At 67.4% G+C, this 55,285-nt stretch carries 54 protein-coding genes (2 of these 54 cut by a window edge); 33 read left to right on the top strand and 21 right to left on the bottom strand.

What is annotated here, in order from left to right; genetic code table 11:
• The 4 genes from ACIQCN_RS07050 to ACIQCN_RS07065 form a co-directional block, all read left to right on the top strand.
• Window positions 1–436, top strand: the 3' portion of a protein-coding gene (locus ACIQCN_RS07050) for a class I SAM-dependent methyltransferase (RefSeq protein ID WP_400610127.1). Its footprint begins 371 nt before the window's first position; the window shows 436 of its 807 coding nt (coding positions 372–807); the start codon falls outside the window, past its left edge; its stop codon occupies window positions 434–436.
• Between the two features lie 118 nt (window positions 437–554).
• On the top strand, window positions 555–983 hold the full coding sequence (locus tag ACIQCN_RS07055) for a hypothetical protein (protein WP_400607790.1): 429 nt from the start codon (window positions 555–557) through the stop codon (window positions 981–983).
• A 44-nt stretch (window positions 984–1,027) separates the two neighbouring features.
• Window positions 1,028–1,837, top strand: a complete 810-nt coding sequence (locus ACIQCN_RS07060; protein ID WP_400610129.1) for an SDR family oxidoreductase — start codon at window positions 1,028–1,030, stop codon at window positions 1,835–1,837.
• 27 nt (window positions 1,838–1,864) lie between these two features.
• Window positions 1,865–2,989, top strand: coding sequence for a glycerate kinase (locus ACIQCN_RS07065; RefSeq protein ID WP_400610131.1), 1,125 nt, complete (start codon window positions 1,865–1,867; stop codon window positions 2,987–2,989).
• Between the two features lie 12 nt (window positions 2,990–3,001).
• On the opposite strand, the gene ACIQCN_RS07070 is transcribed toward ACIQCN_RS07065, so the two are convergent.
• The 3 genes from ACIQCN_RS07070 to ACIQCN_RS07080 are packed head-to-tail and all read right to left on the bottom strand — an operon-like array spanning window position 3,002 to window position 4,541.
• The gene (locus ACIQCN_RS07070; RefSeq protein WP_400607783.1) at window positions 3,002–3,352 is read right to left on the bottom strand and encodes a LuxR family transcriptional regulator; all 351 of its coding nucleotides are present in this window, start codon (window positions 3,350–3,352) and stop codon (window positions 3,002–3,004) included.
• A gap of 2 nt (window positions 3,353–3,354) precedes the next feature.
• Window positions 3,355–4,017 carry a DUF6766 family protein gene (locus ACIQCN_RS07075; RefSeq protein WP_400607781.1) on the bottom strand — a complete coding sequence of 221 codons (663 nt, stop codon included), beginning with the start codon at window positions 4,015–4,017 and terminating at the stop codon, window positions 3,355–3,357.
• A gap of 2 nt (window positions 4,018–4,019) precedes the next feature.
• A complete protein-coding gene (locus ACIQCN_RS07080; RefSeq protein ID WP_400607779.1) occupies window positions 4,020–4,541 on the bottom strand; it encodes a DUF6328 family protein in 522 nt (173 codons plus the stop codon).
• 180 nt (window positions 4,542–4,721) lie between these two features.
• On the opposite strand from ACIQCN_RS07080, the gene ACIQCN_RS07085 reads away from it, so the two are divergent.
• Both ACIQCN_RS07085 and ACIQCN_RS07090 read left to right on the top strand, forming a co-directional pair.
• Window positions 4,722–5,114, top strand: coding sequence for a hypothetical protein (locus ACIQCN_RS07085; RefSeq protein WP_400610133.1), 393 nt, complete (start codon window positions 4,722–4,724; stop codon window positions 5,112–5,114).
• Between the two features lie 117 nt (window positions 5,115–5,231).
• Window positions 5,232–5,870, top strand: a complete 639-nt coding sequence (locus tag ACIQCN_RS07090) for a GAF domain-containing protein (protein WP_400610135.1) — start codon at window positions 5,232–5,234, stop codon at window positions 5,868–5,870.
• On the opposite strand, the gene ACIQCN_RS07095 is transcribed toward ACIQCN_RS07090, so the two are convergent.
• On the bottom strand, window positions 5,833–7,161 hold the full coding sequence (locus tag ACIQCN_RS07095; protein WP_400607772.1) for a uracil-xanthine permease family protein: 1,329 nt from the start codon (window positions 7,159–7,161) through the stop codon (window positions 5,833–5,835). The genes ACIQCN_RS07090 and ACIQCN_RS07095 overlap by 38 nt on opposite strands.
• A 280-nt stretch (window positions 7,162–7,441) precedes the next feature.
• On the opposite strand from ACIQCN_RS07095, the gene ACIQCN_RS07100 reads away from it, so the two are divergent.
• Complete coding sequence (locus ACIQCN_RS07100) at window positions 7,442–7,960, top strand: 2'-5' RNA ligase family protein (protein WP_400610137.1); 519 nt, start codon at window positions 7,442–7,444, stop codon at window positions 7,958–7,960.
• Here the strand turns inward: ACIQCN_RS07100 and pgm are convergent.
• Window positions 7,957–9,639, bottom strand: a complete 1,683-nt coding sequence (gene pgm, locus ACIQCN_RS07105; RefSeq protein WP_400610139.1) for a phosphoglucomutase (alpha-D-glucose-1,6-bisphosphate-dependent) — start codon at window positions 9,637–9,639, stop codon at window positions 7,957–7,959. The genes ACIQCN_RS07100 and pgm overlap by 4 nt on opposite strands.
• Window positions 9,640–9,873: 234 nt before the next feature.
• Between pgm and ACIQCN_RS07110 the strand changes: the two genes are divergently transcribed.
• Window positions 9,874–10,650 (top strand): nuclease-related domain-containing protein, encoded by a 777-nt coding sequence (locus ACIQCN_RS07110; protein ID WP_400610141.1) that lies wholly within the window; start codon window positions 9,874–9,876, stop codon window positions 10,648–10,650.
• Window positions 10,651–10,699: 49 nt separating this feature from the next.
• Window positions 10,700–11,068, top strand: a complete 369-nt coding sequence (locus ACIQCN_RS07115; protein WP_400610142.1) for a DUF4190 domain-containing protein — start codon at window positions 10,700–10,702, stop codon at window positions 11,066–11,068.
• On the opposite strand, the gene ACIQCN_RS07120 is transcribed toward ACIQCN_RS07115, so the two are convergent.
• The gene (locus ACIQCN_RS07120; protein WP_400610144.1) at window positions 11,065–12,468 is read right to left on the bottom strand and encodes an amidase; all 1,404 of its coding nucleotides are present in this window, start codon (window positions 12,466–12,468) and stop codon (window positions 11,065–11,067) included. The genes ACIQCN_RS07115 and ACIQCN_RS07120 overlap by 4 nt on opposite strands.
• 111 nt (window positions 12,469–12,579) lie before the next feature.
• Here ACIQCN_RS07120 and ACIQCN_RS07125 point away from each other — a divergent pair, with 111 nt between their 5' ends.
• The 3 genes from ACIQCN_RS07125 to ACIQCN_RS07135 all read left to right on the top strand — a co-directional run bounded on the left by ACIQCN_RS07125 (window position 12,580) and on the right by ACIQCN_RS07135 (window position 14,181).
• Window positions 12,580–12,906, top strand: a complete 327-nt coding sequence (locus ACIQCN_RS07125; protein ID WP_400607758.1) for a rhodanese-like domain-containing protein — start codon at window positions 12,580–12,582, stop codon at window positions 12,904–12,906.
• Complete coding sequence (pheA, locus tag ACIQCN_RS07130) at window positions 12,906–13,883, top strand: prephenate dehydratase (protein WP_400610146.1); 978 nt, start codon at window positions 12,906–12,908, stop codon at window positions 13,881–13,883. The genes ACIQCN_RS07125 and pheA overlap by 1 nt, the downstream gene beginning before the upstream one ends.
• 94 nt (window positions 13,884–13,977) lie before the next feature.
• The gene (locus tag ACIQCN_RS07135; protein WP_400607754.1) at window positions 13,978–14,181 is read left to right on the top strand and encodes a hypothetical protein; all 204 of its coding nucleotides are present in this window, start codon (window positions 13,978–13,980) and stop codon (window positions 14,179–14,181) included.
• Between the two features lie 10 nt (window positions 14,182–14,191).
• On the opposite strand, the gene ACIQCN_RS07140 is transcribed toward ACIQCN_RS07135, so the two are convergent.
• Complete coding sequence (locus ACIQCN_RS07140; protein WP_400607752.1) at window positions 14,192–15,247, bottom strand: diacylglycerol/lipid kinase family protein; 1,056 nt, start codon at window positions 15,245–15,247, stop codon at window positions 14,192–14,194.
• 91 nt (window positions 15,248–15,338) lie between these two features.
• Between ACIQCN_RS07140 and serS the strand changes: the two genes are divergently transcribed.
• From serS to ACIQCN_RS07160, 4 genes are all read left to right on the top strand, one after another.
• On the top strand, window positions 15,339–16,619 hold the full coding sequence (gene serS, locus ACIQCN_RS07145; RefSeq protein WP_400607749.1) for a serine--tRNA ligase: 1,281 nt from the start codon (window positions 15,339–15,341) through the stop codon (window positions 16,617–16,619).
• A 179-nt stretch (window positions 16,620–16,798) separates the two neighbouring features.
• Window positions 16,799–17,659 (top strand): HAD family hydrolase, encoded by an 861-nt coding sequence (locus ACIQCN_RS07150; protein ID WP_400610148.1) that lies wholly within the window; start codon window positions 16,799–16,801, stop codon window positions 17,657–17,659.
• A gap of 209 nt (window positions 17,660–17,868) precedes the next feature.
• Window positions 17,869–20,118, top strand: coding sequence for a maltose alpha-D-glucosyltransferase (gene treS, locus ACIQCN_RS07155; protein WP_400607895.1), 2,250 nt, complete (start codon window positions 17,869–17,871; stop codon window positions 20,116–20,118).
• Window positions 20,119–20,149: 31 nt separating this feature from the next.
• The gene (locus ACIQCN_RS07160; protein ID WP_400610149.1) at window positions 20,150–20,734 is read left to right on the top strand and encodes a histidine phosphatase family protein; all 585 of its coding nucleotides are present in this window, start codon (window positions 20,150–20,152) and stop codon (window positions 20,732–20,734) included.
• A 10-nt stretch (window positions 20,735–20,744) separates the two neighbouring features.
• On the opposite strand, the gene ACIQCN_RS07165 is transcribed toward ACIQCN_RS07160, so the two are convergent.
• A complete protein-coding gene (locus tag ACIQCN_RS07165; protein ID WP_400607741.1) occupies window positions 20,745–21,344 on the bottom strand; it encodes a hypothetical protein in 600 nt (199 codons plus the stop codon).
• Window positions 21,345–21,462: 118 nt separating this feature from the next.
• Here ACIQCN_RS07165 and ACIQCN_RS07170 point away from each other — a divergent pair, with 118 nt between their 5' ends.
• Entirely contained in the window at window positions 21,463–23,835 is a 2,373-nt protein-coding gene (locus tag ACIQCN_RS07170; RefSeq protein ID WP_400610151.1) for a phosphoketolase, read from the top strand.
• A 50-nt stretch (window positions 23,836–23,885) separates the two neighbouring features.
• On the opposite strand, the gene ACIQCN_RS07175 is transcribed toward ACIQCN_RS07170, so the two are convergent.
• On the bottom strand, window positions 23,886–25,229 hold the full coding sequence (locus tag ACIQCN_RS07175; RefSeq protein WP_400610153.1) for a carboxylesterase family protein: 1,344 nt from the start codon (window positions 25,227–25,229) through the stop codon (window positions 23,886–23,888).
• A gap of 116 nt (window positions 25,230–25,345) precedes the next feature.
• Window positions 25,346–25,834, bottom strand: a complete 489-nt coding sequence (locus ACIQCN_RS07180) for an inorganic diphosphatase (RefSeq protein ID WP_018762663.1) — start codon at window positions 25,832–25,834, stop codon at window positions 25,346–25,348.
• Between the two features lie 152 nt (window positions 25,835–25,986).
• Between ACIQCN_RS07180 and dacB the strand changes: the two genes are divergently transcribed.
• From dacB to hpt, 4 genes are all read left to right on the top strand, one after another.
• Window positions 25,987–27,489, top strand: a complete 1,503-nt coding sequence (gene dacB / locus ACIQCN_RS07185; protein WP_400610155.1) for a D-alanyl-D-alanine carboxypeptidase/D-alanyl-D-alanine-endopeptidase — start codon at window positions 25,987–25,989, stop codon at window positions 27,487–27,489.
• Window positions 27,490–27,576: 87 nt separating this feature from the next.
• Window positions 27,577–28,710, top strand: a complete 1,134-nt coding sequence (locus ACIQCN_RS07190; RefSeq protein ID WP_400610157.1) for a zinc-dependent metalloprotease — start codon at window positions 27,577–27,579, stop codon at window positions 28,708–28,710.
• Between the two features lie 99 nt (window positions 28,711–28,809).
• A complete protein-coding gene (tilS, locus tag ACIQCN_RS07195) occupies window positions 28,810–29,859 on the top strand; it encodes a tRNA lysidine(34) synthetase TilS (protein WP_400610284.1) in 1,050 nt (349 codons plus the stop codon).
• 32 nt (window positions 29,860–29,891) lie between these two features.
• Window positions 29,892–30,443, top strand: a complete 552-nt coding sequence (gene hpt / locus ACIQCN_RS07200) for a hypoxanthine phosphoribosyltransferase (RefSeq protein WP_059388924.1) — start codon at window positions 29,892–29,894, stop codon at window positions 30,441–30,443.
• Here hpt and ACIQCN_RS07205 read toward each other — a convergent pair.
• From ACIQCN_RS07205 to ACIQCN_RS07230, 6 genes are all read right to left on the bottom strand, one after another.
• Entirely contained in the window at window positions 30,434–31,828 is a 1,395-nt protein-coding gene (locus ACIQCN_RS07205) for a NosD domain-containing protein (protein WP_400610159.1), read from the bottom strand. The two genes, hpt and ACIQCN_RS07205, sit on opposite strands and share 10 nt — an antisense overlap.
• Window positions 31,829–31,850: 22 nt before the next feature.
• Complete coding sequence (locus ACIQCN_RS07210) at window positions 31,851–33,434, bottom strand: glycoside hydrolase family 32 protein (RefSeq protein ID WP_400610161.1); 1,584 nt, start codon at window positions 33,432–33,434, stop codon at window positions 31,851–31,853.
• Window positions 33,435–33,474: 40 nt separating this feature from the next.
• A complete protein-coding gene (locus tag ACIQCN_RS07215; RefSeq protein ID WP_400610163.1) occupies window positions 33,475–34,527 on the bottom strand; it encodes a LacI family DNA-binding transcriptional regulator in 1,053 nt (350 codons plus the stop codon).
• A 69-nt stretch (window positions 34,528–34,596) separates the two neighbouring features.
• Window positions 34,597–35,547, bottom strand: coding sequence for a carbohydrate ABC transporter permease (locus tag ACIQCN_RS07220; RefSeq protein ID WP_400610165.1), 951 nt, complete (start codon window positions 35,545–35,547; stop codon window positions 34,597–34,599).
• Window positions 35,547–36,434, bottom strand: coding sequence for a carbohydrate ABC transporter permease (locus ACIQCN_RS07225; RefSeq protein ID WP_400607719.1), 888 nt, complete (start codon window positions 36,432–36,434; stop codon window positions 35,547–35,549). Before ACIQCN_RS07225 ends, ACIQCN_RS07220 begins: the two co-directional genes overlap by 1 nt.
• A 65-nt stretch (window positions 36,435–36,499) precedes the next feature.
• A complete protein-coding gene (locus ACIQCN_RS07230) occupies window positions 36,500–37,777 on the bottom strand; it encodes an ABC transporter substrate-binding protein (RefSeq protein ID WP_400610167.1) in 1,278 nt (425 codons plus the stop codon).
• Between the two features lie 347 nt (window positions 37,778–38,124).
• On the opposite strand from ACIQCN_RS07230, the gene ftsH reads away from it, so the two are divergent.
• The 10 genes from ftsH to panC are packed head-to-tail and all read left to right on the top strand — an operon-like array spanning window position 38,125 to window position 47,016.
• Complete coding sequence (ftsH, locus tag ACIQCN_RS07235) at window positions 38,125–40,188, top strand: ATP-dependent zinc metalloprotease FtsH (protein WP_400607714.1); 2,064 nt, start codon at window positions 38,125–38,127, stop codon at window positions 40,186–40,188.
• A 9-nt stretch (window positions 40,189–40,197) separates the two neighbouring features.
• Complete coding sequence (folE, locus tag ACIQCN_RS07240; protein WP_400607711.1) at window positions 40,198–40,842, top strand: GTP cyclohydrolase I FolE; 645 nt, start codon at window positions 40,198–40,200, stop codon at window positions 40,840–40,842.
• A 10-nt stretch (window positions 40,843–40,852) separates the two neighbouring features.
• Complete coding sequence (folP, locus tag ACIQCN_RS07245; RefSeq protein WP_400610168.1) at window positions 40,853–41,773, top strand: dihydropteroate synthase; 921 nt, start codon at window positions 40,853–40,855, stop codon at window positions 41,771–41,773.
• A 10-nt stretch (window positions 41,774–41,783) separates the two neighbouring features.
• Window positions 41,784–42,161: a dihydroneopterin aldolase gene (gene folB, locus ACIQCN_RS07250; RefSeq protein ID WP_400607706.1), complete on the top strand. Its 378-nt coding sequence runs from the start codon at window positions 41,784–41,786 to the stop codon at window positions 42,159–42,161.
• On the top strand, window positions 42,158–42,703 hold the full coding sequence (folK, locus tag ACIQCN_RS07255) for a 2-amino-4-hydroxy-6-hydroxymethyldihydropteridine diphosphokinase (protein WP_400610170.1): 546 nt from the start codon (window positions 42,158–42,160) through the stop codon (window positions 42,701–42,703). Before folB ends, folK begins: the two co-directional genes overlap by 4 nt.
• Window positions 42,700–43,248 carry a DUF3180 domain-containing protein gene (locus ACIQCN_RS07260; protein ID WP_400607700.1) on the top strand — a complete coding sequence of 183 codons (549 nt, stop codon included), beginning with the start codon at window positions 42,700–42,702 and terminating at the stop codon, window positions 43,246–43,248. Before folK ends, ACIQCN_RS07260 begins: the two co-directional genes overlap by 4 nt.
• On the top strand, window positions 43,229–43,741 hold the full coding sequence (locus ACIQCN_RS07265; RefSeq protein WP_400607698.1) for a PH domain-containing protein: 513 nt from the start codon (window positions 43,229–43,231) through the stop codon (window positions 43,739–43,741). The genes ACIQCN_RS07260 and ACIQCN_RS07265 overlap by 20 nt, the downstream gene beginning before the upstream one ends.
• On the top strand, window positions 43,738–45,225 hold the full coding sequence (locus ACIQCN_RS07270; protein ID WP_400610172.1) for a PH domain-containing protein: 1,488 nt from the start codon (window positions 43,738–43,740) through the stop codon (window positions 45,223–45,225). The genes ACIQCN_RS07265 and ACIQCN_RS07270 overlap by 4 nt, the downstream gene beginning before the upstream one ends.
• Window positions 45,218–46,111, top strand: a complete 894-nt coding sequence (locus tag ACIQCN_RS07275) for a Rossmann-like and DUF2520 domain-containing protein (protein WP_400610174.1) — start codon at window positions 45,218–45,220, stop codon at window positions 46,109–46,111. The genes ACIQCN_RS07270 and ACIQCN_RS07275 overlap by 8 nt, the downstream gene beginning before the upstream one ends.
• Window positions 46,111–47,016: a pantoate--beta-alanine ligase gene (panC, locus tag ACIQCN_RS07280; RefSeq protein ID WP_400610176.1), complete on the top strand. Its 906-nt coding sequence runs from the start codon at window positions 46,111–46,113 to the stop codon at window positions 47,014–47,016. Before ACIQCN_RS07275 ends, panC begins: the two co-directional genes overlap by 1 nt.
• Before the next feature lie 105 nt (window positions 47,017–47,121).
• Here the strand turns inward: panC and ACIQCN_RS07285 are convergent, their stop codons facing one another.
• From ACIQCN_RS07285 to ACIQCN_RS07305, 5 genes are all read right to left on the bottom strand, one after another.
• Window positions 47,122–47,931 carry a carbon-nitrogen hydrolase family protein gene (locus ACIQCN_RS07285; protein ID WP_400607690.1) on the bottom strand — a complete coding sequence of 270 codons (810 nt, stop codon included), beginning with the start codon at window positions 47,929–47,931 and terminating at the stop codon, window positions 47,122–47,124.
• 4 nt (window positions 47,932–47,935) lie between these two features.
• Window positions 47,936–48,769: a carbohydrate ABC transporter permease gene (locus tag ACIQCN_RS07290; RefSeq protein ID WP_400607687.1), complete on the bottom strand. Its 834-nt coding sequence runs from the start codon at window positions 48,767–48,769 to the stop codon at window positions 47,936–47,938.
• Window positions 48,766–49,824, bottom strand: a complete 1,059-nt coding sequence (locus tag ACIQCN_RS07295; protein WP_400610178.1) for a carbohydrate ABC transporter permease — start codon at window positions 49,822–49,824, stop codon at window positions 48,766–48,768. The genes ACIQCN_RS07290 and ACIQCN_RS07295 overlap by 4 nt, the downstream gene beginning before the upstream one ends.
• A gap of 2 nt (window positions 49,825–49,826) precedes the next feature.
• Entirely contained in the window at window positions 49,827–51,134 is a 1,308-nt protein-coding gene (locus tag ACIQCN_RS07300; RefSeq protein WP_400610180.1) for an extracellular solute-binding protein, read from the bottom strand.
• Window positions 51,135–51,272: 138 nt separating this feature from the next.
• Window positions 51,273–52,721 carry an extracellular solute-binding protein gene (locus ACIQCN_RS07305; RefSeq protein WP_400610181.1) on the bottom strand — a complete coding sequence of 483 codons (1,449 nt, stop codon included), beginning with the start codon at window positions 52,719–52,721 and terminating at the stop codon, window positions 51,273–51,275.
• 233 nt (window positions 52,722–52,954) lie between these two features.
• Here ACIQCN_RS07305 and ACIQCN_RS07310 point away from each other — a divergent pair, with 233 nt between their 5' ends.
• Both ACIQCN_RS07310 and ACIQCN_RS07315 read left to right on the top strand, forming a co-directional pair.
• Complete coding sequence (locus ACIQCN_RS07310) at window positions 52,955–54,310, top strand: MGH1-like glycoside hydrolase domain-containing protein (protein WP_400610183.1); 1,356 nt, start codon at window positions 52,955–52,957, stop codon at window positions 54,308–54,310.
• A protein-coding gene (locus tag ACIQCN_RS07315) for a glycerate kinase (RefSeq protein ID WP_400610185.1) crosses the window boundary here: on the top strand, window positions 54,307–55,285 show its 5' portion. Its footprint extends 176 nt past the window's final position; 979 of the gene's 1,155 nt are visible here — the first part of the coding sequence; it begins with the start codon at window positions 54,307–54,309; its stop codon lies off the right edge, out of view. Before ACIQCN_RS07310 ends, ACIQCN_RS07315 begins: the two co-directional genes overlap by 4 nt.

The following is a 55,285-nucleotide window of genomic DNA, read 5'->3' on the forward strand; positions in this document are numbered from 1 at the left end:
CTACGAGGTCCGCGACATGACAGTGCCCGGTGCGGGCGCTGGCCTGGTTGAGGCGGCAGGCGCCAACGTCTTCATCCGCGGAGTGCTTCATGTGCTCCGCCGTGACGACCAGGCGGCATTGGTGGAAAACCTGCGGATCCTGGCTGGTTCCCGGGGTGCTGTGTTTTTGGTGGAAACGAACTTCCGGGGCGGCCCGGTCTCGTATGCGTCCCACTTGGGTGCCACCGCCCGCGGCATCCCTGCTCCCCTGGAGCGGGCCATCCGCGGGCTGCCCATGCCGGGCCACTTTGGCCCGGAGGAACGCGCGCGGGTCCTTTCCCCCGCAGTGTGGGAGCTGCTCGAAGACGGTCCGGCGGTCATTGAAACCCATCCCCTGACGGGGCACGAGGGCCGGAACGAGGTGCCGGGATACTACGCGGTGCTGCGGCTGAGGTAGCGGACGCCTTGCCACTGCTGCGGCCCCGCAGTTTTCCCGCAAATTTGCCGTCAACCCAAGCGTCGAAACCCTATGGCAAGTAAACTTATTATCCAGCCTCTGGGGAAGGGATGAAGCTATGGTGCAGGACAGATCAGGAGCCGTCCGGGCAACAGCGCGCGACTTCGTCCCCGCCGGCGCCCTCCTGGCGATACTTCTCCCGCCCACCTACGGCAGCCACGTCACGGAGACGACGGCCTTCACGGTCCTCTCGGTCGAGGTGTGGTCCTCAGGGCTGGTGGTGAACGTGCAGCTGGCCTCGGACGTGGCGCCGGAGGCCCGGATCACCCTGCAGGACCACTTCGGCACGGAGTACACCCTGCGGAAGTCGGTCACGCTGGGTTCGCGTAACCTCCAGGTGTTCAGCCCGTCCCTGCCGGCCGGTGTCAGGAGCCTGACGGTCAAGGCGGCAGACGACGCCGGAGGCCGCCCCGCAGTCACGTTTGCCGTCCCGCTGATGTCCGCACCGGCAGAAGAAGCCGGCCCACAACTCCGCCGCCCCGCCTGAACAGCCCCGGTGCCAGCGGCACCGCCCTCCAAGGAAAGGCAACCATGCAGTCAACCACGGAATTCTCCCCTGCCACTGCCATCGTCACCGGGTCCGACTCCGGCATCGGCAAAGCCACCGCCGTGGCCCTCGCCGCCGCCGGGCTGGACGTGGGCGTGACCTGGCACTCGGACCAGGCCGGCGCCGAGGACACTGCCGCCGAAGTCCGTTCGCTCGGGCGGAAAGCGGCGGTGCGCCGGCTGGACACCACCGACCTCCGGGCGGCAGCCGGTGTCATCGACGCGCTGGCGGACGAGCTCGGCGGTGTGGACGTCTTTGTCAACAACGCCGGAACCGGGGACGGAACGCAGTTCCTGGACCTGGACGTGGAAACCTGGCAGCAGACAGTGGACACCAACCTCGGCGGCGCGTTCGTTTGCCTGCAGGCCGCAGCGCGCCGGATGGTCAAAGCTGGCCGGGGCGGCAGGCTCATCGCCGTCACAAGCGTCCACGAGTTCCAGCCGCGCGTCGGGGCCGCCGCGTACGATGCCTCAAAACACGGCTTGGCCGGGCTCATAAAGACCATCGCCCTCGAACTGGCCAAATACGGGATCACCGCCAACAACGTGGCGCCCGGCGAAATCGCCACCCCCATGACAGGGCAGGAGGATGAGGACCCGACGGCGAAGGACCGCCCGGGTGTGCCGCTCGGCCGGCCGGGGGATGCCCGGGAGGTGGCAGCGGTGATTGCTTTCCTCGCCTCGCCCGCCGCCAGTTACGTTACGGGGGCATCCTGGCCGGTGGACGGCGGCATGCTGCAGATGGGACCGCAGGCCGGATCGCACATCAGCAGCCACGAGTGGCGGGACGGCTGATCCTGCCGGACTGGCATGATGGTGCGCATGCGCATTTTGATCGCCCCGGACAAATTCAAGGGTTCCCTCACAGCGGCTGAGGCTGCCGCGGCCATCGCCGAAGGTGCCCTCCGCGTCTATCCCGACGCAGTGGCCACCCAGTTCCCCATCGCGGACGGCGGGGAAGGAACCCTGGAAGCGGCCGTGGCCGCGGGGTACGAGGAACGGCTGCACGCCGTAGTCGGCCCCATCCTGGCGCCCACGGGTGCGGCCTGGGCAATCCGCCGGACCCCGGAAGGCGCCGTCAGCGCGGTCATCGAGACAGCGCAGGCCTCGGGCCTGGCGGAAATGGAACCCACACCGCAGAACGCACTGCGCGCGCACAGCTACGGCTGCGGCCAGCTCATTGCCGCTGCCCTGGAGGCCGGTGCCACGGAAATCGTCCTCGGCCTGGGCGGGTCCGCCATGACCGACGGCGGCAGCGGCGCCCTCCGCGCCCTCGGCCTGAAGCCCCTCGACGCCGCTGGCAACATCGTGCCGCTGGGCGGCGGGTCGCTTGCTGACGTGGCCGCCCTGGACGTCTCCGAACTGGATCCGCGTCTGGCCGCCACGCGGTTCCGCATCGCCGTCGATGTCCGCAACCCGCTCTACGGCACCTCCGGCGCCGCCCACGTTTTTGGGCCCCAAAAGGGGGCGGACCCGGACGCTGTGGAAATGCTCGACGCCGGGCTCCGCAACTGGGCATCGGTCCTCCGGGAAGCCACGGGCCGGGACGTCAACGTCCCGGGGGCAGGCGCCGCCGGTGGCTTCCCGGCGTCGTTCCTTGCATTTACCGACGCCGTGCTGGAAGGCGGCTTTGCGCTGGTGGCCGGTCTGACCGGGCTCGCCCGCCAACTCGCCGAAGCGGACCTTGTGATCACCGGCGAAGGCTCCATGGATTCGCAGTCGCTGACCGGCAAGGCCCCGATTGCTCTCGCCCATGCGGCCCGGGAGCGGGGCATTCCCGCGGTGGTGGTTGCCGGCCGGATCCTCGTCAGTGCGGAGGATCTGGCTCAACACGGCATAGTGGCGGCCGCCCAGCTGCTGGATGTTGCCGAAGGTCCCGAGGATGCGGTCGCCAACGCCGCCCGGCACCTGGTGCGTGCCACCGCACAGGTGCTCGAGGGCGCCTAGCGCCTACCGGCCCTAAACGATGGTGGTTTTGCCGCGGCGGCGCCACCAGACCAGCACCACGACCAGGGTGGCCAGGGCAATTGCTCCGATGACCCATGGGGCGAAGTCCAGCCTGCTGTCCTCCTTCTGCGCAGACTCGCCTGTCCCCGGGTTTGCCGGGCCGGTGGATGCCGTGTCGCCCGGGGAAGGAGTGGGCGTGTAACCGGCCAGCGGTACCAGGGTTCCGGCCGTGCCGGCCCGGCCGGCGTCGGCTGCTACCGAAACGGCAGCGGACCCCGGAGAAGCGTGCGCAGTTCCTGCGGCCAGGGCGGGAACTGCGGCAAGGACCAGTGCCAGCAGGACGGGACGGAGGATGTTGCGCATGGTCAGGCTCCTGTTTCGTAGTGCGGTTCGGCCACCGGCTTGGATTCCGGCGATCCCTTTTCACGGAGATAGACGGAAGCGCCCACCAGGACGGCCACCGCCAGGAATTCGCTTTGCCAGTTCTGGAACGATTCGAACCAGAACCGGCTGGTGCCGATGTACTGCAGGACGGTCACGGCCGGTTCGCCGTGGCTTTGCTGGTCCTGGCTGTAGGCCTCGGCGCCGCCGACTGCGTGGAAGCTGAAGGACGCCAGGAACAGCACGAAAAGCAGGATGGACAGTGAGTGCTCGTAAAGCTTCAGCACTGCGCCGCCGCGCTTCACCGGCCACGGGGTGGTCTTCTTGATCGCGGCCTGCCGCGGGTCTTCGTCCTGGGGCGCGTCCTTGCCCATCGGCTTGGACTCTGAGGAACCCTTTTGGAACAGGAAGACCGTCAGCACCACGTACATGGCCATCTGAAGGAACTCTGATTCCCAGTTCTCAAAGGTGGCCTCCATGAATTCACCGGTGCCCAGGAACTGAAGGACGGAGACGGCGGCTTCACCGTGCGCCTGCTGCTCCTCGCTGTATGATGCCGCCCCGGAGAGGATCATCCCTCCGAAGAACACCAGGAACAGGACTGTGTTTGCGATGAGGAGCCCGTGTTCTTTGGCCCATTTGCCCATGCTCACTCCTCGGTTTTGGCGGTCGGCGCGGAATTCTCCTCAGCGTTCCTGTTCAAGTGCAGAGGAATGTACACCAGCAGCACCAGCAGCAGCGCCAGGAGCACGCCACCTGCGGTGAGTCCGGCTTCCCGGCCAGCGGTGACATCAAAGACCAGTGAGGCGGTGCCCACGCTCAGCAGGCCAACGCCGGCCAGGGCGATCTTGGCGATGGCGTCCGCGCTGTTCACCAGGGTCTCCTTGAGCCGTTTCCGGAAGAGCCGCCGATGGACGCTGACGGGCAGCAGAATGAAGGCCGTGGTCAGCGATGCGACCACGACGTTGGCCAGGTAGAGCGTCACCTGGTAGTCGTCCAGCGTCCTGAAGCGCTCCTGGAATGGCAGGGTCAGCAGGAAGCCCGCGAGGATCTGGACGCCGGTCTGCAGCACGCGCAGTTCCTGGAGAAGCTCGCCCCAGTTGCGGTCCATGCGTTCTTCGCGGGTCTCGTTCCTGCCTGTCGCGTCCCGATGATTTTCCACCTCTGGCATCCGTTTCTCCTCTCCATGCGGTGCTCCGCTAGTTCAGTTCTACTCCCCACTTACCCAGAAACAAGCCCGGCATTGCGCCTGTGTCCAGGTTTGGTAAGTTTACTGATTACTGCTGGCGGGCCGCGGAGTTCCGCGGACCGGCCCAGGAACTCCATCCGCAAACGCACACCAGGAGGAACCATGACGCAGGAAAACCAGAACGTTGACCCGGAGGCTGCCGGCGGCTACGGCACGCCCACGGCGGAGCAGGAACTGGGCGGCAGCCAGGAATCGGGGGCAGTGGACACCAATGCGCCCCAGGTGGAACCCGGCGTGCAGCCCGTGCCCAGGGACCCGGCCGCGCCGCTGGGCGGGGACGCGGACACGGGGGCGGATACAGGTTCTTCCGGCGGGGCGGACCTTCCTTCGAGCGCTGCGGAAATAGACGAATCCAACGACGATTCAAAGGGCTCGGCGCCGGTCTCCTCGGAGTCGGGGGAGGAAGCGGCCGGGCTTCCGGACGGCAGCGGCAGTGACCTTCCGCAGGAGGAAACGCCCAAGGACGACGACGGCGAGAGCTTCGACGCCGGTTAATCACCGCGACCGGGCGAGACCGGGGCCAAAATCAAACCTCCCCGAAAGGCGGCCGCCGGACGTATCCTTAGTACAGGGTTTTGCAGTGGGCCTGGGCGCTACCAACAAGGCTGGAACATGGCCGCTGAACCTACGGGGCAGGTTGGCTGGGGACCGCTTCCAGTACCCGCGGAGCCGGTCTTCGACAGCAAGGATGTTGAGGACTACCTCCAGGAAGAAACCTGCGACTTCATGCGGGACATCAACGGGGACCGCCGCGGCATCGGCTGGGCGGCCATCCTCTTCCGGCTGGGCACTTCCAGCACCATTGCCGCCAGCACGGACCAGGCGCGCCAGGCGGACCGTGAGCAATGCTCCTTCGCCGACGGGCCGGTCATGGAGGCGCTGCGCAACAACGCGTTCGTGTTGGTCTCGGACCTGGGCCGGGACCGGCGCTGGCCGGGGTACGCCAGCGCCGCCTCCGCCCATGGGGTGCAGTCGCTGCTGTCGGTGCCCCTGGTATCCGAGAAGTCCGCCAGTGCCGCCATCAACCTGTACGCGCCGTCACCTCACGCGTTCACCAGCGACGACCTGATGAGCGCTGCCGGCTATGTGCGCCATGTGGCCCGGGCGCTGCGGGTAGTGGTCCGCATTGCCGAGCGTGCCGAAGCGGCGGCGGGTGCCGCCGTCGTCCATGGCTCTTTGGTGCTTGTGGACCTGGGACTGGACCGGGCCTCGCTCAGCGGTTCTTCGGAGCGCGCTTCGGGCCGCCGGTGACGGGGACCGGGTCGGTCTCGGGCTCGGCCACGGTGCCGCGGGCCTTCGCGATGGCTTTCATGCCGTGGTAGATGACCAGCGCCGCGGCTGAACCAAGTGCGATGCCCGTGAAGGTCAGTTCGCCGATGGTCCAGGTGTAGTCCGCAATGCCGATGATCAGGGCCACGGCCGCGGTGGTGAGGTTGACCGGGTTGGCGAAATTCACCTTGTTCTGGACCCAGATCTTCACACCCAGGATGCCGATCATGCCGTACAGCATGGTGGCCGCGCCGCCCAGGACGCCCGGGGGAACGGTGGCAATGAGTTCGCCGAACTTGGGGGAGAAGCTCAGGATGATGGCAAAAATGCCTGCTACCCAGTAGGCCGCCGTCGAATAGACCTTCGTGGCCGCCATGACGCCGATGTTTTCCGCGTACGTGGTGGTGCCGGAGCCGCCGCCGAAGCCGGCCAGGACGGTGGCAGCGCCGTCGGCCATGAGGGCGCGGCCGGAGACGCCGTCCAGGTTCTGGCCCGTCATCGCGGCAACGGACTTCACGTGGCCTATGTTCTCCGCCACCAGCACCAGAACGACGGGCACGAACAGGCCCAGGACGCCGAAGTGGAATTCGGGCGTCTGGAACTGGGGCAGGCCGATCCAGGCGGCGGCGTCCATCTTGTCGTAGCTGACCTCGCCGCGGAGCATGGCCACGAGGTAGCCCACCACCACGCCCACCAGGATGCTGAGCCGGCCCACAATGCCCCGGAACAGGACACTGACCAGGATGATGGTGGCCAGCGTGATGACTGCGGTGATCGGGGCCGCGTCGAAGTTTTGCTTGGCAGCCGGGGCCAGGTTCAGGCCGATGAGGGCCACGATGGCGCCGGTGACGATGGGCGGCATCAGGCGGTTGATCCATTCGGCGCCGAACTTCTGCACAATGGCGCCCACGAGGGCCAGCGCGGCGCCGGCCAGGACTACGCCGCCCAGCGCGCCCGCTACGCCGAACTGCTGCTGCGAGGCCATGATGGGGGCGATGAAGGCGAAGCTCGAACCCAGGTAGCTGGGGACCCGGCCCTTGGTGATCAGCAGGAACAGCAGGGTGCCGATGCCGGAGAAGAACAGCGTGGTGGCCGGCGGCATGCCCGTGATGATCGGCACCAGGAAGGTGGCACCAAACATGGCCACCACGTGCTGCATGCCCACGCCGATGGTCAGGGGCCAGGCGAGCCGCTCGTCCGGGGCCACCACGTGGCCGGGCTTAATGGACTTGCCGGTGCCGTGCAGCTTCCATTTGATTCCGAGCATGCTCATGGGGGTGGCCTTTCGGGGCTTGCAGAGGGGTGCCGCGGGGCGGAGGGGGATCTGGACCAGAATACAGTGAAGCCCGGACGGGACGGAGGACACGGCCGGGGACCAGGCCCGTGCCATTTACGAACCGGGCAAGTTCCCCCCCGACGCTCTCTCACTTAATGCGGGTTTCCCCCCGACGCTCTCTCACTCGACGCAGGGACAACAGTTCACAGTGAGAGAGCGTCCGGTTTTAAGGCGCATTAAGTGAGAGAGCGTCCTGGGGGGATGGGAGACTGGGGCTATGCCTGCGCGGAACACGAAACCACTGCGGAACCTCATTTTTGTGGCGTTTGTGGAAGAAGTCGCGGAGGAACAGGTCTTCCTCCGGACGGACTGGCCGCTGCACATCACGCTGGTGAGGTTCGACGCCGATGCCTCCACGGGCGGCGACCCCGCCGCAGCGGTGGCGGCGGCTGCCGATGCGCCTGCCCGTGCAGCCCTCGGAACCATGCTACGGATAGGGGAGGACGCGGGCTTCGGCCGCGACGGCTCGGTCCCCGTCAGCCTCGTCGAAGCCCAGCCGCAACTCCAGACCTTGCACGAGGAGCTGGTCCGCGCCGTATCCGGCCAAGGCGGCCGGATCCTCACGCCGTACCACACGCTTTCCGGCTACCGGCCGCACGTCTCCCACCGCGGCACGACGCCGGACACAAAGCGCCTCCGCCCGGGAGACGCCGTCGTGCTTGGCCGCATTGCCCTGGTGGACATGGCCCCCGGCGGTGACCGCACCATCCGGCGCATCCTGCGCCTTTGGCGTTAGGCGATGACGCTGTCCACCAGCGCCTTGGCCTCGGCCTGCACCTGCTTGAGGTGCTCCTCGCCCCTGAAGGACTCGGCATAGATCTTGTAGACGTCCTCGGTGCCGGACGGGCGCGCAGCGAACCAGGCGTTTTCCGTCACCACCTTCAGCCCGCCGATCGGCGCACCGTTGCCGGGGGCCTCGGTGAGCTTCGCGGTGATCGCCTCGCCCGCCAGTTCCGTCGCGGTGACGTCCGACGGCGAGAGCCTGCCGAGTGCCGACTTCTGCTCCCGCGTGGCGGCGGCGTCGATCCGGGCATAGACAGGTGCGCCGAACTGGTCCGTCAGCCCCTTGTACAGCTGCGACGGTGTCTTGCCGGTGACGGCCGTGATCTCGGAGGCCAGCAGCGCCAGCAGGATGCCGTCCTTGTCCGTCGTCCAGACGCTGCCGTCCTTCTTGTTGAACGAGGCGCCTGCCGATTCCTCGCCGCCGAACGCGCCCTCGCCGGACAGCAGGCCGGGCACGAACCACTTGAAGCCCACCGGAACCTCCACCAGCTTCCGGCCCAGGCTATGGGCCACGCGGTCGATGATCGAGGAGGAGACCAGGGTCTTGCCCACCACCGAGTCGGGGTTCCAGCCACGACGGTTGCGGTAGAGGTAGTCGATGGCGACGGCGAGGTAGTGGTTCGGGTTCATCAGCCCGCCCACCCCGTCAACCACCGGCGTCACGATGCCATGCCGGTCGGCGTCGGCGTCGTTTCCGGTGGCGATGTCGAAGGCCGAACCGCCCGCGGTGGCCGTGCCGCCGTCGGACATCCGCTTGATCAGCGACGCCATGGCGGACGGGGAGGAGCAGTCCATGCGGATCTTCTCGTCCCAGTCCAGTGTCATGAACGCCCACTGCGGATCAACGGTGGGGTTCACTACGGTCAGGTTCAGGTGGTGGCGCTCGCCGATTTCGCCCCAGTAATCCACGGACGCGCCGCCCATGGGGTCCGCACCGATCCGTACCCCAGCGTCCCGGATGGCGTCCAGGTCCAGCACGGACGGGAGGTCGTCCACGTAGCTGCTGAGGAAGTCGAACTTGCCGGTGCTGTCCGCGGCCAGCGCTTCCGCCACGGGAATGCGCCTGACGCCGCGGAGGTCACTCTCGAGCAGCTCGTTGGCCCGGTTGGCGATCCAGCCGGTGGCGTCGGAGTCCGCGGGGCCGCCATGCGGGGGGTTGTACTTGAAGCCGCCGTCGGCGGGCGGATTGTGGCTTGGGGTGACTACGATGCCGTCTGCCTGCGGAGCGCCTGCCCCGGCCTTCCGGTTGTAGGTAAGGATGGCGTGGCTGAGCGCCGGAGTGGGGGTGTAGCCGTGCCGCGCGTCGATGAGGACGTGGACACCGTTGGCTGCGAGCACCTCCAGTGCCGAGTTCTGCGCGGGTTCGCTCAGCGCATGGGTGTCCTTGGCCAGGAACAGGGGACCGGTGATGCCTTGGCCGGCGCGGTACTCAACGATGGCCTGGGTGATGGCCACGATGTGCCGTTCGTTGAACGACGCCTTGAGGCTGGAACCGCGGTGGCCCGACGTTCCGAACGCCACCCGCTGGCCCGGGTCTGAAAGATCCGGGGTGATGTCGTAGTACGCGTCAAGGAGCGCAGTGATGTCAACAAGGTCCTGGGGGAGGGCAACTGTACCCGCGCGGCTAGCCATGGGACCAGCATGCCAGAGACGCGCCCGCGCCAAAACGGACAGTCCAGCATCCGGCCTCCTGTGACGGCGGAATGTCATGCAAGTAGTGCACCTGAGTACCGGGGCCGCAAAGTACTTATGTTGCGCGGGCTGCGGGCTTTGTTAAGTTCGAAGAAATCCAGCGAAAGACCCGGAGAACAACGGACGACGGCGCCCTGCCGCCACCGGGGTCTCCGGCAGGGGGCAGGGGCGGCCATGGGGGCAACAGGCGCGGGAGCAGCCGGCGGGACCGGTGGCGCGGCCGCCCGCGGCCCCGGCGCCGCGGGCACCCTCGATGAAGCGTTGGCCGAGCTCGTTCCCCGTGGTTGGCAACAGTTTCACGGGACCAATTGGCCCGGACGGCCGCAGGCGAGCCTGGACCACGTCCTGGTGGGGCCGGGCGGGATCGTGGTGGTGGACACCAAGGACTGGGCCGGCGAGGTGCGCGTGGTGGCCGGGGCCCTCTGGCAGGACCGTTACGCGCGGCCGCAGGCGGTGGAAGGGGCCCTCGCCCAGTGCGCTGCCCTCACCTCGGTGGTGGCGCCGCAGTACCGCAGGCTGGTGCGGCCGCTGATCTGCATGACCGCACAGCACGACCTCTTCGGAATTACGGCGACGGATGTGGCGGTGGCGGGACCGGCCCAGGTGGTGCGTGCCGTCGGATTGTTGCCCCGGGTTCTGGACCAGGACGCTGTTGCAGGCATATGTAAGTCGCTTGGCCGGGTGCTGAACGGTGACCAGCAGCCGGGAATCACGGGATTCCCCCGGCTGCCGGGGGCCTCCGGGAGGAGTAAGGCGCCACGTACGCCTGACACCGGCGGCGGTTATATTCCCCAAACGGAATGGGATCCCTCGCGGTTGGGACGGCCCGCTGTGGCCCACCCCGGCCGCATCGCCGGACCGCGCTTCGGGGCAGCGGCTGCAGCCAAAGCCGCCCTGCTGGCCGCCCTTGTGGTTTTCGCGGTATTCTTCCTGCCGCCTTGGGGCCTTTAGCCGGTCACGCCGCCGGTAGGCTGTAGCCACCATTTGAGGGGGAAAGACCTTGTCCAACCAGCCGCCGCCATGGCCCGGCCAGCAGCCGCCCGCGTACCAGCAGCCGCCCGCGTACCAGCGTTATCCCGGGGCTTATGGCGAGCAGTATTACTACGCCATGGCGGATCAGCCGAAGCCCCTGAGCATTGCAAGCCTGGTCTGCGGCATTGCCTCGGTCATCATGGGCTGGCTCCTGGTGCCCCAAGTGGCCGCCATCATTACCGGACACCTTGGCCTGAGGCGCGAGCCTGGCGGGCGTGGACTGTCCATCGCGGGCCTGATCATGGGCTACCTCTTCCTCCTGGGGTATGGTGCCCTGTGGCTGCTGCTCCTCATCGGACTGGCCGTCTTCCGGGCAGAAACCTACTACTCGGCCTAGAAGCCCAACTGGTGCGCTACCTGAAGCAGGAGCCCTTCGGACCCCGTGGGGCCCACCAGCTGGATGCCCATGGGGAGTCCCTGTCCGGCCGCGCCCCCGGTCCAGTGGACGGGAATTGTGATGGCCGGCAGGCCTGCCACGTTCACCATCGAGGACCAGGGCGCGTATTCACACTGCTTCCGATAGTCCTCGTCGGCATCTCCCGGCCACTGTGCGGAGGGCCAGCGCTCGCCGCCGTGTGCGGTGCCGGTAAACCAGCCCACCGGACGGGGGGTCTGGGCCAGTGCAGGGGTGAGCATCAGGTCCCACTGGGCGTACTGGGGCACCGTGTCGTGCTGGAACTGCCGCAGGAGCGCCAGCGACTCCTGCAGTTTCGCAGGGCTGCGCTGCTGTGCCCGCCGCCGGAAAGTGCGGGTCAGGGGTGCCAGCAGGGGTTCGCGGTGGGGGCTGATCCGGGCACTGCCCACCCCGGCCGTCCAGGCGTTCGTGAACGCCTCCGGGTAGCGGTTGTCATAGCGGACCACCGACTCGTCCACCACGTGCCCGGCATGTTCCAGCAGCTCCCGGCCCGCCTGCAGCGCATCCAGGGCTTCCTGGTCCGGCGTGAAAGGAAATGAACCGGCCCAGGGGCTGTCCAGCGTGGACCCGATCCGCAGGCGCACCGGGCCGCGGCCCAGGCTGTCCAGATAAGTTGCCCCCGGGACCAGCGCGTCCATCATGAGGGCTGCGTCGGCCGCGGTCCGGGCCAGTGGGCCGGAGGTCACCAGCCGCGCGGGGTCGCCCTGGTTTTCACCTGCGGGAACCAGCCCGCGTCCAGGCTTTAACCCCACCAGGCCGCACGCTGCCGCGGGAATGCGGACCGAACCGCCGCCGTCGGACCCCGGCGCAAATGGCACAAGGCCAGAGGCCACCGCGGCAGCGCTTCCCCCCGAGGACCCGCCGGAACTGCGGCTGGGCGCGTGCGGATTGCGCGACGGCGGCGCGATGCGGTTTTCGCTGTAGGCTGTCAGCCCGAACTCAGGCACCTGCGTCTTGCCCAGCGAAATGGCTCCGGCACCCTTGAGGAGGGCCACAAGGGCGCCGTCCGCGGCCGCCGGTTTCTGGTCCAGGGCCGCGCTCCCGTGCGTGGTAACCACGCCGGCCACATCCGTCAGGTCCTTGAACGCCAAGGGCATGCCGAGCAGCGCAGGAAGGCTGCCGGACCCTGTGCGGCGCAGGGTATCGGCGGCCCGCGCGTCCTTGCGTGCCTGTTCCGCCGTCACCGTTATGAAGGCGCCCAGCAGGGGGTTGCGCTGTTCAATCCGGGACAGGAAGTGGTCCACCGCCTCCAATGCCGAAACCTCACCGTGCCGCAGCGCGTCCCGGAGGCGCACCGCGGAAAGGTCGTGAAGCTCGGCCAAGGGGGTCCTCCTTCGGGTCTCCCGAAAGCCTAGCCTGACGCCGGCCGGTCCTCACGGCCCGGGTGGGACTACGCTTAAAGCAGCTCCCATCGGCTGCGAGACAGGATTCCCATGAGCGACTTCGATACCGTCCCCGTCAACGACCTCCCTGATGGTGCCGTCCTGCTGGACGTGCGCGAGGACTACGAATGGGTGGCAGGCCACGCAGAGGGTGCCCTGCACATCCCCATGGACCAGCTTCCCGCCCGGCTCGGAGAGCTGGATCCGGACCAGGACCTCTATGTCATCTGCCGCACGGGCGGCCGGTCCTTCCGCGCAGCGCAGTGGCTCACCGGCCAGGGGTACACCGCCATCAACGTGGCCGGCGGCATGGACCAGTGGCTTGAAGCCGGCCGGCCGCTGGTCTCGGACAACGGCCTGAAGCCGATCATCCTCTGATGCCCGGCCCAGCCACCTACGCTTTCCTGGGACCCGAGGGTACGTTCACCGAGGCGGCACTCCTGCAGGTTCCGGCGGCGCTGCAGGCGAACCGGGTGCCGGCGTCGAACGTTAATGCCGCCCTGGACCAGGTCCGCGAAGGCCTTGCGGACGCTGCGATGGTACCCATCGAGAACTCGGTGGAGGGCGGCGTCACGGCGACGCTGGATGCCATCGCCAGCGGCACGGAACTGCGTATCGTCCGCGAAGTGCTGGTGCCTGTCAGCTTTGTCCTCGTGGCGAGGGAGGGCGTCAGCCTGGGCAACGTGCGCCGGGTCTCCACCCACGGGCACGCCTGGGCGCAGTGCCGGTTGTGGGTGGACGCGAACATTCCTGCAGCCGAATATGTGCCCGGCTCCTCCACAGCCGCCGCGGCAATGGGCCTCCTCGAGGACGACTGCCACTACGACGCTGCCATCTGCTCGCCGCTGGTGGCGCAGAATCAGCCGGGACTCTCGGCCCTGGCCGAGAACATTGGCGATAACTCCGGCGCCGTTACCCGGTTCATCCTGGTGAGCCGCCCTGGAATGCTGCCGGAACGGACCGGCGCGGACAAGACCACCGTCGTGGTCCCCCTTCCGGAAGACCGCCCGGGTGCCCTCATGGAAATCCTGGATCAGTTCGCCAGCCGTGGCGTGAACCTGAGCAGGATCGAATCCCGGCCCACGGGACAGTTCCTGGGGCATTACTTCTTCAGCATCGACGCCGACGGCCACGTCCGCGACGCCCGGGTGGCAGATGCGCTCGCCGGGCTTCACCGGATCAGCCCGGCCACGCGCTTCCTCGGCTCATATGCCCGCGCGGATATGGAGAAAACTGCCGTTGAGCCGCATATGTCGGACGGGGCGTTCAATGCTGCCCGTTCCTGGGTGGCAGCCATCCTCGATCCGGACAACGCCGCAGGTGGGAGCGCTGTGCGCACTTCGCCCACAGCGTAGATAAATGCCCTTCGAAGTACTTCCCCGGGCTGTGGACAATGCGTATGCTTACTTGATCCATACGGGGGATGGCCCCTAACGAAGGGAGCGGGTCATGACAACCAGCAACACAAATGACGGTCAGGGAATGATCGTCAACCCCAAGCCGGCCGGGGACAACCAGGACTGGGACGGCGACGAAGCTGACCGGGCGGACCGCCTGCGTTTCGAAGAGGAACAAGCCATGATCCGCGAGCAGTCCGAAGCCCGCGCAGCGGCCAAGGCCGCGGGGCATGACCATAAGGCAGCCAGCGCCTGACCGGGGAGTCTTAGTCCCGTCCCTTGACCCTGACCAGCAGTGACCTGGGCTCCACCTGTACCGTGACGCGGGTTGCCTCCCCGGCCGTGTCCCCATCCAGCTGGGTGGGCATTGGCTCAGGGCACTCGATGATGATCTTCCGGGACCGGTAAACGGTCATGATCGGCAGTTTTCCGCGGTGCTTGGACATGACCTTGACGTACATCAACAGCCAGCCGAAGGCGCTTCGCGGACTCATGACCACCACGTCCAGCATCCCATCGTCGATCATGGCCTGCGGGATGAAATCGATGCCGCCCGGTACAAGGCCGCAGTTTGCGAACAGGACACTGCGGATATTCCTGACCTGCGCAGGACTGCCGTCCAGGGAGATGCTGACCTTCTTCCGGCGGCCGGGAAGATGCCGGACGCCGGCCTCCGTGTAGGCCAGCCACCCCACAGCCCTTTTCAGGCCATCACTTGTATCCGCCAGAACCTCAGCGTCCATGCCGATGCCGGACATGACCAGGAACACGTGTTCGGACTGGTGGCCGGTCCGGGAATTCTCGATCCCCATGCGGGCGGTGTCGATGTACCGCTGCCTCCCGAAGAGTGCCGTGTTCACGCTGGAGTGCAGGTCGCCCACGTCCAGCTCCAGGTTCCGGGCCAGCAGGTTGCCCGTGCCCAGCGGAATCAGTCCCATGGCCACTCCGGTACGGACCACGGACTCAGCCACCACGCGGACCGTGCCGTCTCCGCCACCCACCAGGACGACGTCGGGCTTTCCTGCCAGCGCCGCCTGCACCTGGCTGAAGCCCGGGTCTTCGACGGTGGTTTCGAAAAACTGCGGGTCTTCCCAGCCCGCCGCGAGGCAGGCGCGCTGGATGGTTGCCCGGGCCTCGGCGGCGCGCGGCTTCGCGGGATTAAGGATCACGGCAACCCGCTGCTTGCTGAGCCCGGGTTCTATGGCATCCCCGCCCACCGTGCTCCGGATATGCAGAGCCCGAAGCCGCCGCACGCCCCACCAGCTTGAGATGGCGAAGGCAAGCGCCATCCCGATCAGCAGGTAAAGGATCCAGTCACTCATGGTGCTTCAACAGTAGCCCGGCGGAAGGCGCCGCGTTCCGGGCGCAAAGGCCCCTCCAGCCGTCGTGCGTTCAATTGGATACCCTTAGGGGGTGATCGACGTAAAAGACCTCAGCGAAAACCCGGACAAATTCCGTGCAAGCCAGCGCGCCCGCGGCGCCGACGAATCAGTGGTGGACGCGATCATCGCCGCCGATTCCGCCCGCAGGGCAGCGCTGATCCGGTTCGAAAACCTGCGTGCCGGGCAGAACGCCTTCGGCAAGAAGGTGGCCCAGGCCAAGGGCGAGGAAAAGCAGGCGCTGTTGGCCGAGGTCAAGGAACTGGCTAACTCGGTCAAGGCCGCCTCCGCAGAGGCCGACGCCGCGCAGGCCAAGCAGGAGGAGCTCCTGCGGACCGTACCCAACCTGGTGGAGGACGGCGTTCCGGCCGGTGGCGAGGACGACTACGTGGTCACCAAGACCGTTGGCACGCCGCGCGAATTCTCCGACTTCGAGCCGAGGGACCACCTGGAAATCGGCGAGCTGATCGGCGCGATCGACATGGAACGCGGCGCCAAGGTATCCGGTGCCCGCTTCTACTTCCTCCGCGGCGTGGGTGCGCGGCTGGAGATGGCGCTGCTGCAGATGGCCATGGACCAGGCCATCGAGAACGGGTTCGTCCCCATGATCACCCCCACCCTGGTGCGTCCGGAGACCATGCAGGGCACCGGCTTCGACGTCAAGCACGACGCCGAGATCTACCGTCTCGCCGAGGACGACCTTTACCTGGTGGGTACCTCCGAAGTGGCACTTGCCGGATACCATGCGGACGAGATCCTGGACCTGTCCGCCGGTCCCATCCGGTACGCCGGGCAAAGCTCCTGCTACCGCCGCGAGGCCGGCTCCCACGGCAAGGACACCCGCGGCATCATCCGCGTGCACCAGTTCAACAAGGTGGAGATGTTCATCTACACCACGGTCGAGGAAGCCGCCGCCGAGCACCTGCGGTTGCTGGCCTGGGAAGAGGAGATGCTGGCCAAGTGCGAGTTGCCCTACCGGGTCATCGACACCGCTGCGGGAGACCTCGGCATGTCCGCGGCCCGAAAGTACGACTGCGAGGCTTGGGTCCCCACCCAGAACGCCTACCGCGAGCTGACCTCCACCTCGAACTGCACCACGTTCCAGGCCCGCCGCCTGAACATCCGTGAGCGTGCGGTGAATTCCGAGGGCGTAGCCAAGGGCACCCGCGCCGTGGCCACGCTGAACGGCACCCTTGCCACCACCCGCTGGATTGTGGCGCTGCTGGAGCACCACCAGAACGCCGACGGCTCCGTCAACGTGCCGAAGGCGCTGCAGAAGTACCTGGGCGGCCTCGAAGTCCTGCCCGTCCTCTAGTCCCGGCCGTGTTCGCGGATCCAAGCCTCAAAGGCCCGGATCCGCGAACACGCTTCGATGAAGACGGCGGGAAAGGTTAACACTCACACCGGGGATAACCCCTGCGTATTTACCGGCTGTTCAGCCCCGGTGTGTTCCGCGTCCTAGCGGCTGTCAGGGGCGTCTGCTCTACTGGTTGAATGACAACAGTGACTGAAGCTTCAGTCGCCGGCAACGAAGACCGGCGCTCGAACACGAACAACCTTAACGGCAGCAGGCTTATGGTGGCCCTGGACGTGGACGGTACCCTGGTGGACCACGACGGCCACATGTCCCAGGGCGTCCGGGAAGCAGCGCAGGCGGTAGTGGCTGCCGGGCATGAGGTGCTGGTGGCCACGGGCCGGTCCCTGAACGCCACCCTGCCCATCATCGAGAAAATCGGGATCGACCGCGGCTATGCCGTCTGCTGCAACGGCGGTGTGACCCTCCGGCTGCACCCTGAGCTGGACGGCGGCTACGAGGTCATTCACAAAGCCACTTTCGATCCCGCACCCGCCCTGCGCGCCCTCCGCGAGCGGCTGCCCTCGGCCAAATACGCGCTGGAGGATGAGGACGGCAACTTCCTCTCCACCGAGCGGTTCCAGGACGCGAGCTTCGGCGTGGAGGCCGTCGGCGTGGACTTCCACACGATGCTTGAGGCCACCGCCGTGCGCGTGGTGGTCTTCAGCACCGAAAACACGCCGGAGGAGTTCAACGAGGCCATCCGGCAGATCGGCCTGGCCGGCGTCACCTACTCCGTGGGCTGGACCGCGTGGCTGGACATCGCCGCCGCCGGGGTCACCAAGGCCAGCGCCCTCGAGGAGCTCCGTGTGCGCCTCGGCGTGGAGCAGCACCTGACGGTGGCCATCGGCGACGGCCGCAACGACATCGAGATGCTCGGCTGGGCAGGCCGGGGCGTGGCCATGGGCCAGGCGCCGGAGGAAGTGCTCGCCGCCGCTGACGAGGTCACCCACTCCGTGTACGACGACGGCGCCGCCCACGTGCTGCGCAGCCTCGTCTAGCGTCGGGGTACGGCAGCCGGCGCCCCGGGGCGCGGACGCTTGATAGATGCAGGCAATCCCCATACGTTGGGAAAGATCGGTGCGAGTACTTCGGCGATGCCGGGGTACGGGACCACTTGAACAACACACCCGGGAGGTTGCGCCGGAAGGCGGAACACCCTGCGAAGGAGACGTCTGTGCGGCAATCAAGTTCCGAAGAAGACCTTTCGATCGAAAGCATTGCCGTTGAGCCCGGCGGACTGGAGCCGGCAGCGGCCGAGGCCGGGGATATCACGTACGACGAGCAGTTCTATCCGGCCCGCCCCAAGGCACTGCGGCCGGTGGCGCGCCGCCGCCAATTCTTTGCCGACCGGCCTTCGCTGGAATTCGACGGCCGCAACGCCGCCTACGTGGAATGGCTGCGGAACCAGGCCATGCTGGGCGACGCGAACGTGATGGCCCGGCAGCTCTCCGGCCAGGCCAGCATGTGGCAGAACTCCTACGCGCACCCCAATCCGAGGGCCGCCGTCGAGCGCGCGCCCGTCTGGTTCACCGCCTACCCGCTGTCCTTCATCACCCGCCCCGGGCAGTCCTTCCTGGCGGCGCTGGGGGACCCGGAGCTGTGGGAGGCGTTCCGCGAGATCGGCATCCGCGGCCTGCACACCGGACCGGTCAAGCTGGCCGGCGGCATCCAGGGCTGGGCGCAGACCCCCAGCGTGGACGGGCACTTCGACCGGATCAGCATGGCAATCGATCCCGTGTTCGGCACCGAGGACGAGTTCCGGCGCATGTGCGAGGTGGCGGCGGACCACGAGGGCACGGTGATTGACGATATTGTGCCCGGCCACACGGGCAAGGGCGCAGACTTCCGGCTTGCCGAGATGAACTTCCGGGACTACCCGGGGATCTACCACATGATCGACATCCCGCAGGAGGACTGGAACCTGCTGCCGGACGTGCCCGAGGGCCAGGACTCGGTGAACATCAGCCCCGAGGCGGAGAAAGCCCTGCAGAAGGCGGGCTACATCATCGGCCGGCTGCAGCGGGTGATCTTCTACGAGCCCGGGGTCAAGGAAACCAACTGGAGCGCCACCCGGCCCATCGTGGGCACGGACGGAAAGACCCGGCGCTGGGTCTACCTGCACTACTTCAAGGCAGGCCAGCCCTCCATAAACTGGCTGGACCCCACGTTCGCCGGCATGCGCCTGGTGGTCGGTGACGCACTGCATTCCCTGCTGGACCTGGGAACCGGTGCGCTGCGGCTGGACGCCAACGGGTTCCTGGGCGTGGAGAAGAGCGCCGAGGAGGAGCCGGGCTGGTCCGAGGGCCACCCGCTGTCCGAGGCGGCAAACCAGCTGATCGGGTCCATGATCCGCAAGGTGGGCGGGTTCTCCTTCCAGGAACTGAACCTGACCATTGACGACATCAAGGCCACCTCCGAGAGCGGCCCGGACCTCTCGTACGACTTCATCACCCGGCCCGCGTACCACTTCGCCCTGGTCACCGCGGACACTGAGTTCCTCCGCCTCACACTGAAACTGTCCATGGAAATCGGCGTGGACCAGGCCTCGCTGGTGCATGCCCTGCAGAACCACGACGAGCTCACCTACGAACTGGTGCACTTCGCCGCCGGGCACAAGGATGACGTGTTCGAACTACACGGCGAGGAACTCACCGGCGCCGAGGTGGCCGAGCACGTCCAGCAGACCCTGCGGGAGCGCCTCACCGGGGAAGCCACGCCATACAACGCGCTGTTCACCACCAACGGGATTGCCTGCACCACTGTCAGCTTCATCATGGCGGCCCTGGGCATCGAGGACCCGGACGCCCTGAGCCCGGAGCAGGAAACCCAGGTGATGGACATCCACATCCTGCTGTCCATGTATAACGCGCTCCAGCCCGGTGTTTTCGCGCTGTCCGGCTGGGACCTCACCGGCATCACGGCGCTGGACCGGGAAAAGGTCCGCGAGCTCACCGCCCAGGGCGACACCCGGTGGATCAACCGTGGTGCCCACGACCTCATGGGCACCAGCCCCGAGGCCGAGGCGTCCTCCGCCGGCATGCCCCGCGCGCGCAGCCTGTACGGTCCGGTGCCCGAACAGCTCGGCAACCCGGACTCCTTTGCCCGGCGCCTGCAGAAGATCCTGGCCGTGCGGGAGCAGTCCGGGGTGGCCACGAGCACGCTGCTGGACGTGCCGGACGTGTCCAACCGCGCCCTCCTGGTTCTGGTCAACCAGCTCCAGGACGGCACGCTCCAGGCCACGGTGCTGAACTTCTCCGGGCAGGACATCTCCGGCAGCATCCAGTCCGCGCACCTGGTGCCGGGATCCACGGTCCATGACCTCTTCACCGGGGAACAGGTGGGCCAGGTGGATGACCTGCACAGCTTCTTCCTGGAACTTCCCGCCTACGGCGGCACGGCCCTGGTACTGAAGGACGCCGCGCCCGAAGAGGAAACGGAGGCGGACTCCGCTTCGTAGTCCACGGCCCGCGCAGGGCAGAATGTTAGCCATGACCCTCACCACCTTCGCCCTCATCCGCCACGGCCAGACCGACTGGAACGCCGAACGGCGGCTGCAGGGATCGACGGACATTCCCCTGAACGACGTCGGGCGCGGGCAGGCGCGCGACGCCGTCGCCACCCTTGCGCCGTACCGCTGGGACGCCGTCGTCTCGTCACCGCTGAGCCGCGCGGCAGAGACGGCGGACCTGATCGCGGAAGGCCTGGGGCTCACCGTGGCGCGGCGCGTTCCGGAGCTGACGGAGCGCAGCTTCGGTCCGGCCGAGGGCATGCAGGCAGGCCCCGAGCTGGAGGCGCTCCGAGTGCCCGGCGGGTTCCGGGGCGCCGAAAGCGAGGACGACGCCGCGGCGCGCGGCCTGGGTGCGCTGGAGGAGCTGGCGGAGGAGTTCCGCGGCAGGCGCCTCCTGGTGGTTACGCACGGAACGCTGCTCCGCGTGAGCCTCAGCCGGGCCACCGGCCGAACGCTGGCCAGCGTGGACAACGCGGTGCTCAACCTGGCGCACCACCACAAAATCGAGGGCTGGCGGCTGGAATACTTCAACGGCGAACCGGTGCTGGCAACCACCGGAAGCTAGCCGGGCTGCTTTAGCGGACTTCCAGGATCAGTCCCAGCAGCCGTGCCGCTGCGGGCCGTGCCGCGTGCTCCTCATGCCACTGCGCCCGGGCCAGGGCCTTGCTGACGGCCTGTGTGGTGATGCCCAACTCCTGCGCCACGGCCTTTTGCTGCCCGCGGACCCCCGGAGTCAGCAGGTCCAGGACCCGCCATTCGGCCGTGGACCGGTCGTGGACGATGTGGCCCAGCAGGCGAAGCACGGCCTCGGCCTCGTGGGAGATGTCCGCCAGCGGGCCTTCAACGGCCACCGGAATCCGTTCCCGGGTGCTGCGCAGCCGGTCCACGGCACGGCGGGCATACACCAGGCCGTGTCCCGTGGCGTCCCGGATCAGGTTGGGCAGCGGCTCATTTACCGGGCCGACGCCGATTCCCACGTACCAGGACCCACAGCGCAGGGCGATCAGTGCTGCGTCCACCGCCTGGTGCGGGCAGTCCACAATTCCCTGGACCTCATCCTCGACGGAGCGGTCGAAGTCCAGGCGCGCCGGAATGTGCCGCAGGTCCTTCAACAGCTGGGGGACGAGGTCGCCGTCGCGCCTGCTGTCCGTCTGGTTGATGGTCAAGGTGAACATTGCACCAAAGACTACCTGCAGGCAGGCAAAGGAAGGCAAGCAGGGTTGCCCCTGACCTTGGCATCTGGTGCGATGGGGGAGTGCCGCCGACAGAGGCGGACGCAACGTGAGGATGGTTATGGCCGGCAGCATGGGGCAGGACGAACTGGAACTCGTGGACCGCTGGTGGCGCGCGGCCAACTACCTTTCGGTGGGGCAGATCTACCTCCGCGCCAACCCCCTGCTTCGTGAACCGCTCCAGCCGGAGCACACCAAGTCCCGCCTGCTGGGCCACTGGGGCACCACCCCCGGCCTGAACTTCGTTTACGCCCACCTTAACCGCATCATCCGCCGCGACTCAGCCGCGATGCTCTTCGTGGCAGGTCCGGGCCATGGGGGTCCCGCCGTCGTCGCCAACGCCTGGCTGGAGGGCACCTACTCGGAGATCTACGGGCACGTCGGCCGGGACGAGGAAGGTCTGGCGGAGCTGTTCCGGCAGTTCTCCTATCCCGGTGGAATTCCCAGCCACGCCGCCCCGGAGACGCCCGGATCCATCAGCGAGGGCGGCGAACTGGGCTATTCGCTGGCCCACGCGTACGGGGCGGTGCTGGACAATCCCGGCCTGGTGGCCGCCGTCGTGATCGGTGACGGCGAGGCGGAGACCGGCCCGCTGGCGGCCAGCTGGCACTCGCACACCTTCCTGGACCCGGTGGCGGACGGGGCCGTGCTGCCCATCCTGCACCTGAACGGGTACAAAATCGCCAACCCCACCGTCCTGGCGCGCATGCCCCGGACCCAGCTGGAGCAGCTGCTGCGCGGGTACGGGCACGAGCCGTACTTCGTGGACGTGGAAGACCCGGACGCCACGGAGAAGGCGCACCGCGACTTCGCCGACGTGCTGGATCACTGCATGGCAGACATCAGTGCCATCCAGGACGCCCACCGGAAGGGTTCCGCCGACGGGGAGGGCGCGCGGCGCTGGCCGATGATCGTGCTGCGCTCGCCTAAGGGCTGGACCGGCCCGCGCATGGTGGACGGCCTGCAGGTGGAGGGCACCTGGCGCAGCCACCAGGTCCCGTTGTCGGAGGTGCGGACCGACGAGGAGCACCTGCGGCAGCTGGAGGAATGGCTGCGGTCCTACCGGCCCGGGGAACTGTTCGACGGCGGCGGCCGGCTCCGCACCGACGTCGCCCTTGCCGCCCCCGGGGGCGACCTGCGGATGAGCGCCACCCCGCACGCTAATGGCGGAGTCCTGCGGCAGGCGCTGAAGCTGCCCGCATACCGGGACCACGCCGTCGCGGTTTCGCGGCCCGGGACCGAGCGCGTCAGCCCCATGATTACGTTGGGCGGGTGGATGCGGGACGTCATTGCGCGGAACATGGCGAATTTCAGGCTGTTCGGGCCGGATGAGACCGCGTCCAACCGGCTCCAGGACGTTTATGAGGCCACCGACAAGGTGTGGCAGTACAGGATTGACGACGGCGACGAGCACCTCGCGCGGTCCGGCCGGGTCATGGAGGTGCTTAGTGAGCATCTGTGCCAGGGGTGGCTGGAGGGGTACCTGCTGACGGGGCGGCACGGCGTCTTCAACTGCTACGAGGCGTTCATCCACATCGTGGATTCAATGTTCAACCAGCACGCCAAGTGGCTGAAGGTGCACCGGCAGCTGCCCTGGCGGATGCCGGTGCCGTCGCTGAACTACCTGCTGTCCTCGCACGTTTGGCAGCAGGACCACAACGGGTTCTCGCACCAGGACCCCGGGTTCATCGACCACGCCGTGAACAAGAAGGCCGAAGTCATCCGGGTGTACCTGCCGCCGGACGCGAACACGCTGCTGTGCGTGATGGAGCACTGCCTTGCGTCCACGGACTACGTGAACATCGTGGTCAGCGGCAAGCAGCCCTCGCCTACGTGGCTGGGGCCTGCCGAAGCCGCGCAGCACTGCCGCCGGGGGCTGGGGATCTGGACGTTTGCCGGCTCCGAAGTCGCAGGGGAGGAGCCCGACGTCGTCCTTGCCTGCGCGGGCGACGTGCCCACAGTGGAGACCGTGGCCGCGGCTGCGCTGCTGCGGGAGGGCGCACCGGAGCTGAAGGTGCGCGTGGTGAACGTGGTGGACCTGATGCGGCTGCAGGACTCCAGCGAGCATCCGCACGGGCTGAGCGCCCGCGACTTCGACGGGATTTTCACCACGGACAAGCCGATCATCTTCGCTTATCACGGTTACGCGGCGCTGATCCACCGGCTGGCCTACCGCCGCACCAACCAGGACGGGCTGCACGTGCGCGGGTACAAGGAGGAAGGGACCACCACCACGCCGTTCGACATGGCCATGCTCAACGGGATCGACCGGTTCCAGCTGGCCATTGACGCCATTGACAGGGTGCCCGGCATGGCTGCCAGGCGCGCCCTCCTGCGGCAGGAGCTCCAGGACCGGCGGAACCGGGCGCGCCAGCACACCCGCACCCACGGTGAGGACCCGGACGAGATCCGCGACTGGTCCCTGCCCTTCTAGGAGTTTTTGTCCACTTACTAGCCTTGTAAGTGGACGAAAAACTTGAGGGGTTAGGCGGCCTCGAACTCGAGCGCACCTTCGATGCCGCCGGACTGCGGAAGCTCCGCGCCGCTCGCGAACCCGGCCCACAGCGCACGCAGCTGCCGGCCGGTCCCGTCCACTTCTTCCCACCCGGCGCCGGCAATCAGCCCTACGCCGTCCCATGTCTTCCGGGTGCCCAGGAGCAGCGGGAGATCGATGGTGTGCGCCGCGCCGAAAATGTTCCCCGGGGCGTGCCAGTGCAGGATGTAGCGGTGTGCCCGTCCGCCGGCCCGCACGTGCCGCCGGGCGAACCTGCGCGTAGCCCGGCCGTACACCGTTTCCGTGACCAGCCAGTCCACAGCGCGCACCGCCGCGGCTCCCACTACGGGAACGCCCTGCACCCGCATCAACAGCCGGTTCCGCGGCAGGAACAGCCGGGCTTCTTCAGAAGTATGCCCAATCAGCACGTCAATGCCCGGGGCGGAACGGTTCCAGGCAGCCTCGATGTCCTTCTCTTCCGGCAGTGGCGCGTGACCGTACTGGGTGCCGAAGGGCATTGCCGCCAGCATTCCGAACTTCCGCGCCACCTGGGCAACCTCGGCTTCGCGGGCCACCACGTCCATGGCCGGCGTGTCGTCGGTGACGGCATCGGCGGCGATGCCCATGGCGTGGTTCATCTTGGCGCGGCCCCGGGCAATGCCGAGCGGAGCGCTTTGGATGATGGCCCGCTGGAACAGCTTCGGTGCCTCCGGCGTGGCCATCAGGTGGGCTATCGCGTCGCCCCCGGCGGACTGTCCGAATGCGGTGACGCGGCCAGGGTTCCCGCCGAAAGCGGCAATGTTCCGCCGGACCCAGCGAAATGCCTCGAGCTGGTCCAGCAGTCCCAGGTTCCCGGGGCGCCCGCCATGCGTGGCCAGGAAGCCGAACAGCCCCAGCCGGTAGGTCACGGACACCACGATGACCCGGTTCTCGGCCACCAGCCGGGCGGGGTCGAAGATGGCCAGATCCCCGGAGCCAGTGGTGTAGGAACCGCCGTGGATCCACACCATGACCGGCAGCCGTTCCCCGGCAGCAAGGTCGCCGGGCATGGTGATGGAAAGGTTCTGGCAGTCCTCGCTGCCCGGAAGCTCGCCGTACCTGGTGCCAAGGACGTCGTCGAGGAAAGGGACCGGACCCTGCGGGCAGGCCGGCGCAGGGGAGGTCGCCGCGTACACGGAAGTCCAGTCCGCTGCCGGCGACGGCGGCCGGAAGCGGGCCGCCGTGGCGTAGGGGATCCCCGTTGCGCGGATGACGTCCCCGTCCCGCCGGCCCTCAACGGCGCCGCACGGCGGGTGGAACAACAGCTGGGAAGTCAGGACTGGCTCGGAACTCACAGGTCCACGATTCCATAGTTTCCTGGGTGCCGGACAGCAGAAATCCCCGCCTCCCGGCCCGTTCCCCCTTGCATCAAGTGGGGATTTTGTCCGGCAGGCGGGGATCTGCGGTGAACCTAGTGGCCGGTGGGCACGTAACGCTTGATGGAGGCCTCCAGCTCTGCCTCGGCGGCGGCGCGGTCGCCCCAGCCCTCGGCCTTGACCCACTTGCCCGGCTCCAGGTCCTTGTAGCGGGTGAAGAAGTGCTCGATTTCCTTGATCAGGAACTCGTTGACGTCGCTGACTTCCTGGATGTGGTCGAAGCGGGCATCCACCGGGACGCAGAGGATCTTGGCGTCTCCGCCGCCGTCGTCCGTCATGTTGAAAACGCCGATGGGGCGGGACTCGACGATGACGCCCGGGTGCAGGTCGAAGTCCTGCAGCAGCACCAGCGCGTCCAGCGGGTCGCCGTCCTCGCCCAGGGTGTTCTCGAAGTACCCGTAGTGGGTGGGGTACTGCATCGAGGTGAAGAGGACGCGGTCCAGGCGGACGCGGCCGGTCTCGTGGTCGACTTCGTACTTGACGCGGGATCCCTTGGGGATCTCGATGGTCACGTCGTGCTTCATGGAATGCTCCTCGGCAGTTGCGGGGGGTTCGCGGCACCGTGACGCCTGCCAGAAGGGAGTGTCCGTGCCGCCGACTATTATTGAGGATATAGCGAGAGGCCCTGGAATCAGGAACTTGTGGGGATATTTCAGGACTGAGGACCAGCACCAGCATGACCAAAACAACCGGCCGGGAACTGCGGCATGACCGCGGCCGCCGGCCCCGCGGAGGCATCCCCGCCGTCCTTCGCAGGGCCTGGCCAACGGCCCTGCTGCTGGTTCTCCTGATCGCCCTCCTGGCACCCGCTGCCGCCCAACTGGCGCCCGGTTTCACAGGCCCGGCGCCGGAGGCCGCGCCGCCTGTGCCGGCCTGGCACCAGGCCCCCTCCACGCTCACCGCCCGCACCGGCCTCGCGGCCCTCGAGGCGTCCGCACCGCTTCCGGCCGCCGCAGCCGTCCGCGCGCAGATTGACCCTTTGCTAAAGCCCGACGGCGGCGGCAATTTCACGGGGTTCGTCCAGGATGCGCTCACGGGCCGGGTCCTCTTTGACCTGGGCGGTTCGGCCAACAGGGTGCCGGCTTCGAACATGAAACTCCTCACCGCGGTCGCGGCCTTGCGGTCGCTGGGTCCGGAGCGGCGGTTCGCCACCAGCGTGGTGGCCGGGCCCGGACCGGGCCAGGTGGTCCTGGTGGGCGGCGGCGACGTCCTCCTGGGTGCCGGCAGTTCCCGGCCGGAAACTGTCATGGGGCAGGCCGGGCTCGCCACGCTGGCGGAACAGACGGTGGAGTCGCTGCGGGCCTCGGGTGCCGCCGGGAAGATTGCCGTCCTGCTGGACGACTCACTGTTCACCGGCCCTGCCCTGAACCCCGCCTGGGATACCGGCGACGTCGAGGCCGGCGAGGTGGCACCCATCTACCCGGTAGCCCTGAACTCGGGCCGGTACGACCCCGCCGTCCTCACCGGTCCCCGCCCCAAGGACGCCGCCCTGACCGCTGCCGGCTCCTTCGCGGACCTGCTGCGTGCCAAAGGCAAGGCCGCGGGACTGGCTGTGGCCCCCGGCGTCGCACGCGTTCCTGCCCAGGCGGCCGGGGCGCCGGAAGGGCAGGCAACCTTGGCGCAGGTGGAATCCGCCACCGTTGCCGAGCAGGTGGGCTGGATGCTGCGGACTTCCGACAACTACCTGGCGGAGGCGCTGGGCAGGATGACGGCAGTGGAGGGCGGTCTCGCCGGAAGCCACGACGCCGCCACCGCAGCGGTCCGCACGCAGGTGGGGGAAGCCGGGATCCCGACCGACAGCATGAACCTGGCGGACGTGTCCGGCCTGGCCATGGGCAACCAGGTGACGCCGCGGCAGGTTGCTGAGGTGGTCCGCGCCATCACCTCGGGTACGGACCCGAGGCTTCGCGCCGCGTTGGACGGCTTCCCCGTGGCTGGCCTCACCGGGACGCTGGATACCCGGTACGGCGACGATTCCACCGCGTATGGCGCCGGCCTGGTCCGTGCGAAGACGGGAACGCTGAATACGGTGCTGGCGCTGAGCGGCTACGTGGTGGACGCGGACGGGCGGCTGTTGGTTTTCTCGTTCATCGGCAACGGACTGACGCCGGGCGCCGCCGGGAACAGGATTGCACTGGACCGCGCCGCCACGGCGCTCGCGGCCTGCGGTTGCCGCTAGGTTGACCGCATGGGCGGTGCCGGCAACGGCAGCCCGGGCGGGGATTGTTCGTGCGGGAAGGGCCGATGCTGTGTTCTGATGGGAGCTATGGAGTCCACTGAGCGTGAGTCGTCAGGCCAGACCTTATCCAACCCGGCACAGACGCTGATCAACTGGGACCTTGCGGCCTCGGCAGCCGCCAGGCTTGCCCCTGCCGGGCCCGTGCTGGGCAAGGCAGAGATCGGCGAGGCGGTGGCGGGCCTGCGCCGGCTGGCCGATGAATCAGTGGGCCACGTCCACCACATCACCGGGCTGGAAGCAGCCCGGGACCTGCGGGATTCGTCCGTGCTGATCGTGGACCGCGCGTCCTGGTCCAAGGCCAACACGCAGAGCTTTGCCGTCATGCTCCGGCCGGCAATGGAGAAGATGCTGGCAAACCGCCGCGGCACCGTAAGCCCGTCCGCGGCCAGCGTCAGCGGCGCCATTACCGGCAGCCAGCTCGGCGCTATCCTGGCGTTCCTGTCCAGCAAGGTCCTGGGCCAGTACGATCCGTTCTCCGCGCTCGCCGAAAACTCCCATGCCCCGGCCGGCGGACGGCTCCTGCTGGTTGCCCCGAACATCGTGGCGGTGGAACGGGAGCTCAACGTCACCCCGGAGGACTTCCGGCTGTGGGTGTGCCTGCATGAACAGACCCACCGGGTGCAGTTCGCCGCCGCGCCGTGGCTTCGGGACCACATGCTGGACCAGATCGAGGAGCTCAGCGAACACCTCCTGGGCAACGTGGACTCCCTGATGGAACGTGCCACCGCAGCCGCCCGTTCGCTGAAGGACCGGTCCGCGTCGGGGGACACCCCCGGCCGCGGCGCCATCCTGGACCTGCTGCAGGACCCGGAGGAGAAGGCGGCGATCTCGCACCTGACCGCCGTGATGAGCCTGCTGGAGGGGCACGCCAACGTGGTCATGGATGCGGTGGACGCCAGCATCGTGCCGTCCGTGAAGACCATCCGGCAGCGCTTCAACGCCCGCGGCAAGGACCGCGGCATCATCGAAAAGTTCATCCGGAGCCTCCTGGGACTCGACGCCAAGATGCGGCAGTACTCGGACGGTGCCCGGTTTGTCCGTGCCGTGGTGGACGTCGCCGGGATGGAGGGCTTCAACAGGGTCTGGGAGTCCGCGGACCATCTCCCCACTGAGCCGGAAATCCACGACGCCAAGCTCTGGCTTGAGCGGATGGGCCTCTAATTGCCTGAGCTTTCCCCCGGCGGGCCAAACGGACAGATCCACAAGAGCGGACGACGGCGGCCCGGCCGGCTGGCGCCGGTCGTCGGCACCGCGCGCAAGATGGTGCAGAACGCCCTTGCGCAGGCGGGATATCCGGCACACCTTGTCGTCGCCTGCAGCGGCGGGCCGGACTCGCTGGCGCTCGCCGCCGTCGCGGCCTATTTTGCCCGCCGCGGGCACGTAGACGGGCATCCTGTCACCGTGGGCGCCGTCGTGGTGGACCACCAGCTGCAGGACGACTCGGCGCAGGTTGCCGCCCGGACCGCGCAGGTCCTCGAGGAGCTGGGACTGGCGCCCGTGGAAGTCCGCACCGTGTCCGTGGCGGCCACCGGCTCGGGGCCCGAAGCGGCGGCCCGGGACGCCCGGCATGCGGCCCTCAATGCGGCGGCGGAGGAGCAGGGCGCCTCCGCCATCCTGCTGGGCCACACCCTTGACGACCAGGCAGAACAGGTGCTCCTGGGCCTGGCGCGGGGGTCGGGCACCCGCTCGTTGGCCGGGATGAGGCCGGCGCGCGGCAAGCTGCTGCGCCCGTTCCTGGGCCTGCGCAGGGCGGACACCGAGGAGATCTGCGCGGTGGAGGAACTCGAGCCCTGGCACGACCCCACCAACCTGGACCCCTCTTTTGCCCGTTCCAGGACCCGCGTGGAGGTCCTGCCGCACCTGGAGGAAAAGCTCGGTCCGGGTGTGGCAGAATCGCTCGCCCGGACGGCGTCCATCCTCCAGCTTGACGCCGACTATCTGGACGATGTGGCCGAAACCACTTTTGCGTCACTGGCGGCCCGGAACGGGCGGGAGGTGAGCCTCCCGGAGGACCTGCTGCGGGCGCTGGCCCCCGCCATCCGGTTTCGCGTAATCGCCAGGGCAGCGGCCGACGTCGGCGGGCAGCAGCCCGGCTACCAGCGCCTTTTGGCGGCGGAGGCGCTGTTGCGGCGGCAGGGTTCGGCAGGTCCCGTGGAGCTTCCCGGCGGGGTCAGCGTGTACCGGTTGTCGCTGGCCGAGTTGGAGGCGGCGCCGGCGCCGGACGGGCATGCTGCGGCTGCCGCCGTTCCCCGCGGGGGCGCGCGCTGTGGGAAGCTAGTATTCCGGCCTCAAAAACCGCCCCGAAAATAGTCGCACACCCCGCATCTACACAGGAGCCATTGGTGGATTCTAACGACGTCCAGGCAGACCTCAAGCACGTTCTCTACACCAAGGAACAGATCCAGCAGCGGATTGCAGAACTCGCTGCCCAGATCGACAAGGACTACGAAGGCCGCGAACTGCTCATTGTGGGCGTGCTCAAGGGTGCGGTGATGGTCATGGCCGACCTGGCACGTGCCCTGCACAGCCACGTGTCGATGGACTGGATGGCTGTGTCCTCCTACGGTTCCGGCACCCAGTCCTCGGGAGTTGTCCGCATCCTCAAGGACCTGGACACCGACCTGATGGGCAAGGACGTCCTGATCGTCGAGGACATCATCGACTCCGGCCTCACGCTCTCCTGGCTCAAGACCAATCTGGAATCCCGCGGCACCGCGTCCGTGGAAATCTGCACCGCCTTCCGCAAGCCCACGGCAGCCAAGGTGGAAATCGACGTTAAGTACGTGGGCTACGACATCCCCAACGAGTTCGTGGTGGGCTACGGCCTGGACTACGCCGAAAAGTACCGCAACCTGGACTTCGTGGGCACCCTGGCTCCGCACGTCTACGAGTAAAATTCCCGCGGGACGCTTGGTGCCGGGGCCCCGGCACCCGGCACCTGGGCTCCAAACGCGGGTGTCGCCCGGACGGCGTTGACAGCACGGTCCGCGACGACCTGCCCGTCAGTTCCGGAATCAAGGATCGTATTCCGGGCCGAGCCGGAATCCACCATGACGGTGGTAACGGCCAGGCTGACAGAGGACTCGGTGGCCAGCAGGGCATCCACCTGGGCCGAATAGCACGAGTCGCCGGACGTGGCGCGGACGTCCACGGCAACCACGTGGTTGCTGGACACGAAGTTGCCTGTCCCGGCCGCCAGCCGGATGATGACCGGCGTTGCTCCTGCCGGACGGATGCTTTGAGAGTCGATGGCCTCGGAGAAGTGGTTGCCGATCACCGAGTTGTTGTTCCCGCTGACGCAGAGCAGGCCGGTGAGGTCGTCCAGGCCGTTGTCCACGCCCAGGAAGGGCGTCCAGGGCTCAAGATCACGCAGGAAGTGGTTGGTGGCCACGAGGTTTTCCGAGCTGTCCCCGGCCAGCACCACCATCCCGGGGTAGAACGAGTGCAGGCGGTTGTTGGTGACGCTGGACCGCCGGACGCCGGACAGGTGGACGCTGCTTGAGCCGCGCGGGAAAATGTTGTTCGCGGTGACCAGGAGCCCGCCGTGGTTCTCGGCATGGATCGAGTGTCCCTTGAAGCCGGCTCCAACCAGGTTGTCGGTGATCTTGGATGCCTGTCCCCATCCGCGCAGTTCGATGCAACTGCCGCATTCGGCGATGAAGTTGCCATGGATGGACAGCGCGTCTGCGTGGTAGACAGTGAGGGCGTTTTCCAGGTACACGAAGCCCATGCCGGTGATCCGGAATGAGTCGTTGGCGCTGGCCACGTAGATGCCTGTCTTGCCGTTGACGTAGGTGTTTTCCGGATGCATTCCTGAACCGTCCGCAGCGAAGTGCAGCCCGTCGATGCAGAAGTTGGCGAACTCCACCGAGCTGATCCGCGGATTCCCGGTCCGCTCGATGTAGAAGGCGGCGCCCCGGGCTTCCGCACCGTCCTCCGCGGAGGGAATATCGACGATGATCCGGCTCCCGCCCGGCCACAGCTCATGCAGGTCAGGCCATTCTTCCTCCGGAACGTTGAACCGGATGCTCGATGACGTAAAGCCGTGTCCCGAGCCCTCGATCCGAAGGTAGCTGACGTCGATGAGCACCTGCGTGCGGAGGTGGTAGTCGCCCGGCGGTATGTAGATTACCGCCCCCGGCTTTCCGCCGTTGTCCATATCGCTGGCAGTCTGTCGTTCCTTGATGTCGGCGATGATGCTGTTGATCACTTCACCTACGTCCCTGGCCGGGTTTCCCACGGGCCAGGTGGTGACGTCGTAGCGGTTGCTGTTGTGCATGGCTTCCCTTGCTTCGTGGTGTTCAGGACAGTGCGGAGACGGTGAGCTGGAGTATTGTCGCAGGGCCTCCGGCGGCGGACAGCCAGTTCTCCCGCGCTTCGGTACCGGGGAAGACGAGGTCTGTCAGGAGTGCCGTGCCGCCCTGCGCGAAGACTTCCACCGAGCAATGGTCGACGACGATCTGCAACCTGAGCACGCCGTCCTCGATTGCCAGCGGGGCTGACTCCACCGACGCGAACTTCGCGTGGAAGCGGCTTTCTCCCGACTGCCTACGGTCAAGGACCAGCCGGGAACCGTCCGGCTCGAAGCGAAGGATGGTGCCCTCGCTGCCGTCAGCGCTCGCGAAGAGCCGGAACTCAATACGCCTGGCGTTTCCAGGGAGGATCTCCGCCTTGATGACTTGGGCGCTGCCGCGTTCTGCGTCCGGCAGCCGCAGTGCGGAGTCCTGCAGGCCAAGATTGTCCGCGTGCATCAGTTTTTTGGAAGCGGGCTGCTCTCCGGTCAAAGAATTTCCGCCCAGTACGGGCTGCTGGACCAGCCGGGCGGAGCCGTCGGCTGCGGTGAGGCGCACTTCGCGGGCGAGCGTCATGGAGGACCGCCAGGGGGCCGTGGGCAGCTGGTTGGCGTAGTCCCAGTTGTTCATCCAGCCGATCATGATGCGCCGGCCCTCGGGGACGTTGCTGAAAGAGACGGAGGCGTAGCAGTCGCGTCCCCAGTCCAGCCACAGGCATTGCTGCAGGGCGGCAGCGGCAGCCGCGGGGTCACCCAGGGCGCTCACCCCGGCCGGCGCGGCAACTGAGGAGGCGTCCGGGACGAACCGCGTGCCGTCGAACTGGCCCACGAAGTACTGGCCCCCGGAGCCTCCCGCTACAGCGCCCGGGTTGACGTTGACGATCAATACCCATTTGACGTTGTCCGGGTCCCCGTCAACGGCCAGGGGAAAGAGGTCGGGGCATTCCCATTCGCCCTGGTCCGCGTTCATGGGGCCGAAGTCGCTGAGGAAGTCCCAGGTCTTGAGGTCGTCCGAACGGTAGAAGACCACCTTCTGGTGCTGCGCTTCGACCGCCACCATAATCCAGCAGGTGCCCTGCCCGCCCTCGTAGCGGAAGACTTTGGGATCGCGGAAGTGCGCGGAGTTCCGGGCGAGGACAGGGTTGCCGCCGTACTTGTGCCACGTCATGCCCGCGTCGGTGCTGTAGGCCAGGGACTGCGCCTGCGTGCCGTGGTGTTCGGAGGCGGCCTTGTAGGCGCTGGTGTAGATGGCCACGAGGGCAGGTGCGTCCGCGGTGCTGAAGCCGGACGTGTTTCCGTGGTCCACCACCACGGAACCGGAGAAGATGTCCTCGCTTTCGTCGCAGGCAATGGCGACGGGGTGTTCGGTCCAGTGGAGCAGGTCCCGGGAGGTGGCGTGGCCCCAGGACATGTTGCCCCACACGTTGCCGTAGGGGTTGTTCTGGAAGAAGAGGTGGTAGAGCCCGTCGTGGAAGACCAGGCCGTTGGGGTCGTTCAGCCAGGTGTTCCGGGCAGTGAAGTGGATGGCAGGACGGAACCTGGCGGTCTCGGCCGGAGGTGTTTCCGGGCGTGCGGCATCAAGGAAAGTGGACATGTTTGGTGCGGTCCTCTTGGAAAGTGGAAGGGGCTGGGTGCTAGGGCCGGGGGGCCGCGATGGAGTCACGGCGCACCAGCGGACAGCCCAGGATGGTCGGGTGAAGTGCCATGAGGGTCAGGTCTGTCTTCCCTTCGACGGCGTCAATCAGGTGCTCGGTGGCCCAGGCACCCATCTCGTAATGGGGCAGGGCCACGGTGGTGAGGCCCGGGTGGAGGTTCGCGGCGATCAGCTCCTGGTCATCGAAGCCGACCACTGAAAGGTCATCCGGGATGCTGAGTCCCAGCTCGGCGGCGGCGCGGTAGGCTCCCATCGCCATCCGGTCGTTGTAGCAGAACAATGCCGTAGGCGTATCGGCCCGGTCCCCGCGTGCGAGGATCCGCCGGGCCGCCTCATAGCCGCCGTGCACTTCGGAGACTGCGGATTCGACGGGTGCCGCCCCGCCGTCGAGCCCTGCTTCGGTCAGCATGGCCCGGAAGGCCTGGAGCCGCTGGCGGGTTGCGGGGACATCATCGGTGTTGTTGATGAAGCCCACACGGGTGTGGCCTGCTTCGAGTAGCGCACCCACGGCGGCACGCGCACCGCCGTCTTCGTCCGGGATCACGGCTGTGATGTTTCCGCCGCTGGCCACCGAGTCCACCAGGACGGAGGGCACGCTGCCCAGGTTGTCCGGCAGCTCCACGTTGCGGTGGTACATGGTGGCGTAGAGGATGCCGTCCACCCGGCGTTCCAGCAGGGCCTCGACGTCCGCCCGCCGGGATTCCAGGCTCGCCGACCCGGAGGTGTTGATGATCATGAGGCCGTACCCCCGGGCTTTGGCGGCCTCGTCGGCGCCCAAAATGATGCGGCCGGCGTGGGGCGTGGTGGCAATATCCTCGCTCACCAGCCCCAGCATGCCGGTCCGCTGCGTGCGCAGGGCCTGGGCCAGGCGGTTGGGACCGTAGCCGAGCTGCTCGGCGGCGGACTTGACCTTGTCCCTGGTTTCGGGGCTGATCCGGGCGTAGGAAACCTCGTTGAGCACGTGGGAGACGGTGGTCACCGAAACGCCGGCGGCGACGGCCACGTCCTTGATGCCGATGTTCTTGTTGCTCATCTGTCTCCCACGTCCTTATGGTTTGTGATGCCCCTGGGGGTTACCAGTAGGCTACTCGTTGCTGCCGGCCTAGCCCTTGACGGCGCCGAGCGTCATCCCTGCCACGATCCTGCGCTGCAGCAGGAGGGTCAGCAGGATGACCGGGATGGAGTACACGGCGGCCAGCGCCGTCATGGATCCCCAGTCCAGGCCGAACTGGGTCTGGAAGTTCGCGATCACCACGGGCGTTGTCTGCGAGCGGATGGCCGTCATGAGGAGGGCGAAGAGGAACTCGTTCCAGGAGGCAAGGAAGGCGAAGATCGCCGTGACGGCGATGCCGCCGGAGACCACCGGGATGACCACCCGCCAGAGGGCGCCGAGCCTGCTGCACCCGTCCACGGTTGCCGCCTCCTCCAGGTCCTGCGGGACGGCTTCGAAGAAGCTGGACATCAGCCAGATGGAGAGCGGCAGGGAAATGGTGGTGTGCGCGATGGACAGCGCGATGGGGGTATCGGCCAGGCCCACGGACCCCATCATGGAGGCCAGCGGAATGCCGATCGCCACCGGCGGGACCATGCGCGTCACCAGGGCGGCCATGATGAAGATCCGGCCGCTGAGCGTCTTGTACCTGGTAATGCCGTAGGCGGCGGGAACCGCCAGGACCAGGGACAGCACCGTGCTGATGACCGCTGTCTGGATGCTGTTGATGAACGATGCCGGCACGCCGCTGCGGCCCAAGGCGTTGGCGTAGTTCTCCAGTGTCCACTCCCTCGGCAGGATGGTGGGCGGCACGGCGATGGTGTCGATCGGGGTTTTGAAGGACGTAAACAGCAGGTACAGGAACGGGAAGCCATAGAGCACCAGGGCTGCCGCGAGGAGGATCCACAGCAGGGTCCTGGTGCTGCGCCGCCCGGCCTCAAGCCCTTCCCGGTTGACGCTGCGGCGCTTGCGGGGGTGGACGACGGCGGGTGGCGCAGCAGGTGCCGCGGCCGGCTTGGCCGGGGACCCGCCGTCGTGCTTGGTTCGTTCAGCGACGCGCATCAGGTGTCCTTTCCTGGCCGCCAGATGGTGGCCACCGCAAAGAATGCGACAGCGAGCATGGCCAGCAGGTAGAGGGTGCCCATGGCGCTGGCCAGGCCGGGATCGCCGAAGCGGATCATGGTCCGGTAGATCAGCAGGCTCATGGTTTCCGAGGCGGACTGGGGGCCGCCGTTTGTTTGGATGAGGATGGTGTCGAAAGCCCTGGCCGCGTCGATGCCGCGCACCACCAGCGCCACTGCGATGACGGGCCGGAGCAGCGGAAGGATGATCCGGAACAGCAGGGCCGGTGCGCGGGCGCCGTCCAGCCGTGCGGCTTCGATGAGGTCGCCGGGGATGTTCTGGAGCCCGGCGAAGAGCACCAGGCACATGAACGAGGTGGTCAGCCAGATGTCCGGGATCGCCACGGAGAAGAGCACGATGTCCGGGTCGGACAGCCAGCCGATCCGGTTGGGGTTGTCCAGGATGCCGGCCTGGTGCAGGAGGGTTCCGATGAGGCCGAAGTTGTCGATCATCAGGAACTTCCAGAGCAGGCCTGCAACGATCGGGGCGATCATGAGCGGGTACATGAACACGGTCCGCCAGATCTGGGAGCTGCGGCCCAGCATGGTGAACAGCAGCGCCATGCCCAGGCCCAGGGCGAACTCGAGGGTCACCACCACCAGGGTGTAGGCCAGGGTTCGCCAGCCCGCGCCCGTGAAGGCCTCGGAGGCGAAGGCGCGGAAGTAGTTGTCCAGGCCCACGAAGTCGCGGGGGCCGCCGGCGATGGGGGAGATCTTGAAGAAGCTGTCGGCCACGAGGCGGAACAGCGGGAAGGCCACGAATACTGCCAGGAACAGCGCTGCTGGTGCCATCAGGAACAATGCGAAGCGGCGATCGGAAATGCGCACGGTTTTCTCTTCCGCTGGTTGGGGCCGCGGCCGGCACCGGTACACAGGTGCCGGCCGCGGGGGTCTTACTTGAGGAGGTCCTCGATCTGCTTCTTGGCGTCGGCGAGGAGGGTGGCGGAGTCACCGCCGGCAACGGCCTTTTGCAGCATGGGCACCAGGACGGTGTCCACGATCTGCTGCCACTTCTCGGTGGCCGGGCGGGTGGCGGTGGCTTCCCCGTTGAGGGTTTCGATCAGCGGGCCGAAGCTCTCGTAGCCTTCCTTGTCCTGGTACTTCTCGAACGCGGAGATGCGGGAGGCCAGGCCCAGGCTGGATTCAACGCCCATGCTGTTGTGGTCGTAGGCGCACTGCACGAACTTCTTGGCGGCCTCGGTGTTCTTGGTGGCCTTCGGCACGGTGAGGTACCAGGGGCCGGGAACGCCGCCGACGCCGGCGGATCCGGCGATCATGGGGGCTGCGCCCACCTTGCCCGCCACCGGGGAGTCCTTGGGGATCTGCCGGTAGGCGTGGGCCCAGAACCGGGTCATGGCGGTTTTGCCTTGGTTGAACAGGTTCTGCGCTGCGGCCCAGTCGACCTGGGCGGCACCGGCGGGAGCATATTTGGTGAGGCCAACGTAGAAGTCCAGGGCTTCCTTGTGCGCGGCGTTGTCGATGACCACCTTGTCGCCGTCCAGGACCATGGGTGAACCCGCCTGCAGGACGTGGGCCAGCCATTCGGTTTCCACCCCGCCCTTCACGTCGGTGCCGTACATGCCGTCCTTGGTGAAGAACTCTGAGATGTCCTGGTACTGCTTCCACGTGGTGGGGGCAGCCAGTTCGTAGCCGTACTTGGCCTGGAAGCCGGCCTTGTTCTTTTCGTCCTCGAACAGGTCCTTGCGGTACAGGATGATTTCAGCGTTGGTCCAGGCGGGCAGGCCCACGAAGTGCCCGTCCACGTTGGCTTCCTTGACCAGGGCCGGGAAGATGTCCTTCTTCGCCTCGTCGGTGAAGATCTCGTCGATGGGCTGGAGGGCGTCCTTGAAGCTCGGCAGCCACACGGAGTCCAGGGCGGCCACGTCGAAGGAGACGTTGCCGGAGGAGAATTCGCTGGAAAGCCGGTTGAACATGCCGTCATAGGGCAGCTCGACGAAGTTGACGTCCACGCCCGCGTCCTTCTTGCACTGCGCGGCCACGCCCGTCAGTTCGGCGTGGCCGCCGGCCTCGACGAGGACATTAACGGTGCCGGTGCCGGTGGTCTGGGACGACGCGGCCGGGCCTCCTGCGCCGCACGCCGAGGCGGACAGGGCGACGGCGGTGCAGATGCCGCCGACGGCGAGCCTGCTGATGTATTTACGAGTGGACATCGCTGTCGACTCACTTTCTCTTGAACGGAAATGGTGAGAATGCTTCAGCTGCTGACAAATCGTTTTGCCAAAACGACTTGGCACAAACTTAGAACCGCCTCGAAAGGGTGTCAAGGGATGACCGGAAACTTTACGTCGCGGTTGTACCGCCGGCCGGGGATCCGCCTCCCACCTGCGGCGAAGGGCGGGCATCCCCGCGTACTGCTACGCCCACAGGGAACTTTTGCCCGGAACCATGCGTGATCTACTGCGGACGGTGTATAGCTAGAAGCTGACGCAGCACCATCACGGGCGCAGAGTACTCGCCGTGAAGCACTACCGGAAGGGACGGGGCCAGCCCCGAACAGATGAAAGCTAAGAACTTCTTCAAGGGCCCGGGCATCTGGATCGTCGTTGTGGTCGGCCTGCTCCTGGTGGCTTTTGCAACGCTGGCTCCCGGCGGTGCCGCACGGATTGATACGGACAAGGGCCTGGAGCTGCTTGCCGGAAACGATGTTGAGCAGGCCAAGATCTTCGATGGGGAAAACCGCGTTGACCTGGTCCTGAAGGAGAACCTGGAGGTGGACGGCCAGGACAAGGGCAAGAACGTCCAGTTCTTCTTTGTGGACGCCCGCGCCGAGGCCGTGGTTGACGCCGTCAGCGACGCCAAGCCGGACCAGGGGTTCACCGACCAGCCCATAGAGAACAACTGGTTCTCCGGACTGCTGTCCCTCCTGATCCCCGTGCTCCTGCTGGGTGCGCTCTTCTGGTTCCTGATGACCCGCATGCAGGGCGGCGGCTCCAAAATCATGCAGTTCGGCAAGTCCAAGGCCAAGATGGTCAGCAAGGACATGCCCCAGGTGACGTTCGCGGACGTCGCGGGCTCGGACGAGGCCGTGGAGGAGCTGCAGGAAATCAAGGAATTCCTGCAGGAGCCCGGCAAGTTCCAGGCCGTTGGCGCCAAGATCCCCAAGGGCGTGCTGCTTTATGGCCCTCCCGGCACCGGCAAGACGCTGCTGGCCCGCGCCGTGGCCGGCGAGGCCGGCGTCCCGTTCTTCTCCATCTCCGGCTCGGACTTCGTGGAAATGTTCGTCGGCGTGGGCGCCTCCCGCGTCCGCGACCTGTTTGAGCAGGCCAAGGCCAACTCCCCGGCCATTATCTTCGTGGACGAAATCGACGCCGTAGGCCGGCACCGTGGCGCCGGCATCGGCGGCGGCAACGACGAACGCGAGCAGACCCTGAACCAGCTCCTGGTGGAGATGGACGGCTTCGACGTCAAGACCAACGTGATCCTCATCGCCGCCACGAACCGCCCGGATGTGCTGGACCCCGCGCTCCTGCGCCCCGGCCGCTTCGACCGGCAGATCGGCGTGGAAGCCCCGGACCTGATCGGCCGCAACCAGATCCTGCAGGTACACGCCAAGGGCAAGCCGATGGCGCCCGGCGTGGACCTCAAGGCCGTGGCCAAGAAGACTCCCGGCTACACAGGTGCGGACCTGGCCAACGTGCTGAACGAGGCCGCGCTGCTCACCGCCCGCTCCAACGCCAATCTCATCGATGACCGGGCGCTGGACGAAGCCATCGACCGTGTCATGGCCGGCCCGCAGAAGCGCAGCCGCGTCATGAAGGAACACGAACGCAAGGTCACTGCGTACCACGAAGGCGGTCACGCCCTGGTGGCGGCGGCCCTGCGGAACTCCGCCCCGGTCACCAAGATCACCATCCTGCCCCGCGGCCGCGCCCTGGGTTACACCATGGTGGTGCCGGACAACGACAAGTACTCCGTGACCCGTAACGAACTCCTGGACCAGATGGCCTACGCGATGGGCGGGCGCGTCGCGGAGGAGATCGTGTTCCACGACCCCTCTACCGGTGCATCCAACGACATAGAAAAGGCCACGGGCACCGCGCGGAAGATGGTCACCGAATACGGCATGAGCGAACGCGTGGGCGCTGTCCGCCTGGGCCAGGGAGGTGGCGAGCCGTTCCTGGGCCGCGATGCCGGCCACGAGCGCAACTACTCGGACCAGATCGCCTACGTGGTGGATGAGGAAGTCCGCCGCCTGATCGACCAGGCGCATGACGAGGCCTACGCCATCCTGACGGAGAACCGGGACGTCCTGGACCGCCTGGCACTGGAACTGCTGGAACGCGAAACGCTGAACCAGTCCGAGATCGCCGAGATCTTCACCGACGTCCGCAAGCGCGATTTCCGCGAGGTGTGGCTTTCCAAGGAGACCAGGCCCGTGCAGGAAGCCGGACCGGTGGAGTCCCGCCAGGAGCGTGCAGAACGCGAGGCGCAGGAAGAGGCCAAAAAGGCCCGCCTGGACGAGCCGCTGGACGCCCAGCCGCCGCACGCGCAGGGTGTTCCGGAGGATGCGCCCTTCGAGGGCGGCATCCCCGACTCGGGGCCCGACGCCCATCGCGGCTAAGCTTTTGCTGTGACCCACTTCGACGATGACGACGTTCCCTCCTCCGCCGGCTACCCGGCGCCGGGCGAATCCCACCCCGCAAAACACCACAAGGTGGACCGCCCCCGGATCGAGGCTGCCGTCCGTGAGATCCTCCTGGCCATTGGCGAGGACCCTGACCGCGGCGGCCTGGTTGACACTCCGAGACGGGTGGCCAAAGCGTACGCCGAGGTCTTCGCAGGCCTGCACCTTGACCCTGCCGAGGTCCTGGCAACAACGTTCGACCTGGACCACGAAGAACTCGTCCTGGTCAAGGACATCCCGTTCTATTCCACCTGCGAGCACCACCTGGTGCCTTTCCACGGAGTGGCGCACGTGGGCTACATCCCCTCGCATGACGGCAAGGTCACCGGGCTGAGCAAGCTGGCCCGGCTGGTGGACATCTATGCCCGCCGCCCGCAGGTGCAGGAGCGCCTCACCACTGAAATCGTCGAGGCGATGGTCCGCCACCTGCAGCCGCGGGGCGCGATCGTCGTTGTGGAATGCGAACACATGTGCATGTCAATGCGCGGTATCCGCAAGCCCGGAGCCAAGACCGTCACCAGCGCGGTCCGCGGGCAGCTTCATGACCCGGCCACCCGTGCCGAAGCCATGAGCCTCATCCTCGGAAGGTAACCATCAGACCATGGACTCACTCGCTGCAGCCCCCGGCACGGGCCCCGCAACCTCGCCGCTGCCCATCCTGCGTAAACCGCGCCCGGCAGCGCGCTTCGAAGACCTGCCCACGGACCGCACCCTGGTCATGGGAATCCTGAACGTCACCCCCGACTCCTTCAGCGACGGCGGCAGGCACGCCACCGCGGACACCGCCATCGCGGCGGGCCTCCGGATGTTCTACGCCGGCGCGGACATCATCGACGTCGGCGGGGAATCCACCCGGCCCGGCGCCGAGGACGTCAGCCCCGAAGAGGAACAGCGCCGCGTCATTCCCGTCATCGAGGCCCTGGTCAAGGCGGGCGCCCTGGTCAGCATCGACACCACGCACGCTTCGACGGCGGCAGCCGCCCTGGAAGCCGGCGCGGCCATCATCAACGATGTTTCCGGCCTGACCATCGAACCGGAAATGGTTGAACTCGTGGCCGCGAAGAAGGTCCCGTATATCCTCACCCACCGGCGTGGCGATGCCCGCACCATGAACTCGCTGGCCGAGTACACCGATGTTGCCGGCGAAGTGGCTGCCGAGCTCGCCGGCGTCCGCGACAAGCTGTACGCGGCCGGCGTCAGCCCGGACCAGCTCATCGTGGACCCGGGCCTGGGCTTTGCCAAGAACGACGCCCAGAACTGGGAACTCCTGCAGAACCTGGACCAGCTGGCCGCCATGGGCCACCGCGTCCTGGTGGCAGCGTCCCGCAAGCGCTTCCTTGGCACCCTCCTGACGGTCTCCGGCAAGGCTGCCGCCCCGGAGGAACGCGACAGCGCCACGGCGGCCATCACGGCTGTCTCCGCCGCGCGCGGCGCGTGGGCCGTGCGGGTGCACGACGTCGGTCCCAGCCTTGACGCCGTCAAAGTCGCCGCGCGCATGTCCCCTCCGCGCGCCGCCGGCTAAGAACGCGCCCATGGACAGGATTACGCTGACCGGTGTGACCGCCGTCGGGCATCACGGGGTGTTTGATTTTGAGCGCCGCGAGGGCCAGCCTTTTGTTGTGGACGCAGTGCTGTACCTGGACTTCGCCAAGGCTGCGGAGTCCGACGATGTCCGCGACACCGCGCACTACGGCGAGGTGGCGCAGCGTATTACTGACTGGATCACGGGCGAACCGCTGAACCTGATCGAAGGCCTGGCCGTGCGGATCGCCGAGAGCCTGCTGACGGATTTCCGGCTGCAGGCCGTGGACATCACCGTTCACAAGCCGCAGGCGCCCATCCAGGTTCCGTTCGGTGATGTGTCTGTGACCGTGCACCGGAAGCAGCCCGGCCAAGGGGAGGCGCCATGACCACCGGGTACGTGAAGGCGGTCCTGGCTTTGGGGAGCAACCTGGGTGAGCGCAATGACACCCTCACCGCGGCCGTTGCGGACATTGTGGACCCGCCGGAAGTGCGCCTGCTCGCGGTGTCCCCGGTGGTCCAGACCAAGGCGGTGGGCGGCCCTGCCGGCCAGCCGGACTTCCTGAACATGGTGGTCACGGTGGAAACCAGCCTGACCCCAATGGAGTTGCTGGCCCACTGCCAGGCGGTGGAAAACAAGCATCACCGCGTGCGGGAGGTGCACTGGGGCCCGCGGACGCTGGACGTGGACATCATCACCTACGGCGACACCACCAGCGACGATCCCGTCCTGACCCTGCCCCATCCGCGGGCCGCCGGGCGCGCGTTCGTGCTTTATCCCTGGTCGCTGATCGAACCCGCGGCCACCCTGAACGGGGAACGCATCAGCGTCCTGGCAGCACGGGCCCCGGACTTCGGTGACCTGGCGCCCTTTGACGGCTTTGGCGACTTCGACGGCGTTCCCACGGCGGGAGCGGTGGAGCAACGATGAAGCCGGTCAGCCCGCTGCGCCTAATCCTGATCGGCATCATCGTTGCCCTGGCCGGGTGGTCCGCCACGGTACTGACCAGCCGTTATGGGCTCGCCACGCCTGTCCTGCCCGCCACCGCGCTGGCCACTATGGCCGTGATCGTGGTGATTACCCTGGTCCTGGGGCTGAAAATCCTGCGGTGGCGCAACGCCAACAAGCCGGAGAGCAAAGCCAGGAAAACGGTGCTGGACCCGCTCCTGGCGGCCCGCACCCTGATTCTGGCGCAGGCCTGCGCCTACGCGGGCGCGGTGCTCCTGGGCTGGCACGTGGGGATATTCCTGGACCAGGTGCGGATCTGGAGCCTGAACACCAACCAGGGCATCATGTGGCTGGCGCTTGCCATGGCCGCCGGCGGCCTGGTGATGATCGGCGTCGGCCTGGTGGTGGAGCGGATCTGCAGGATCCCGCCCGAGGACGGCGACGCCACCGGACTTGAGGGCAAGCCGGGCCGCCATGTCCGCGGCGAGACCACCGGGGAGGGCGGCTATGCCTACGGAGGCGATTGATCCGCCGGGCATCACCTGGCAGCGGGTCTCGCCAAAGTACGTAACCGTACGCGTCCTGCAGTGGACGCTGGGCAACCTCGCCCTGGTGCTGCTGCTGTCACTGCCGCTGGCGGTCGTGCTGCTGGGCTGGTGGGACTGGCCTCCACTGTGGGCCGCGGCCGCGGTGCCTGTTGTCCTGGTTGCCATGGCGGTGTGGAAGCTGCTGCTGATCCCGCGCCAGGTGCGGGCCATCGGGTACGCGGAACGCGACGACGACCTTCTGATCCGCTCCGGCATCTTCTTCCAGCGCACCTTGGCCGTGCCCTACGGCAGGATGCAGTACGTGGACATTGCGGTAGGGCCTGTGGAAGGCCGGCTGGGCCTGTGCACGCTCAAGCTACACACCGCCGCCCCCGGCACCAACGCGCAGATCCCGGGTCTTCCCGCCGCAGAAGGAGCGCGCCTGCGGGAGCAGCTCGCCGCCCGCGGCGAAGCCAGGCTGGCAGGGCTGTGACCGCTGGCAGCGGAGCCACTGACAACCCGTCCGACGGCGAGTGGCTGCGCGTCCATCCCGCGTCGCCTTTCATCCGCGGCTGGCTGGCGCTGGCTGCCATCGGCTTCTTCTTTGGCCGGGACTTCGCGGAGCGCGCGCTGCAGGGCGGCCCGGTGTTCGAAGACGGTTTCGCGGGCCGGGCGCCGTGGCTGCTGGCCGGCGGCGGCACGGTCCTGCTGCTTGCGGTGCTCGGCTTCATCCTCACCTGGTACTTCACCAGGTACCAGGTATCCGGCGGCTTTGTCCGGGTGAACACCGGCTTCATCTTCCGGCAGCAGCGCCAGGCCAGGCTGGACCGGGTCCAGGCGATCGATATCGAACAACCCCTGCTGGCCCGGATCTTCGGCCTGGCGGAGCTCAAGTTCGAGGTGGCCGATGCCGGCGAATCAGCAGTGCGGCTGTCCTACCTGAAGATTGCCGAGGCCAGGCAGCTCCGGGCCACCATCCTGGCCCGTGCGTCCGGGGCGCAGCCGGGCGGCCACAGCGAAGCCGGCCCCGCCGCCGAGGCGCCGGAACACCCGGTGCTGGCCGTGCCGCCGTCGCGCCTGGCCGGTTCGTTGCTGCTGAGTGAGCAGAGCGTCCTGGTGATCCTGGGTGCCGTCGCATCCGTGGTGTTGTCCGCGCTGGCTGAAAACCAGGGTTTTTATTTCTATCTCATCCCCGCCGCATTGGGGCTGGGGGCCAGTTATTGGCGCCTTTTCAACAAAGGCTACAACTTCACGGCGGCGGTTTCGCCGGATGGAATCAGGCTGCGGTACGGACTGCTGGACACCCAGGCGCAGACGCTTCCGCCCGGGAGGATCCAGGCGCTGAGGATTGTGCAGCCGCCGTTGTGGCGTGCCCTGGGCTGGTATCGGATGCAGGTGAACGTGGCCGGCTACGGCGCGGCGGACAACGCCGGGGAGGGGTCCTCCCGGACCACGCTGCTGCCCGTGGGGCGGATGGAGCACGTCCTGGCCATGCTCGCGCTGGTGCTGCCGGATCCCGGAACGCCACGGGCAGTGGAGGTGTTCGGGGCCGGGCTGGCGGGCCTGGATTCCGGCTGCGGTTTCGTCACCACGCCGCGCCGGGCCAGGTTCCTTGCGCCGTTCGGCTGGCGGCGGAACGGCTTCACCGCCACGGACACTGCACTGTTGATCCGCTCCGGCCGCTGGTGGCGCGAGCTGGTGGTGGTGCCACACCAGCGCACGCAGTCGATCGCCCTGCAGCAGGGCCCCCTGGCGCGGCGGTTCCGCGTGGCGGACCTGGTGCTGCACACCACCGCGGGGCCGGTGGCGCCCCGGCTGGTGCAGGCCGGCGTTGACCAGGCGCGCGCGCTGTTCGACCAGCAGTCCGCCCGGGCCCGGCTGGCCAGGAAACGCCAGACCACCGAGCAGTGGCTGGCGCAGGTGGCGCCCCCGAAATCCCCTTTCAACCCTTTGCAGGAAGGCCCGCAGCATGGCTAAACCCGGACGCCTTGGCGTCGGAATCATTGGTGCCGGAAAAGTGGGAGCCGTCCTCGGTGCGGCCCTGCGGGCGGCGGAACATGCCGTCGTCGGGGTTTCCGCGGTCTCCGAGGCGAGCCGCGAACGGGCGGAATCGCTGCTCCCGGGTGTTCCCGTGCTGGACGTGCGGGACATCGTGGAACGCGCGGAGCTGGTCCTCCTGGCCGTGCCGGACGACGCCCTGCCCGACCTGGTGGACGGGCTCGCCAAGCTGGGCGCCTGGCAGCCCGGCCAGCTGGTTGCGCATACGTCCGGCCGGTTCGGCGTGGGCGTGCTGCACCCGGTGCGCGCTGCCGGTGCGGTGCCGCTGGCATTGCATCCGGCCATGACCTTTACGGGAATGAGCCTCGACCTGACGCGGCTGCTGGACTGCACCTTTGGCGTCACCGCGGACGCCGCCATGCTTCCGATCGCCCAGGCGCTGGTGGTGGAGATGGGCGCCGAACCCGTCGCCATTGCCGAAGCGGACCGCACCCTTTACCACGCGGCCCTGGCGCACGGTTCGAACCACCTGGTCACCCTGGTGGCGCAGGCGTCGCAGCTGCTCCGGGAGGTCGGCGTCGGGCAGCCGGATCGGATGCTGGGGCCGCTTCTCCGGGCAACGCTGGAGAACGCGCTGGCTTCGGGGGAGTCCGCGCTCACCGGGCCGGTGGCGCGCGGTGACGTGGGAACGGTGGCCGCGCACGCGGCGGCCTTGCGGGAGTACGACGGCGGCGGGCAGGGGGACGTCCTCGAGGCGTACCTTGCGATGGCGCGCGCCACAGCCCGCCGCGCCGAGGGGCGCGCCCTGCTGAAGCCGGATCAGATGAAAGGCCTGCGCCAGGCCCTTGAGGGTAAGGACGACTGATGCCCATCCGCCTCGCCACCACCGTGGCAGACCTCCGTGCCCAGGGAGCCCGGCTCCTGGGCTCCCGGAAGGGAGCTTCGCAGGGACTGGTGCCCACCATGGGTGCGCTCCATGAGGGCCACGCCGCGCTGGCGCGCACCGCCGTCGAACAGAATGACGTTGTGGTGGCCACGATCTTCGTGAACCCGCTGCAGTTCGGCGATGCCGTGGACCTGGACCGGTACCCTCGCACGCTCGAGGCGGACCTGGAACTGTTGGAGGCGCAGGGCGTGGACCTGGTGTTCGCGCCGGCGGTGGAGGAGGTGTACCCGGGCGGTGAGCCGCTGGTGCGGGTCACGTCCGGAAAGCTGGGCGAGAAGTGGGAAGGCGCGTCCCGGCCGGGGCACTTCGACGGGGCGCTGACGGTGGTGGCCAAGCTGCTGCACTACGGCCTCCCCGCGGCCGGGCTGCCGGACGGTACGGGGCTGCCTGCGTACCGCGCGTACTTCGGCCAAAAGGATGCGCAGCAGCTGGCGCTGGTGCGCCGGATGGCCGCGGACCTGAGCTTCCCGGTGGAGATCGTGGGGGTTCCCACGGTCCGGTCTGCCGAGGGATTGGCCCTGTCCAGCCGAAACCGTTTCCTGTCCGTCGCCGAGCGCGACGCCGCGCTGGTGCTCTCCCGGGCGCTGCGGCTGCTGGAGGCCCGGGCGGCCGCCCGCGAGCCGCTGGACCTGGATTCGGCGGTGGCCATGGTGCAGTCCCAGCCGCTGGTGGAGCTGGACTACTTCGACGTGGTGGATCCGCTGACGCTGGAGCCGCTGGCCGAGAACTGCCGGGAGACCCCGTTCGGCGGCGAGGCCCTTGCGCTGATCGCGGCGAGGGTGGGCCCGGTGCGGCTGATCGACAACGCGCCGCTGGGTTCGTAGCCGCTGGGTTCGTAGCGGCTGCTGAGCGTTCGGGTTCGCGGCAAGACACGGATGAGGGCGCCCTCAGGGGAAGGCGCCCTCATCCAATATGCCGGCTCCGCGGGGTCAGCGCCCGGTTTTCTGCTTCGACGTGTACAGCTCAGGCCGGGCAAGGGACAGCGAACGTTCCTGCTGGCGCTCCAGGCCGGTAAGGCTCAGGTCCAGGTCCGCCCGAAGGATGGCGTCGCCGTGGCCAGCTGAGGCGAGGACGTGCCCGCGCGGGTCCGCGATCAGGGAATGGCCGCAGAAGCCGTTGCCGTTGAGGTTGGCAGCGACCACGAAGATCTGGTTGTCCTGAGCCCGTGCCCTGGAGCGGAGGGTCAGCAGGTGATCGTAACCGTCCCCCACGGCTGAAGGGATGACGATGATCTGTGCCCCTTCCATGGCGAGGGTGGTGGCGATAGCCGGGAAGGCGTGTTCAAAGCAGATCTGCGGTCCGAGGAGGCCTGCCGGGGTTGGCACCACGAACAGTTCGTTGCCGGGCTTGAACCGGTCGAACTCAGTGGGGAACAGATGGCTCTTGCGGTAGGGGACCGCATCGCCTGCGGGTGTCACCGTCACTGCGGTGTCGTAGAGGTTGCCGTCCTCACCCCGTTCCAGTAGGCCAACGACGACGGTGAAGTCTTTTTCCGCCGCGATTTCCTTGGTCATTTCGACGGTAGGGCCGTCAAGCGGCTCGCTGAGCTGCGCACCGATCTCGTCGATCATCTTGAGGTCATAGCCGGAGATGAACAGTTCCGGGGTGACCACCAGGTCGGCGTCGCCCAGGCCGAGCAGGGCATCGCGGTACGCGGCACGGTTACCGTCCAGGTCGCCGTTGGGCAGTTCCAGCTGGAGGATAGCGGCACGAACGCTCTGGCCGGATGGTGGGTTCATGGGTCTAACCTTTCACTGCGCCGGCGTAGAGCCCGCGGACGTAATAGCGGTTGAGCAGTGCAAAAAGCAGCAGCGGGGGGATGATGGCGAGGATGGAGCCTGAGGAAATCAGGTCGTCCTGGTTCAGCTGGGGGGCCTGGAGGTTGGCCAGACCAACGGTCAGCGGCCGGTGGTCACTGTCAAGCAGAGTGAGGCCCATCAGGAGGTCGTTCCAGACAAAGACGAAGTCGATGATGATGAAGGACACGATGCCGGGGACGGCCAGGGGGAGGGCGATCCGGCGGAATGCGTCGAATTCGCTCGCGCCGTCTATCCGTGCGGATTCCAGGATCTCTTCGGGGATCTGGGAGAAGAACCCGATGAGCATGAACAGTGCCCAGCCGGCGCCGAAGGCAGTGTGCACCAGGGCGATGCCAAGGAACTGCGCCGGTCCCTCATTGAGGTTGAGGGTCCGGAACCAGGGAACCAGCGGGATCAGGATGATCTGTACCGGAACGATCATGGTGGTGATCAGCAGGAAGTACAGGAGTCCCTTGAGGCGGAACTTCATCCGCGCGAAGGCGTAGGCCGCCGACGTTCCCAGGACCACCGTCAGGGCCACCGAGCTGATCGAGATGATGAAACTGTTGAACGTGTAGGTGGACAGTCCCTCCCGCCAGGCCCGTCCGTAGTTCTCCAGCGTGGCGGTGGAGAAGTCGGCGCGCCACCAGCCGGCGCCGCTCTGGTCGAGCGGAAGGATGGATATCATCGCAGCGGTGGCAACGGGCACCAGCCACAGGATGCTGGCAACGGTCAGGATGCCGTAAAGGGCAAACACGGCCCATTTACTTTGCCTCATTGCTGTTCCTTCAGGGTTGCGCGGATGTAGGGGAGCGAAATGGCAATCATGAAGACGGACATAAGTACGGCAATGGCCGCCGCCAGCCCGCCCTGAGGGGTGTCCAGGTACTGGAACACCTGGCGCCACAGCAGCATGGCAAGCACTTCGGTGTCCTTCGCCGGGCCGCCTGCCGTGGTGACCAGGACGATGTCGAACGTCCGCAGGGCGAAGATCACGCTGACCACTGCCACAACTACGATGGACGGGCGGAGGCTGGGGATCACCACATGGCGGATCAGCTGGGACTGCTTTGCGCCGTCCACGCGGGCTGCGTCAAGCAGTTCCGCGGGTACGGAGGTCAGGCCGGCAGTGAACGTGATGACGCCGAAGCCTGCGAAGGCCCATACCGCCGGAATGATTACGAAGAGGTTGGCGAATCGGATGTCGGCCATTCCCAGGTGCAGGACGCCCGGGTTGGAGAGCCACTGGCCGGCGTGCACCCCCAGCGGCCCAAAGGTGAAGGAGGCGTCCGCCAGGCCGAAGAGCCCCAGGAACGCATTCAGCACACCCTTGTTCGGATCCGGGTTGTAGATGAAGGACCAGATGATGCCTGCGGCCGAAAGCGAGATGGTCATGGGCAGGATGAAGATGCTCCGGAATATTCCGGAGCCCCGGCGGGCATTCCACACGAGCAGCGCCAGGGGAAAGGACACCGCCAGGACAAGTCCGGGGAAGACCACCAGCCAGATGGCGCTGTTCAGGGCCGCGTTCCAGAAGTCGGCGCTGGTCAGGGTTGAGGCGTAGTTCTCCATCCCTACGTATTCCCAGTCGGCCGGGGCATTGATCTGCCACGGGTTGAGCATGCCCCAGGTGAAGAAGCTGGAGGTCACCGTGCTGAACGCGGGCCACAGGTAGAAGCCCAGGAACACCAGGAGGATGGGACCGATAAAAAGGTACGGCGTGAGCGCGGACCGGCCAGGCTTTCCGGGCCGGCGGCCGGCCGGGGCCTTCTTGCGAAAGGCCCCGGCCCCCTTTTGCACGCTCGTCGTGTCTTCTTTGGGGATGACAGTCACAATTATCCGTTCGAGCGGGTGTCGGCTGTCTTCATGGTCTCGATGAAGGCATCGGCATCCTGGGAGCGCACCAGTTCAACAAGGGCGTTGCGGTACTTGCTCTGCAGCTCCCCGCCGATCCAGTCATCCAGGTCGTAGCCGGCCTGGCCTGCGGCGTCCTTCGGCCAGAGCTCTGCTGCGGCCTTGTCATTGGGCGTGGGGTAGACGCTCGCCGGAACCTTCATGTTGGGCGCGATGTAGCCGCCCTTCTTCGCCCAGATCGTCTGGGCGTCAACGGATCCGAGGTACTCCAGGAATGCCATGGTTGCCACCGGGTTCTTGGACTTCTTGGCTCCGACAAAGAGGTCGCCACTGACAGCCTGCGCCGGCTTTTCGGTTCCCTCGAAGGCGGGCAGGGTGAAGAAGCTGTAATCAGTGCCCGGCTTGAGCTTCGAGTCGCAGGAGGGCACGATTCCGTTGACGAATGCGCCGTTGTTGGCGAACGCGTTCTTTCCGGTCACCCAGCCGCAGGTCTCGTCGGAGAAGCCCGTGTCGAGGGCGTTCTTGGGCCAGTAGTTGCGGATCATGTCCGCCAGCACCTTGACGCCCTTGGCGATGTCCGCGTCGTCCCAACCGATCTCACCGCGTGCCAGCTGGTTGAACTTCTCCTCGCCGGCCACGTTCAGCAGGATCGGGTCCATCCACTGGGTGGGAACCCAGACGTCCTTGGCTCCGACGCTGAAGGGGGACTGCCCTGTGGCCTTGTACTTGTCCAGCGTGGCCGTAAGCTCCGACCAGGTTGCCGGCGGGGCAGTCAGGCCCAGTGACTTGGCCTTGGCGGTGGTGTGCCAGATCAGGCCGTTGACGTTGCCCTTGACGTAGACGGCCTCGGTCTTGCCCTCGGCTCCTGCCGCGATTGCGCGCAGGGAATCGTTGTATTCGCCGTTCTTGATCCATTCATCCCACAGGGTGTCCACCTCCATCAGGAGACCCTGCTTGGAAAGCTGGCGCACCATGCCGGGCAATGCCACGGCGGCGTCCGGAGGGCTTCCCGCGGCGAACTGCTGGGTCAGGACCGACTGCGTCTGGTCGAACGGCACGCTGTCCACCTTCACGGAGACTTCGGGGTACTTCGCCTCGAAGCCCTCCACCATGGCTCCGAAGGCTTCAGCCTCGGGTCCGCTCCAGTTGGAGAGGACCCGGATCTCACCCTTTGGCGGCCCGTCGGTCTTGGCGGTCTCGGACCCTGCGCCGCACCCAGTGGCGCCGAAGCCGAGGGCGAGTGTTGCGAAAGCGGCAACCGCCGCGCGGCGCGCTCGTAACTTGATCATCTGTATCTCCGTCGAAGCAGTGGTATTTGTCATTGCGTAGTGACAAATATGAGGTCGCTCACGTGCTGATGTCAAGGCGGGTAGAAGGTCGGGCCGGGAAAATGGGGGTTTCGGCGTGCCGCGGGGTGCCGCGTCGGCTTATTTGCCCGCTACGGGCAGCCCGGTGATGGCGGAGATCAGTTCGGCGGTGTACTCACTCGCCGCGGCCGGGCTGATCCGCACCAGGATGATGTCTGCCAGCAGCTTCTGCAGCTGTTGGGAAACGCGGTCGTAGGACGGCACGGCCGGGCGGACCACGGCTCCTTCGAGCATCGCGGCGGACTTTCCCAGCAGTGAGTTGTCATCAGCCACCAGTGGAACCACCGAGGTCCGCGTGGGTATCTGCCCTGTTGAGCGGGCCATGCGTGCCTGCGCGTCCGAGGACAGGAGGGCCCGGATCACATGAAGGGCGAGGTCCGGCCGCTTGCCTTGCCTGAAAATGCCCAGGGCCATGCCGCCGGCAAGGTTGGCGCGGCTGCCCGAGGGGCCGGCGGGCATCGGGATGAATCCGAACCGGCGCCACGCACTTTCCTGGTCCAGGCCGGCCACCCCGGCAAGCGCGGGCAGTTCATAGCTGCCGGCCAGGGCAAAGGCGGCCTGGCCGGAGGCCAGAAGCTGGACGGGACGCTCGCGGGCAAAGTCGACTGACTCCTTCGCGATGGCGCCCTGGAACACAAGTTCCTGCAGGTACTCCAGGGTCTGCACCAGCCGGTCCCGGTCCGGCAGGACTCCTGCCGGCCCGATGATGCGCGCCCCGTTCGAGGCAAGGAGGGCCAGGAGGCAATAGGTTGCCGCCTCGCCGGCGGCGGGCCCGCCGGGCAGGACCAGCGGGGAAGGGGTGCCCTTCACGGCGAGCAGGGCGCAGGCGGCTGCCAGCTCACCCCAGGTGTCGGGCGGAGCGATACCGGCAGCGGCCAGGGCCTCGCGGTCAAACCAAAGGCCGGCCACGTCGGCCTCGAGCTGGACAGCCACGGAAGCGCCGTCCACGGCCTGGGAGGTGACGAACACCTGTGCAAAGAGCTTTCGGTACTGGTCCCGCGCCCATCCGGAATCGATGTCGTCGATTCTCCGGAAATAGCCGGCGGTGGCAAATTCGGGCACCCAGACGGAGTCCACCAGGGCGATGTCCGGAGCCTCGCCGCTCGCCACCGCCTCCGTGAGGTGGTCGTGGAGGCCGCCCAGGGGCACCACGGTCATCGAGAGTGCGACGTCGGTGGGGGCTTCGGCGCGGATCAGCTTGGCCCAGGGGCCTTCCGGCACTACGGCCGTCAGTTCGCGGACACCCGCATGCCTCTCGAGCCATTCCGGAGCCACGAACGTGCCTCGGCGTCGGTGCCTGACCACCACTCCTTCTGCTGCGAGTGCGGCGAGTGCGCGGTGTACCGGCGTCCTGCTCAGCCCGTAGGTGGTGCACAGCTCCGACTCGGTGGGCAACTGCCCCTCGGCCCCGTAGCGCCCGCTCAGGATCAGCTGAATGAGGTGAGCCTTCAGCTGTTCGTAGACAGGAATGGGCCGGCTCGGATCGACGGCAGGCCACTCGGCGGCCATGGGAAACTTCCTTACTCGCAATGATTTCGACGGCGCCGGCAGGGGCGCCCTGCGCCTAAACATCTTTACATTGACCGGGCAGCCCAGGCGTCCTTCGCCGCGAATGCATTGACAGTCAGCATCTTTTGTCTGATGCTTATACGAAAGTTTACGGCGGAATCTCCGCTTCGGCTTCTCCGCTCCCGCCCCGGCTTATCGCCCCCGCTACCCTTCCCGGCCCCTTGGAGGCTCCCGTGTCCCCGCAGAATGTGACCGCGCAACAGATCCGCGACGCCGCGATCGAAGTGCTCCGCGCCAACGACCTCGGCACCATGACCAGTGCAGCGCCCAACCTTTACCCACACATGTGGAGCTGGGACGCCGCCTTCGTGGCCATCGGACTGGCACGGGTCAGCGTTCCCCGGGCCATCACCGAGATGCGGACCCTGCTTGGCGCCCAGTGGTCAACGGGCATGATCCCACACATCGTGTTCAGCGCAAACGACACCGACTACTTCCCCGGCTTCGACCGCTGGGGAACGGCAAGTGCAGCAGCCCGCCCCGAGGGCGTCAAGACCAGCGGAATCTGCCAGCCGCCTGTCCACGTGATCGCGGTGCGGCACATCCTGGACCGCGGCCGCGAAAATGGCGGCACGGACCAGGCAGCTGCCGAGGCCTTCGTACGTGAGTCCTTCGACGGCTGGCTCGCCTGGCACCGCTGGCTTGCCGAGGTCCGCGACCCGGACCGGGTGGGGCTCATCGAGATTCACCACGGCTGGGAATCCGGTTTCGACAATTCACCCCGCTGGGACGGGCCCTATGCAGCCATCCGGCCCGGCGTCGTCGAACCGTTCGTCCGGCGGGACACCGCCCACGTTGCCGATGTCAGTGAACGCCCGGACGACTCGGAATACACCAAATACCTGTGGCTCGTCCAGCAGATGGCCTCCGTCCGCTTCGACGACCAGGCCGTCCAGGAGATCGTGGACTTCCGTGTCCGCGACGTGTTCTTCTCGGCCATCATGGCGGCCTCCACCGAGGTCCTGGCCGACCTTGCCCACGAACTGGGCCGGGAGGAGGCACAGGAACTGCGCGAACTGGCCGAACGCTTCCGCACCGGCGTCGCAGCGACCGTGGACCCGGAAACGGGACTCGCCCGCGATTTCGACGTCCTGGCAGGACAGTGGATTGCCACCGAAACCGTCTCGGGCTTCGCCCCGCTGGTGGCCGGCGGCGACCAGGGCCTGCTGTCCCGGCAGCGCGAGATGCTCCAGGGCCCTGAGTGGATGGGATTTCCGGGGCTTCGCTTCCCGCTGCCGCCCTCCACGTCGCCGGCCAGCGCCGCATTCCGCCCCCGCACGTATTGGCGGGGACCGGTGTGGCCTTTCCTGAACCTCCTGCTGGGGTGGGCCTGCGGCCGCGACGGCCAGGCGGGGCTGGAGGAGAAGCTGCGCACCACATCGCTGCAGCAGCTTTCGGACCTCAAGTTCGGCGAATACTATGAGCCGTTCACGGGCGAGCCCCTTGGCAGCCTGGCCCAGGCGTGGACTGCCGCCGCGGCCCTCGAATGGCTCGCCGGACCCGTCGACGGCCGGCCTGCCGCAACATGACCACGGTCCTGATTGCCTGCGACAAGTTCAAGGGAAGCCTGACCGCGCCCGAAGTATGTGATGCCGTGGCGGAGGGAATCCGCGCGGTCCGGCCGGACGCCACGGTCATCCCGATGCCCATCGCCGACGGTGGCGACGGCACCGTGGCTGCCGCCGTCGGGGCTGGATACCGGCACATCACCTTGTCGGTCACCGGCCCGTCCGGCCAGCCTGTCTCCGCCGGGTTCGCGCTCCATCCGGACGGCGGGACCGCGGTCATCGAGATGGCCCAGGCGTCCGGCCTGCTTCAGCTTGCGGGCGGCATTCCTGATCCTCTTGGTGCGACGAGTTACGGCACGGGGGAACTGGTGGTGGCCGCGCTGGACGCCGGCGCCCGCCGGATCGTCCTGGCTGTGGGCGGCAGCGCCTCCACCGATGGCGGGGCGGGCTTCCTGCAGGCCCTCGGCGCCCGCCTCACCGCAGGTGACGGGACCGCCGTCGCACACGGCGGAGGTGCGTTGGACACTCTGGCATCCGTGGACCTCACCTCACTGGATCGCCGCCTGGCCGGCTGTGAAATCGTCCTGGCGTCCGACGTCGACAACCCCCTTTTGGGGCACGACGGCGCGGCTTCGGTCTACGGTCCCCAGAAGGGCGCGGGCGCAGAAGAGGTGGAGATCCTCGAAGAAGGACTGGCACACCTTGTCCGCGTGATGGAAGGGCACGGCGTGCTGGCCGGCATGGCCGATTTCCCGGGTGCGGGTGCCGCCGGGGGCATCGGCTACGCAGCCCTTGCGGTGCTCGGAGCCACGAGGCAGCCCGGAATCGACGTGGTCATGGAGATCACCGGCTACGGAGAAACTGTCGCTGCCCTGGGTGCCGGGGACCTTGTGGTGACCGGCGAAGGCTCGCTGGACCTGCAGACCCTTAGCGGCAAAGCAGTGGCCGGACTCGCGGCTGTTGCCCGCGACGCCGGTGTTCCGGTGATAGCCGTCT

The organism is Pseudarthrobacter sp. NPDC092424, assembly GCF_044754925.1.
In the GTDB taxonomy this organism is placed as follows: Bacteria; Actinomycetota; Actinomycetes; order Actinomycetales; family Micrococcaceae; genus Arthrobacter.

Coding starts and splice junctions, on each gene's coding strand:
- ACIQCN_RS07260 (WP_400607700.1), top strand. CDS start 42,700: ATGAAGCCGGTCAGCCCGCTGCGCCTAATCCTGATCGGCATCATCGTT.
- ACIQCN_RS07265 (WP_400607698.1), top strand. CDS start 43,229: ATGCCTACGGAGGCGATTGATCCGCCGGGCATCACCTGGCAGCGGGTC.
- ACIQCN_RS07085 (WP_400610133.1), top strand. CDS start 4,722: ATGACGCAGGAAAACCAGAACGTTGACCCGGAGGCTGCCGGCGGCTAC.
- pgm (WP_400610139.1), bottom strand. CDS start 9,639: ATGGCTAGCCGCGCGGGTACAGTTGCCCTCCCCCAGGACCTTGTTGAC.
- ACIQCN_RS07080 (WP_400607779.1), bottom strand. CDS start 4,541: ATGCCAGAGGTGGAAAATCATCGGGACGCGACAGGCAGGAACGAGACC.
- ACIQCN_RS07095 (WP_400607772.1), bottom strand. CDS start 7,161: ATGAGCATGCTCGGAATCAAATGGAAGCTGCACGGCACCGGCAAGTCC.
- ACIQCN_RS07160 (WP_400610149.1), top strand. CDS start 20,150: ATGACCCTCACCACCTTCGCCCTCATCCGCCACGGCCAGACCGACTGG.
- ACIQCN_RS07180 (WP_018762663.1), bottom strand. CDS start 25,834: ATGAAGCACGACGTGACCATCGAGATCCCCAAGGGATCCCGCGTCAAG.
- ACIQCN_RS07210 (WP_400610161.1), bottom strand. CDS start 33,434: ATGTCCACTTTCCTTGATGCCGCACGCCCGGAAACACCTCCGGCCGAG.
- ACIQCN_RS07230 (WP_400610167.1), bottom strand. CDS start 37,777: ATGTCCACTCGTAAATACATCAGCAGGCTCGCCGTCGGCGGCATCTGC.
- ACIQCN_RS07290 (WP_400607687.1), bottom strand. CDS start 48,769: ATGAGGCAAAGTAAATGGGCCGTGTTTGCCCTTTACGGCATCCTGACC.
- ACIQCN_RS07190 (WP_400610157.1), top strand. CDS start 27,577: ATGGAGTCCACTGAGCGTGAGTCGTCAGGCCAGACCTTATCCAACCCG.
- ACIQCN_RS07060 (WP_400610129.1), top strand. CDS start 1,028: ATGCAGTCAACCACGGAATTCTCCCCTGCCACTGCCATCGTCACCGGG.
- folK (WP_400610170.1), top strand. CDS start 42,158: ATGACCACCGGGTACGTGAAGGCGGTCCTGGCTTTGGGGAGCAACCTG.
- ACIQCN_RS07090 (WP_400610135.1), top strand. CDS start 5,232: ATGGCCGCTGAACCTACGGGGCAGGTTGGCTGGGGACCGCTTCCAGTA.
- ACIQCN_RS07285 (WP_400607690.1), bottom strand. CDS start 47,931: ATGAACCCACCATCCGGCCAGAGCGTTCGTGCCGCTATCCTCCAGCTG.
- ACIQCN_RS07075 (WP_400607781.1), bottom strand. CDS start 4,017: ATGGGCAAATGGGCCAAAGAACACGGGCTCCTCATCGCAAACACAGTC.
- ftsH (WP_400607714.1), top strand. CDS start 38,125: ATGAAAGCTAAGAACTTCTTCAAGGGCCCGGGCATCTGGATCGTCGTT.
- ACIQCN_RS07275 (WP_400610174.1), top strand. CDS start 45,218: ATGGCTAAACCCGGACGCCTTGGCGTCGGAATCATTGGTGCCGGAAAA.
- ACIQCN_RS07220 (WP_400610165.1), bottom strand. CDS start 35,547: ATGCGCGTCGCTGAACGAACCAAGCACGACGGCGGGTCCCCGGCCAAG.
- ACIQCN_RS07125 (WP_400607758.1), top strand. CDS start 12,580: ATGAGCGACTTCGATACCGTCCCCGTCAACGACCTCCCTGATGGTGCC.
- folP (WP_400610168.1), top strand. CDS start 40,853: ATGGACTCACTCGCTGCAGCCCCCGGCACGGGCCCCGCAACCTCGCCG.
- ACIQCN_RS07135 (WP_400607754.1), top strand. CDS start 13,978: ATGACAACCAGCAACACAAATGACGGTCAGGGAATGATCGTCAACCCC.
- ACIQCN_RS07305 (WP_400610181.1), bottom strand. CDS start 52,721: ATGGCCGCCGAGTGGCCTGCCGTCGATCCGAGCCGGCCCATTCCTGTC.
- pheA (WP_400610146.1), top strand. CDS start 12,906: ATGCCCGGCCCAGCCACCTACGCTTTCCTGGGACCCGAGGGTACGTTC.
- ACIQCN_RS07215 (WP_400610163.1), bottom strand. CDS start 34,527: ATGAGCAACAAGAACATCGGCATCAAGGACGTGGCCGTCGCCGCCGGC.
- ACIQCN_RS07055 (WP_400607790.1), top strand. CDS start 555: ATGGTGCAGGACAGATCAGGAGCCGTCCGGGCAACAGCGCGCGACTTC.
- dacB (WP_400610155.1), top strand. CDS start 25,987: ATGACCAAAACAACCGGCCGGGAACTGCGGCATGACCGCGGCCGCCGG.
- ACIQCN_RS07150 (WP_400610148.1), top strand. CDS start 16,799: ATGACAACAGTGACTGAAGCTTCAGTCGCCGGCAACGAAGACCGGCGC.
- ACIQCN_RS07100 (WP_400610137.1), top strand. CDS start 7,442: ATGCCTGCGCGGAACACGAAACCACTGCGGAACCTCATTTTTGTGGCG.
- ACIQCN_RS07205 (WP_400610159.1), bottom strand. CDS start 31,828: ATGCACAACAGCAACCGCTACGACGTCACCACCTGGCCCGTGGGAAAC.
- ACIQCN_RS07170 (WP_400610151.1), top strand. CDS start 21,463: ATGGCCGGCAGCATGGGGCAGGACGAACTGGAACTCGTGGACCGCTGG.
- ACIQCN_RS07070 (WP_400607783.1), bottom strand. CDS start 3,352: ATGCGCAACATCCTCCGTCCCGTCCTGCTGGCACTGGTCCTTGCCGCA.
- ACIQCN_RS07110 (WP_400610141.1), top strand. CDS start 9,874: ATGGGGGCAACAGGCGCGGGAGCAGCCGGCGGGACCGGTGGCGCGGCC.
- ACIQCN_RS07300 (WP_400610180.1), bottom strand. CDS start 51,134: ATGATCAAGTTACGAGCGCGCCGCGCGGCGGTTGCCGCTTTCGCAACA.
- folB (WP_400607706.1), top strand. CDS start 41,784: ATGGACAGGATTACGCTGACCGGTGTGACCGCCGTCGGGCATCACGGG.
- panC (WP_400610176.1), top strand. CDS start 46,111: ATGCCCATCCGCCTCGCCACCACCGTGGCAGACCTCCGTGCCCAGGGA.
- ACIQCN_RS07165 (WP_400607741.1), bottom strand. CDS start 21,344: ATGTTCACCTTGACCATCAACCAGACGGACAGCAGGCGCGACGGCGAC.
- ACIQCN_RS07065 (WP_400610131.1), top strand. CDS start 1,865: ATGCGCATTTTGATCGCCCCGGACAAATTCAAGGGTTCCCTCACAGCG.
- ACIQCN_RS07140 (WP_400607752.1), bottom strand. CDS start 15,247: ATGAGTGACTGGATCCTTTACCTGCTGATCGGGATGGCGCTTGCCTTC.
- tilS (WP_400610284.1), top strand. CDS start 28,810: ATGGTGCAGAACGCCCTTGCGCAGGCGGGATATCCGGCACACCTTGTC.